Source organism: Fimbriimonadaceae bacterium (assembly GCA_019638795.1).
Taxonomy (GTDB): domain Bacteria; phylum Armatimonadota; class Fimbriimonadia; order Fimbriimonadales; family Fimbriimonadaceae; genus JAHBTB01.
The window spans coordinates 115344-173014 of record JAHBTB010000005.1; the positions used below are offsets into that span (position 1 = coordinate 115344).

Sequence of the window (57671 nt, forward strand, 5' to 3'; positions counted from 1 at the left end):
GGTCAAGGACGCCACGGTAGGCGGGCCGTGCGCACCCGACAAAGTACTTTTCTGACCGTTCGAAGCCATGGGCCTCATGCCATCGGCGGCCCATCTCACCTTTGAGTGTGCCGTTGTCCCACAGTCCGAACAGGCCAGTGGTGACCCACGCGGCGAAGACCCCGGCTCCCGCCGCCCACAACGACTCGGCCAGTGTCGCGCCGTCCCGATGGCGGTGGGCCGCCCAAGCCGCACCCGCCAGCAACACGCCAAGAGGCAGGCCGTTGGCGGCCAGTTGCCGTCGGCGAGTCCAAAGCGGGCCGTCGGGCAACGGCATAATCGAAGGTGACTATGGCAGATGTCCGGCTTCACGGTGTCATCGTCGGCCCGGGCGGGGCCGGATGGGCACATGCCGTGCACCTGCATGCCAAGCCAGGGAGCTTCGTCACCTCCTTTGACGACAGCCTCCTCTACTCAGTCCGGAACGCCGGTCTCGACGATGAGATCGGCATCGAGTCATTTGGCGAACTTGTCGCCAAGGTGGCCCGGATGCTGGGGTTACCGGAACGACGTCAGGCGACGTCAGGCCAGAGGCAGGCCCTGATGGAGGCCGTGCTGGCCCGGGTGCCCAAGGATTCTTGGCTTGCCGGCTCGGCCGGGCACATCGGCACGGCGACGACACTCGTGGAGCGCATGGCCGAACTCCGCCATGCCGGCATCAGCGCGGCCCGGCTGGTCGAATCAGCTGCCGAAGCGACGGACCCGGCCCAAATCCGACGGCTAGAGGCCCTGGCTTGGGTTGCCAAGGAGTATGAGGCGGGACTTGCCCAAGCAGGCCGGGAGACGCTGGCCGACCGGATCGAAACATGCCTGGAATGCGACGTCCAGGCGCAGTTCCCGTGCTCGTTCAGGCGCCTGCTCGTCCTCGTCTCCGACGGGCGGGCCGACGTCCTTGCCGAACGCTTCCTTCAGTGGCTGGCCGGGCGCGGAATAGCGGTGACCGTCGCCCGGGAGCGGCCGAGAGGATCGCTCTTCGGTCGGTCGCAGAGCCTTGCCGACCGGCTCGGGCTCGATGTGCCAGACCAACTGCCGCCCGCCTGGCACGACCAGCTCTTTCAGGGCACGGCGGAGGAAGGGCGGCCCGAGGCGGCCCTCTTGGTCGCACCGGACATCCTGACGGAGTGCGAGGAAGTCGTGCGGTGGTGCCTCCAAGCCGGCAAGGACGGCGTCCTTCCTCACCGCATCGGCATCTTCGCCCGCGACACCCAGTCATACGGCCCCCTTCTGCTGGCCTCGTCACAGCGTCTCGGTCTACCGTTGGCCGCCACGATCTCGGCACCCCTCCTCACCAGTGGGTTCGCCCGCATTGTCTTGCGGACACTCCAAGCCCTTGGGTCGGCCGACGTGCGTGAGCTCGGTCACCTGGCCAGCAGCTCCTATTTCTCCGAGGGCACCGGCACGCGGAGTGATCTCTGGACCCTGCTTCGCTCCTGCCATGCCGAGCGCCCCGGCCAAGGGTGGGACTCGCTCTACGACCAACCGCAATCAAAGACGTCGCCTTGGCCCTGGCTTGCCCCTCTTGCGGAGTGGCGTCACGACCACCACGATGACGAGGTGCCCCTTGCGGAGTGGACGTCCGGCCTGGTGGAACTTGTCAGTGACTGCGGTCTAGCCGAGCAACTGCATGACGACCACGACGGGGCTCAGCGCGACAGGAACGCCCAACTCGTCCTCCAAAGGTCATTGATCGACCGGGCCGGACACTACACCCGACCGATGGCGTTCCGGGAGTTTCTCTTCCTCTGTCGCAGGATATGGGAGACCGAGACGGTCGTCGTCAAGTTCCACGACCCCCGCGACTCGAACATGGGCCAGACCGTCACCCTGTTCTCGTCCACGTCGCACCTTCGTGACTTCGACGCCCTCGCCGTCGTCGGCATGGTGGAAGGTTCGCTGCCACGCCGCCGGCGGAACGACCCCGTGCTCTCGGACGCCGACCGGGCGTGGTTGCGCGAGAAAACTGGCGCCTGGCTTGAAGACTCCTCAGTCGCCGCCGCCGCGGAACGCGACGAGTTTGTCCGTGTCTGCGCCTCGGCTTCCAAGCAGCTTCTCTTCAGCTACCCGCTCAGCGACGACAACCGCGACAACGTGCCGACCCTTTACCTGGACGAAGTGCGGCGGTGTCTGGGTGGCCTTCCCGAGACGCAGGTCCGCCGAGGGCACTACGCGCCACGCCCCTCCCTGTGCGTCAGCCCTGGTGACCTTGACCTGCGGACCTGGCTTGACGACCCGCTTCCTGCCCGCCCCGTCCCCATTGTCCGGACACCTCGGGCCCAGGCCATGGTCAGACCCGGCCCGGAAGAGGAAGTCCGGGCCCAAGAAATTGCGGACGCCTATGCCTGCCCCTTCCGTTCTGCGGCCCGCCACCGGTTGCAATTCTCATCGCCCTACAGTCGGTCTGGGCTGGGTGCGCTCGTCAAGGTCACCGAGAGAGCCCGCCTCCACACCCAACTCGACCGGGAATCGGCGGTGACGGCCATGGATGCCGAACTGGAACGGCTCCTGGCCGAACTCTATCCGCGACTCGAAACTTGGGAAGCGGCGCTGCTTGCTTCGGCAGGCAAGAGGTTTGTCCGCAAGCGGGCCGAAATGGAGTTCGACCTTCGCAACAGCGACGATATTGTCGAGCAACCTGCCCAGCCGACCAAGCACCTCACCGGCCGCTTCTTGATCGACGAAGTCCGCACACTCTATGGCGAGACGGTCGCTGACCTCGGGTTGGTCAACGACGTCCCCGTGGTACGGACCACCTCGGGCCATGCCGTTTCAGACCGGACATGGCAAGACGACCCCTCGATCAAACTCCTCGCTCAACTGCTCGCGTTGAGCATGGTCTCTCATCGCCGCGCCGCACTTGTCCAACTCGACAGCGTGTCGGACAAGCGGATCCAATTTACCGTCGGCTCCGTCGGGCCGAACCGGCCCGTGAACCAATATCTGCACAAGGTCGCCTTGGACGATTCCGATTCGTTGGCAACCGCCCGGATGAGCCTTGACGATTGGGTCAGGGGCGTCAAGGCTTCCGCGAAGGACAGCCTTGCCACTGTCTTGGCCGGAACTATGCAACCACGGCCCGGGCTCTACTGTGGGCGGTGCCGTTTCGCCGACTTGTGCCGCAGCGCCCTGGGTAACGACCCCGACTTGGAGGCTATGTGACCGTCCAGCTGAACGATGAACAGCGGGCCGCCGTCGAGGCAGACCACCCTCGCTTCACCGTGATGGCGGCGGCCGGTTCGGGGAAAACACGTGTCCTCGTCGAGAGGTATGTCCGTCTGGTCCGCGACGGTGTGTCCCCCGAGCGCCTCGTCACCATCACCTTCTCGAAAAAGGCGGCCGCCGAAATGAAGCGGCGGATCGTCGCCCGATTGGTCGAGGAAGGCCGCCGGCAAGAAGCCCAAGCCGCCGAGACCGGGCCGGTCCAGACCATCCACAGTTTTTGCGAGCGGATCCTTCGTTCCCAAGCGATCGACGCCGGGGTGGACCCTGACTTTAGCGTGCTTGACGACGCCGACTCGTATCGCCTGAGGCTGCAGGCCCTGCACGATGTGTTGCGCCTCGACATCGGGTCCCTGCCCGACGCCCAACACTTTGTCGACCAAGTGGGAGGCGACAGCACCTACCGGTCGACAAGGCTCGACTCTCACCTCCACGAATGCGTCCAGGCCGTCCTCGAGTTGAGGTCGACCCTCGTCGACCCCGACGCCATCCGGGCATGGTCCACGAGCCCCGAGACTGTCCTTGCCCGCCAAGCCGCCTTCTTGCATGAGCTCACCGAAGGGTTGGTGCCGGCCGACGCGTCGCCGCAGGAGATCATCGATGCCTTGGCCGCCGCGAAGGGGAGGACAGGACCCAAGCTACATAAAGATGCCAGCGCCGCCGCGGAGCGCGACGCCGCCGCCATGACCGCGGGGCTCGTCCAGTTGTCGATGCGCGTATGGGACCGACTTGAAGCGGTCATGGAAGCCCGCCAGAGCTTCGACTACAGCGGCTTGGAACGCAAGGCCCTGGCCCTGCTCCAGTCTCACGACGGTGGTGCGGCCGTCCGGAGCCAGATCGACGCCGTCTTGGTCGACGAGGGCCAAGACCTCAATCCGACCCAGCATGCCCTGCTCGCCGCGCTGGACGCCCCGTGCGAGATGGTCGTCGGCGACCCCCGGCAGTCGATCTACGGCTTCCGACAGGCCGACGTCTCGCTTTTTAACCGGCGACTTGAGGAACACCCTCGCCTTGACCTGAGCCGCAACTACCGGTCGACGCCCCCACTCGTCAAGTTTGTCGACAAGCTGTACCCCTTGTTGACCGGCGAACCGAAGGCCGTCACCGAAGTGGACACGTCTCTGGGGGTCGAGGAACTCCTTGGCGGCGTCGAAGAGGACTTTGAGGGCACCGTCGAGGTGCTCCACTGCCATATGTCTGGCTACGAAAAGCTGACCGCCGACCGCATCAGCGGCCTTGTCCAGGAGGGGGTCGGGCCGGGCGACATCGCCGTCTTGACCCGCCACGGCAAATCGGGGGCGGCGATCGCCAAACTCCTGAGGCAACGCGGTGTACCCGTGACGGTGGTGGGAGGCTCCAAGGGCTTCATGACCAACATCGAGGTCCTCGACGTCGCCAACGTCTTGGAGGCCCTGATCGACCCCAGCAACGACTTCGCCGTCGCGGCCGTGCTCTTGTCCCCGTTCGTAGGTCTGACACTGGACTCGCTGATCCTCCTCTCGGCGCGACGGCCCCTCGTCTCCAGCATCAAGCAAAACCCATTGGAAGATGAGGAGGAGAACGAGAAGCTAGGCACCTTCATGGGATGGTTCGAGCGTCAGGCCGGGACGGTCGACCGGTCGACCGCATGGGAGACCCTGGCGAGCCTCTTTGCCCAAACGCCGTTCTTGCGTGGCCTCGCCCGGCAGCCCGACAGCGCCCAGGCATTGGCCAACGTGCGCAAACTGCTGACCATGGCGGCCTCGACCCCGGACGTCGGCCCGGTGGACTTCGCCCATCTCATCCGGGAGTTGCGGACCTCTCACACCGACCTGACGGAGCCGGAGATCGACGACGACTCCCAGGGCGTCGTCCAAGTCATGACGATCCATAAGGCAAAGGGGCTGGAGTTCGACCACGTTTTCCTCCCCGACATGCATGCGACAGAACCTTCGCCCGGCAACGTGCTGGTCGACGCCCGGTCGGGCCTCGTCGTCTATGGCGACGGACGATCCGTCGTCAAGTCTTTGCTTGCCAACGAGCAGAAGGTGCGCAACATGCAGGAATTGAAGCGCGTCTTCTACGTCGGCTTGACCCGGGCCAAGCTGCGTGCCTACATCACCTTGCAGACCGGCGCGTCCAACGGGCTGACACCCGAGCTTTACCTCCATCTCAACGTGGGGACCAAGACATGGCCTGGCGTCATCTTGCGGACCACGGCGGACGAGGGCGAGTAGACTCGCGGCCATGGCCTTCGACCTGGCCGTCGTCCAATTCTGCCCACTGAAGGGCGACCTCGCCGGCAACATCGACCGGTTGGGGGCTGCGGTCCGCCAAGCGTCGTCCGAAGGGGCCGGGCTCGTCGTCTTCCCCGAGGCCTCGTTGACCGGTTACTTCCTGGAAGCGGGAGTGGACGAACTGGCCCTGGGGCGGGAGACCCTGCTGGAGCGGGTCTCTGCCGCAGTCGGCCCGCTCGACCGACAAATCGACGTCGCCCTGGGCTTCTATGAAGCCACCGACACCAAGTCGGCCAATAGCGCGGCCTACCTGACGCTTGGCCCCGAGGGCGACCGGCTCCTCACCGTCTACCGCAAGTTCTTTCCCCCTACCTACCACGTGTTCGACGAGACTCGTTTTGTGACCTGGGGCAACGAACTCGGGGTCGTGGACACCCGGTTCGGTCGGGTCGGCCTCCTCATCTGCGAGGACATGTGGCACTCCGTGATGCCGGCCCTGCTCGCCGTGGCCGGTTGCGACCTCCTCCTCGTCCACGCGGCGACCCCCGCCCGCGGCTTTTCCGCCTCCCGCCCGGCCAACGTGCTGCGCTACGAGACGATGGCGACGTCCATGGCGGTGGAGCACGGGTGCTACGTCGCCGTGTCCATGCTTGTCGGCTTTGAAGGCGGCAAGGGCCTGGTGGGCGGAAGCATGGTCGTCGATCCCGACGGCGAGACCATCGTGCAGGCACCCGACCTCGGTGAGGCCGCCTTGCTCGCCCCCGTCGACCTCGACCGGTGCGCCCAGGCCCGCCGGCGCTCTCCGATCCTCGCCGACCTTCAGGCGCGTTGGCACGACGTCGTCGCGGCGGCCGGCCGACTAGCCCCCTCCCCAGACCCCGTCACTTGATGGCCGACCTCGACCTTTCCCCGGCGCAGTGGATATGGTGGCCCAGCGAACGGACACTTCCGAACACGGTCGTCCTGTTCCGCAAGGTGATCGAACTCCCTGCCGTGCCGGTCACCGCGAAAGGTTGGGTGTGCGCCGACAGCCGGTACCGCCTGTGGGTCAACGGCAAGCGCGTCCAATGGGGGCCGTCGCCGGGCGACCCACGCCGTCTGGAGGCCGACCCGCTCGACCTCACTGGTCTCCTGCGGACAGGTACGAACGTAATCGGGGCTGAGGTCGTCCACTTCGGCCAGGGCGAGGGCACATGGCCTTTCGGCAAACCTGGATTCATTCTTCACCTTTTGGTGGATGACCTCCCAGTCGTCACCGACACGACCTGGAAATGCGTCGTTGACCGTGGCCGTCCTCCCGGACAGCACCGCCGTTCGTACCTCCGTGCTTGGCAAGAGGTGCACGACCTCCGTCGTTCACCGACTGGTTGGCTCGAGTCTGACTTCGATGAACATGGCTGGCGTGACGCCCGCCTGATTGACTGCGGCGGCGCGCGGAGCCCCGTCAGTTCGTCCTACCTGGACTACCAGAACGACACATGGATCATTGACGCTTCCGTGAGCACACTTCGCGCCCGCTCCGTGCCGATGATGGCCGAGGAGCTAGTCCCTGCGCGCCACGTGGAGAGTTTCTCGCTGAAGTGGGACGGCCCCGTCGACGACTGGTTTGACTTCCGCACACCAGGAATCTACACGGCCTCACCAATCCCGGTGGTGTCTGTCGCCCCTCATCAACCAGACGGTGAGTCTGTCGCCATGACGTTTGACATCGGTACGGAGAAGGTCGGCTTCCCCGTCCTCGACCTCTCCGCCCCGGCTGGGACTGTGGTCGAAGTGATCTGTCACGAAAGCAAAGCGCCGGGGCAAACCCTCCTGGACACCCAAATCTTCAGTTGGTCGAGGTTCATCTGCGCCGAGGGCCGAAACGTCCTGGAACCCTTAGATTACGAGGCCGCCAAGTTCATCCAGGTACACGTCCACGCCAACCAGGGCGAAGTCAAGGTGAACGGTGTGGCGTTGCGGTCTCGCACCCTGCCGTTCCGGCACCGGCCCGACATCACCGTTTCCGATCCGGCGCTCCAGAGGGTCATTGACGCCGACCTCCAGACCGTCCGCAACTCGTGTCAAGACAATGTCGTCGACGGGATGGGGCGGGAGCGGCAGCAATACTCCGGTGACTGCAGCCACCAACTGCATGTCGCACGGCTGATGTTCGGCGACTCCCGACCGTCCGCCCGATTTCTGCGCACCTTCGTCCTCGGCCAACTGTCGTCCGGCGTGTGGTGTGACAGTTGGCCGGCCGTCGACCGGCTCAACCGCCTATGGCAGAAGGAGATGGGACTCTCCTACTGGGGTCCGATCGTCGACCACAGTATCGGGTTCCTCCTCGACCATGTCAACCATTTAGTTGAAGCGGGCGATGCCACGCCGCTGAAGGAGAACTGGCCTGCGGTTGCTGAGTTCCTCCGGTTCTGCTTGCGCCACGTGGACAAGGATGGACTGTTGCCGGCGTCCGGGATCAGCGGTTGCACAGTCTGGATCGACCACCTGGCCTTCCAACGGCAAGACGACCGGACCGCCGCGCTCAACCTCTATCTGGCCCACGCCTTGCGTGAGTTGGCCGCCGTTCAAGGCATTGTCGGGGCGACATTTGAGCGTGACTTGACCAAGTGGTCGAATGAGATTGTCCGGAGCGTGGAGCGGCGGTACGGCCACGCGGGGCTGGTGTGGGCGCGCCCACCGACGGAGACGGACAACGGCCGCCTTGACGACCGGAGCCTCTCGACCGTCTGTCTTCTCCGCGACGACAAAGAGGCGCTGCGTGTGCTTGAAGAAAAGTCGCCGCTCCTCGGTGAGAGCTATCCGGCGAACCGGTACTGGCCTTACCGTGTGCGCGCTGCCCAAGGGTCGTTGGCCAAGCTCTTCCGGGAAATCACCGACGAGTGGGGGACGATGGTGAGCGTCCGGAAGAACGGCACCGTCCAAGAGTTCTGGGACGCCAAGGAGGGCACCACCGCGCTCATGAGCCATTGCGCGGTCGCTCCCCTCGCGGCGGTCGTCTGGGGCCTCTTTGGCCTTGAGCCAAGGCTGCACGAGGGGGCGTATTCGATCAGGCCGCGTCTCGGGGGATTGGCGCATTGGGAGGGCACCCTGCACCTTGGCGACCATCCTCTGCACATCCGGGCATGGCGAGACGGTGACACAGGCCGAGCAGAGATCCTTGCCCCGTCTGGTCTCCGAGGCACCCTTCGCTCCGGCCCAGCCGAGCTCCTACCCGGCGAAAAGCAGACCGTCTCCATTGGCTTGGACTAGCACGGCCCGCCTTGGGCCTGATGCAACCCGGGGCTGCCGTTGTCGTCAAGAGTGGTGTGAAGAACCGCGGGTCGTTCCCCTGGATGTCGCTCCTGCCCGTGCTGGCCGGCCTCGCCTACGGTGCGTCGCCGGTCGACCTCATCCCCGACGTCGTCCCCGTGCTCGGGTGGGTCGACGACGCGTTCGTCGTGCCCGTCTCGCTCGCCCTGACCGCGTGGGCGCTGTGGCGTCGCTACCGTCGGTCGCCGAGGCGACAGCCGGTCCCCGTGGAGTCGCGCACCGTCCGCTGATCGGGCAGACGCGCCAAAAGGCGGCAGGCTCAAGTAGAATCACAAGAGTTTTCCCCAGTGCACAACTGGTGAAGGCGAGGCCAGGACGGCCGAGACAATCAGGGACGATGCGCTACCTCAGCTTCTTCAGCGGAGCTCTGGGGCTTGACCTTGGCCTGGAACGTGCAGGCTGGGAATGCCTTGGGGCCAACGAACTCGACCGCCACTGCCTGGCGACCGCTCGGGCAAACCGCCCGCGTCTGCCCTTGGTCGAAGGCGACGTCCGCCACCTTGACCCCGGGGCCTTGCGCCGTCGGCTAGGCTTTCGCCGGGTCGACGCGGTTGTCGGTGGGCCCCCGTGCCAAGCGTTCTCGACCGCCGGGCGCCGCCAGGGGTTGAACGACGCGCGGGGCAACGTCTTCCTGCACTTCGTCGACTTGGCCACCGCATTGGAGCCCCGGACGATCGTCATCGAGAATGTCAGGGGACTCCTCAGCGCCCCGCTCACCCACGTCCCCCACGCCCAACGTGACGGCCTGGCGGCCCAGGACGAGCACCGTGCCGGCGGGGCGTTGCGGCTTGTCCTTGACAAACTCTCGGCGGCGGGATACCACGTCAGCTTTGACCTCTACGACGTCTCGCGGTTTGGCGTGCCCCAGGTCAGGGAGCGTGTGGTCTTGGTCGCCGACCGTGAGCACCGTGTGCCCCACCTGGTGCCGACCCACGGCGGCCCGCGCCAGCCGGCGCCGGTCAGTCTCCGTGACGCCCTCGCCGGTCTGGACTCGCCAGGCCCATGGGCCCCGTTGCGCGCGAAGCAACGTATTTTCCTGCCGTTCCTCGGGCCCGGGCAGAACTGGCGCGACTTACCTTCCGAAGACTGGCCCGAAGCCATGGGCGGCGCGCTGACAGCCACAGGAGGTCGCGTCGGTTTCTACCGCCGCCTCGCCTGGGACGAGCCGTCACCGACCCTGACGACCTGCCCGACGATGCCCGCGACCCTGCTCGGCCACCCCACCGCCCTGAGGCCGCTGAGCGTCCGCGAGTACGCCCGTGTCCAGACCTTTCCCGACGACTGGGTGTTCTCCGGGCCACTGGCTGAACAGTACAGGCAGATCGGGAACGCGGTGCCGGTCGATTTCGGCCGCGTCATCGGCGAGCATGTCCTTCGGCCGACCGTCCGGCGGGCCGAGGCACGGACGAGCCGGTATATGGGCACGTGCGACCAGACGTGGGCGGGCATGGCCCCGGGGGCTTGAACGCACCGGAGATCTGTCCAGAACAGGAGATGACGGCGGTCATCATCCGGCAGATTCCAGACGCCTCAAAGGGGCTTTGTCCCTTGAACTGAGGTCGCAGGTCTGGATGCGGCCCCTTCCGTCAGAGGCCGGGTCCGCTAATCCTCACTCGGCGACCTTCAGGACGCTCAGGAACGCCTCCTGAGGCACCTCGATCGAACCGATGTTCTTCATCCGCTTCTTCCCCTTCTTCTGCTTTTCCAGCAGCTTCCGCTTGCGCGAGACGTCGCCGCCGTAGCACTTGGCGATGACGTTCTTCCGGAACGGCTTGATCGAGTCGGCCGAGATGACCTTGGCCCCGATGGCGGCCTGGATGCGGACTTCGAACTGCTGGCGGGGGACGACCTTGCGGAGTTGTTCCACGATCGCCTTGCCGCGCACGTAGGCGAACTGCCGGTTGACGATGAAGGAGAGGGCGTCGACGATGTCGCCGTTGAGCATGATGTCGACCTTGACGAGGTCGCTCGCCTCGTAGCCGCTCAGTTCGTAGTCAAACGAGGCGTAGCCTTTGGTCGATGACTTGAGCTTGTCGAAGAAGTCGAGGAGGATCTCACCGAGCGGCAACTTGTAGTAGAGGATCGCGCGCTTGGGCGAGGGGTATTCGGTGCGGACATACGTGCCGCGGCGGTCCTGGCACAAAGTCATGACCGTGCCCACGTACTCGTTCGGCACCATGACGGTGGCGTCGACGGTCGGCTCCTCGATGGAGTCCAGTTCGTGGGGCTGGGGCATCTCGCTGGGGTTGCTGATGTGCTCGGTGACGCCGTTCGTCCGGTGGACCAGGTAATCGACGGACGGGGCGGTGAGGATAAGGTCGAGGTCGAACTCACGCTCCAGCCGCTCGCGCGCGATGTCCATGTGGAGCAGACCAAGGAACCCGCAACGGAAACCAAAGCCGAGGGCGGCCGAAGTCTCCGGTTCAAAATCAAGCGAGGCGTCGTTGATCTGGAGCTTTTCGATCGCGTCGCGCAAGTCCTGGTAGTCGTCGGCGTCGGTCGGATAGAGGCCGCAATAGACCATGGGCTTGGCTTTGCGGTAACCCGGCAGCGGCTCGACGGCAGGGCGGTCGGCAAGGGTGATCGTGTCGCCGACGGAGGCGTCGCCGATGTTCTTGATCGCCCCGGTGACAAACCCTACCTCGCCGCACTCCAGGGTCTGGCCCCGCTCCAGGGAGGGGCGGAAGACCCCGACTTCATCGACCTGGAACACCTTGCCGGTGCTCATCATCTTGATCTTGTCGCCCGGCCTGACCTGTCCGTCACGGACACGGCAGTAGGCGACGGCACCCTGGTAGCTGTCGAAATGCGAGTCGAAGATCAGGGCGCGCAACGGGCTCGCGGGCTCCCCCGAAGGAGGCGGCACACGCTGGACGATCGCCTCAAGGATGTCCTCGATACCGAGCCCGGTCTTGGCGCTGCAGGGAATGGCGTCGGTGGCGTCTAGGGCGAGGGCGTTCTCGATCTCCTCTTGGGCCATCGTCAGGTCGGCGTGGGGGAGGTCCATCTTGTTGACCACCGGGATGATCACCAAGTTCTGGTTCATCGCCATGCTGGCGTTGGCGATGGTCTGGGCTTCCACACCTTGGGTGGCGTCGACAAGGAGGAGGGCTCCCTCACAAGCATAAAGTGCCCGGCTGACTTCGTAGGTGAAGTCCACGTGCCCCGGAGTGTCGATCAGGTTGAACTGGTAGGTCTGTCCGTCCCGGGCTTTGTAGCTGAGCCGGACGGCCGTCATCTTGATCGTGATGCCGCGCTCGCGTTCCAGCTCCATGGTGTCGAGGCTCTGCTCCTGGGCGGTGCCCCGGACAGCCCCGGTCGCCTCGAGGATGCGGTCCGCAAGGGTGCTCTTCCCGTGGTCGATGTGGGCGATGATGCAAAAGTTGCGGATGTGGGACTGGTCCATAGACGGGCCGGAAACGCGACCGGATTGTACCGGTGCCCGGGGGCAAGGGGCCGGGAAGTAGACTCGGGCGCATGGGCCAGGAGGAGGTGAGAGCACTTGTCGAGGCGGCCAAGGCCGCCAGCCAAGCCGCCTATGCGCCGTACAGCAGGTTCCGGGTCGGGGCGGCGGCCCTCGACGAGCACGGACGCGTCCACGTCGGGTGCAACGTCGAGAACGCCTCGTACGGGCTCAGTGTCTGCGCCGAGCGCAACGCCGTCTTTGCCATGGTCGCCGCGGGAGGGCGGCGTCTCGTCGCCATGGCGGTCTACACCCCGACCCAAGAGGTCACGACGCCCTGCGGGGCGTGCCGGCAGGTGATGATGGAGTTCGGTAAAGGCGCGAGGGTGGTCTGTGCGTGCGACTCGACCGACGTCATGGACCTGGACACCAAAGACCTACTTCCCTTCGCATTTGTGCTGGACTAGTTGCAAGCGCAATGGCAAATGTTGTTTTGTTTTTTCGCTCTCAGCGAAATTTCATTCAGATGTCAAATTGAGCCTGATGTTGCTTCTGTACCATAGGTTGGGCCGCCGGAACCACTTTCCGTGGCCGCATTGGAGCCATGCATATGAAATCCCGAGGGTTCACCCTGATCGAGTTGCTCGTGGTCATCGCCATCATCGCGATCCTCGCAGCTATTCTTTTCCCCGTCTTCGCCCAGGCTAAGGAAGCGGCCAAGCGCACCTCCGACCTTTCTAACCTGAAGCAGTTGAACACGGCCACCCAGATCTATTTGGGCGACTACGACGACGTCTTCCCCATGCTCCGCAACAGCCGAGCGAATTGGAACTGCGGCGGTTCGGCCGCCGACGTCGACTGCGAACAGGTCAACAGCGGCCACATCATGCTGAAGCCGTATGTGAAGAACAAGCAGATCTGGAAGTCTCCGAACGACTCCATGGCCCGCTGCGACTCCAGCGTCACGGGCTACGGCAACGAGCGGGCGACTGGAGGCGTGGTCAGCTACGTCTTCACCTACAACGGCCCGTCCAACGGTTCGCGACCCCAGGCCTACGGCATCGCGGGCTGGGACAGCACCCCGGCAGGCGGCGGTTTCAACGCCAGCTGGTCAGGATCGAAGAACTCGTCCGCCATCGGCGACGTCTCCCAGACCATCTGGATGGTGCCGGACTACATCAGCTGGACCTACTGGAACGGCCTGATGCAGCACCGCAACGACCAGCGCGAATACGCGTTCGAGCCGTCGCAGTTGGCCAACGGCCAGCCGACGTGGCCGAAGGTCGTCCTCATCCCCGGTGTGTGGTGCGACGCTCTCGACGGCATGTCAATGGGTGCCTACAGCGGAACGACGAACTGGTCGTTCGCCGACGGCCACGCCAAGGCGATGAAGCGGAGCGCGATCATGGACCCCATGTGGGCGACTGACCCCGACAACGCCAAGGCCCTGTTCAAGCGGAACCTGATCCACACGGACGCCGCCTACAAGAGCTGATGACTGAGCAGACCAAGAAAGTGTTGGCGATCGTCGCGGCAGTCGTCGCGGTGGGTCTGGCCGCCTTTGGCGCGTACAACTTTGCGACCAGCGGAGAACGCATGGAAGTCGACCATGTCGTCAAACTCCCGCCCGGAACCAAGTCCATGCGCGACCAAGAGGTCGAGAACATGAAGGGTGGCGGAGCCGCCCCGACCGAAAACACTGGCAAGGGCAAAATCGACGTGGCGGGCGGTGACGCGCTCGCCGGAAACTAGGCATAACTGGCCCAATAGCGGACGCCGGCCTCTGACGAGGCCGGCGTCCGTCGTCATTTCAGTGGGATGACGGCCGGGTTGGTCGGACCGAAGGCCACGTTATGCTGGAGTGTCGCCTTCAACGTCCCGCCGGTGAAGTCGAGCGTCCAGGTGTCCACAAACGGCGTGGTGTCGTAGCAGACCTTCACTTGCATCACCTGCGGGGCCGTCCAGCCGCCCGAGACCGAGATGTGCTTGGCCCCGTCACCCATGTTCGGGTGGGTCCGCCCCAGAATCTCTCCGCCGTCCGTCCAGGTGCCACTGTGGGGGTTCCAGGCCAGCTTCGCGCCCGTCATCTCGACCGACAGCCAGGGCCCGCGCCCGCCCGACATGAGAGTGATCCCGCTCAAGCCCCAGTCGTTCTTGGCGAATCGGAACTCCTTGCCAAAGGGAAGGCCGTCGGCGGGGCGGGCCGACGCGATGACGGGTGGGAGCACCAGCGACTTCATCTTCTCCGCCAAACGGGCGTCACCCTCTGCGTCGTCAGGGAGTGGTGCGGGTCGCAATTCTGGCAAGAGCTTGTCCCACAAGACATTCAGAACGCCTTGGTAGTCGTTCGACCCGCTGGTGATGGCGACGACGCAGTCTTGCTCGGGCATCACGACCATGAACTGACAAAACGCCCCGTCGCCCCGGTATGCGCCGTGGCGGCAGCGCCAAAACTGGAACCCGTATCCTTGGCTCCAGTCGCTGTCCGGGTCACTCCCGTTGCTGGCCTGCTTACTGGTCGCCAGGTCGACCCAGGCGGCCGGCACCAGGCGTTTGCCACCGTACTCGCCCCTCCGGAGCAACATCTGCCCCATCTTGGCGACGTCCTCGGTGCGGAGGTTGAGCCCGAAGCCGCCCCAGTCCACCTTCTCGTCGCTCTGGTCCCATTGCGGCTTGGCGATACCCAATGGCTCGAAGAGCCGGGGCATGAGGTAGTCGGCCAGGGTCTGGCCGCTCGTCTTCTGGGCGACGTAGGAGAGCATGTAGGTCGCCGGCGTGTTGTAGTGCCACAGCGTGCCCGGCTTGTGGCCGACTTTCGTGCCCAAAAACGCGACGCTTGGGCGCCCGCCCCCGAAGGGGAACCGGTCGATGTCCGCCTCACTTTGTCCCGTGGACATGCACAGCATGTCGCGCAGGCGCATTTCGTTGATTTGGTTGGCCGGGTCGGTGCTCTTGGCCTCGGGGAAGTATTGGACAAGACGGTCGTTGATGCTCAACTTCCCCTCGGTCTGGAGCATGCCGACCGCCGTTGACGTGAAGCTCTTGCTCAAGGAGAACAGCATGTGCGGCTTGTCGGCCGCGTACGGCTTCCACCATCCCTCGGCCACAACATGGCCGTGGCGGACCACCATCAGGCTATGGAGGTGGTCGATCTTGGCCTCAAATGTGTCGACCAGGTCGACGAGGGCGCGGGACGAGACGCCTTGTGCCTCGGGTTTGCTTCGGGGGAGGGGTTGGGCGGAGGCGATCACGGGCAAGACAGCTATTGCGGCGGCGGCGACCTTCATCAGGTCATATGTACCTGGACAACCGTCTTCCCCACCGCCCTGTCGGCGATGGGGAAGACGGCGGCATAGCGTCAGTCGTGGACGGTCTGCTGGGTTTTGACCCCGATCCCGCGTCGGCGGAGTTGGTCGATGAAGGCATGGCCCCCCATCGCCTTCTCGTACGGGACCGCACCCTTGGCGACGTTTCCGGCGACGACTTCTTGGGCGATGATCGAGGTCGAGAAGCCCGTCAGCCGCTCCATGCTGGTGAAACCCGTCGCCTCGTCCTGCCGGTCGAAGATGTCGACCTGGACTGAGGTTGCTTTACCGCCTTTCGTGCCGTGTCCGACTCCCCGGACGGCGCACATGTCCTTGTCCACAAACTGGGCGAGCTTGGGCCCGAACACCGCGTTGAAGACGTCTTTCGGACAAACCGACGTGCCCTTGACATCGACCTGTCCCTCGTTCCAAAAGCCGAAGTCCTTGAAGATTTTCATGAGGTGGGCGTGGCCCGGGAACCGGATCGTCTTGTACTCATAGTTCTTCACTTGGCCTTGGAGGGTGTACGGCGCGGTGGACGTGCCACCGCTCGTGACGAACGCCTCCATCTCGCCAAGAGGCTCGACGTGCAGGCTCTCCACCTCGGTCAGGGTGGGGATCATCGTGATCTGGCCGTCGCGGAGGGCGACCGCCTCGTAGTCGTACTCGGTGACCAAACCTTCGACGTTGAAGGTCAGCTTATAGTTGAACGGGGGTTTGGGGTTCTGGGGGAGGACACCGCAGTACAGCTTTACCGAGTCGCAATGGTCCATCGACTCGATGAGATAGAGGCCGATGTTGTTGACCAAACCCGGCGCCAGGCCGGTGTCGGGGACAAGGGTGACCCCCGCTTCCTTCGCCCTTTCGTCCATGGCGAGGGTTTTCTGGGTGATATCGGTGTTGCCACCTAGGTCCACCATGTCGGTCATGGACTCGATCGCCACCTCGGCGATCTGCGGGTGCATCCAGTAGGGGACGCAACTGAGGACGATGTCGGCCCGGTCCAGAAAAGCCCGGAGCGAGGCGCGGTCAAGCGCGTCGACCTTGACCGGCTCGCAGACCTGGCGCCCGACCAGCTTGTTGACGCGGTCGGCGGCCCGTGTGGCGCTCTCGATGTCGGCGTCACCCATCAGCACGGCCGCCGGATCGGCGAACTGGGCGAGGTCATATGCGGCAGCAGTTCCCTGCATGCCCGAGCCGAGGATCGCGAAAGTGTTTTGCATACCTGGGGGGGTCTCCTAGCGACTGTCGGGGGTGGGCGTCATTGCCCGCCGCCTCCCCCCAGTCGGCTGAGCCAGATTACCGGCCTCTAGCATTGTCGGGCCACTGTCAGCCGGACTAAAGAACCGGGACCTGACCTCAATTGTCCGGCCATCCAATGATGACCAGAGGTATCCTGCGCCCTTGAGTGGGAGGCAGGTGACATCCTGCCGCAGACCACCGAGGTGACACGTGCGCCAGAACATCCGCAAGAAAACCAAAGTCTCCCAACGCTTCGCCGCCGCCGTCCAAAAGGTGGACCTGACCAAGTTCCATGACGTCGCCGAAGCCATCGCCGCCGTCAAGGGCGCCGCGTCCGCCAAGTTTGTCGAGGGCGTCGATCTCTCGGTGAAGCTCGGCGTCGACCCCCGAAAGGGCGACCAAAACGTCCGCGGCACGACGAGCCTGCCCCATGGCACGGGCCGCAAGCAGACCGTGGCCGTCCTCGCCAAGGGCGATTTGGCCCGGGAGGCGACCGCCGCCGGAGCCGACCACGTCGGAGACGAAGACTTGATCAAGAAGATCCAAGACGGGTTCAAGGACTTCGACGTCGTCCTCGCCACCAGCGACATGGCCCCCCAGATCGGCAAAATCGGCCGCGTCCTCGGCCCCAAGACGCCGAACAAGAAGAACGGCACCGTCACCGACGCCATCGGTGACGCCGTGAAGGAGATCAAGTCGGCCGCCCGCGTCGAGTACCGCGTGGACAAGGCTGGCGTCGTCAACATGCCGGTCGGCCGCGTCAACTTCACCGACGAGCAACTCTTGGACAACGTCAACACCGCGATCGACGCCCTCGTGAAAGCCAAGCCGTCGTCATCGAAGGGCCGCTACCTCCAGAGCGTGACGCTCTCCAGCACGATGGGGCCCGGAGTCAAAATCGACCAAGCCCTGGCATCAAAGTCGGCCGGCCACTGAGCCCAATTACCACAGGCCCCTCCCCAACCGGGAGGGGCCTGTTTCTTTGTCTTAGACCAGCTGCCGGAACTGGTGCTTGCCGACTTTCAGCACCTTGCCCTTGAGGTCAGCGACAGCGACTTTGCCGAAGGGGTCGACGTGCTTCACCCCGTCGAGGGACACGCCCCCTTGCTTGATCACGTCCCGGGCCGCGCCGTTCGACTTGGCGAGCCCGAGCGCGGCGATGAGGTTGGCCAAAGGCACCGCCCCGTCGACGGAGAGTTCGGGAGGGATAGCCGCCGGCTCGGCCTCGATAGGCTGATGACGCTTGCTGAACGTCTCGACAAAGTACCGCTCCTCCTCGTCGGCCGCTTCGGCGGTGTGGTAGAGGGTGACGATCTCCTTGGCCAGGCGCACCTTGGCGTCCCGCGGGTTCTTCCCTTCGCCCAGCATTCTCCTCACCTCGTCCATCGGCACGTCGGTGCACAGTTCGAACCAGTTCTCGATCAGGTCGTCGGGGATCGACATCGTCTTGCCGAACATCTCGCGCGGCGTTTCGACGACGCTGATGTAATTGCCCAGCGACTGCGACATCTTCTCTTTGCCGTCCGTGCCGACGAGAAGCGGGCACAGCATGACGACCTGCGGCTCCATGCCGTACTGCTCCATCAGCGTCCGACCGACGAGGTTGTTGAACATCTGGTCGTTGCCGCCCAGTTCGATGTCCGCTTTCAGTTCGACGGAGTCCATACCCTGGCACAGGGGGTACATGATCTCGTGCATCGCGATCGGCTGGTGCGCCTCCCAGCGCTTGGAGAAGTCGTCGCGCTCCATGATCCGCGCCACGGTCGTACGGGCGCACAGGCGGATGACGTCCTCAAAGGTCATCGCGCCGAGCCAGTCCTTGTTGTAGCTGATCTCGGTCTTGGCCGGGTCAAGGATCTTGTAGAACTGCTGGCTGACCGCGTCCACGTTGGCCTGCACTTCCTCGCGGCTCAGTTGCTTGCGTGTCTTGCTCTTGCCGCTCGGGTCACCGATCATCGCGGTGAAATCGCCGATGACCAAGCATGCCGTGTGCCCAAGACGCTGAAAGTCGCGGAGCTTGCGCAAGACGACCGCCCAGCCCAAGGTGACATGCGCCGCTGTCGGGTCGACGCCCAGTTTGACGCGCAACGGTTTGCCCGAAGCGAGCTTCTTGCGCAGGTCCGCTTCGTTGTAAATCTCGGTGGTCCCCCGTCGTAGGAAGGCCAGCTGCTCGTCAATCGTCATCCGAGCATGGATTGTACCGGCGGCCCGCCCGCGGCGAACCTGACCACCCCTTAACCGAGGGCCTCCGCGACGGCCTTGGCGTACCTTGCCGCCGCCCCGGCGTTTGCCCTGACCAAATCCCGGGCGGACTGGCCCATCTGGAGTCTCAAGGCAGTGTCGGCGAGAATCTCGACAAGGGCCTCGGCCAAGGACGCCGCGTCGGCGCAGACCCGCGAGGATCCGGTCTCCCCGGCCAGCCGGGCGACGTCCCGGAAGTTCTGCATGTGCGGCCCGTGCAGCACGGGCTTGCCGTGTGCCAGGGGCTGGATGATGTTTTGGCCGCCGTAATCGCCGAACCCGCCGCCGATCACGACGACGTCCGCCAGAGAATAAACCGAAGCCAGCTCACCATAGGTGTCGAGGAGCAGGTACCGGCCCGACTCTCCCTTGCTCCGTAAGGCCACAGACCCGAGCCTGGACGCGACGGACGAGGCTAGGTCGGGGACCCGCTCCAGATGCCTCGGCGCATGCACGACCCAGACCTGCCCCAGCCGATGGTCGGCCAACGCCTCCACCACGAGGCGCTCTTCGTCCTCACCACGGGTCGATCCGACCACGACGACCTGCGCCTCGGCCGGTATGCCGAGCGTCGCCTTCCATGTCACCGGGTCGGCGTCCAGACCGCCGATGGCCTCGTCGAACTTGCAGTTCCCGACGACCACGACGTCGGCAGCCCCCAAGGAACGGAACCGCCCGGCGTCCGCCTCGCTTTGGGCCATCACCTGGTCCACCTCGCCGAAGAGTGCCTTGAAGTACGGCTTCGCCAGCCGGTCCAGCCGGTAGGCCCGGTCACTGATGCGCCCGTTGAGCACCATGGTCCGCGCCCCGACGTTGCGCGACGCCCAGAGGAAGTTGAGCCACAACTCGGTCTCCATGACCGCGACGACGCGAGGCTTGAACCGGTGGACCGCGGCGACGACAAACCGCATGACGTCCATGGGGAAGTAGACGACATGGTCGGCGAGTCCCTGGAGTCCGTCCGTCGCCGTCTTGTGCCCCGAGGACGTCGTGACACTGACCAAGACCTCGATGTCTGGCCTCAGCCGCCTAAGCTCAGCAAGGACCGGCTTGGCCGCGATCACCTCGCCTACCGAAACCGCGTGGAGCCAGACCCGCTCCGAACCCTCGCGCAACGTCAGCTGATATTCGCCCGACCGCTGCTTCCAATCCACCGGCTCCTTCCGGCGCGAAGTCCGCCAGAGCATCCACGGCACCCACAGGGGCGAGAGGAACGTGAGGAGCAGGTTATACAGCCAGATCATGCCCGGTGACCCGGCGGAACGCCTCAAGGTACTTGGCGCGGGTGTTGGTGATCACGTCGTCGGGAAGCGCCGGCCCGGGAGGAGTCTTGTCCCAACCGGTCGACTCTAGATAGTCCCGGACGTACTGCTTGTCAAAGCCCAGCTGGGGGCCCCCGGGCCTGTGCTCCTCGGCCAGCCAGAACCGGCTGGAGTCTGGCGTCAGCGCCTCGTCGATCCAAATCACGCCGTCGTCGGTCAGACCGAACTCAAACTTTGTGTCAGCAAGGATCAGGCCGACCGAACGGGCATGGTCGGACGCGGCGGCAAAAAGTTCCATCGTCCAGCCCCGTACCTGGTCGGCGACTTCCCTGCCGACGATGTCGGCCGCCTCGTCAAAGCTGATGTTCATGTCGTGCCCTTCTTCGGCCTTCGTCGCCGGGGTGAACACGGCCTGGGGTAGCCGGTCGCCCTCGACAAGTCCGTCGGGCAGGTCGACTCCGTACAGGCGTCGGGCCCCGGTGCGGTACTCCTTGGCCCAGCTTCCCGCCAGGTACCCGCGGGCGACGCACTCGATCGCAAGCGGCTTGGCTTTGCGCGCCACCGTACACCTTCCGGCCAGTTCGGGGCGTACCCCGACCCGCGCGGAGACCTCGGCGTCGGCCGCCGAGACGACGTGGTGGGGGCAGAGATGGCCGAGCCGGTCAAACCAGTAGGCGCTCATCTGGTTGAGGATCCGGCCCTTGTCGGGTACGCCCGTCGCCATGACGACGTCAAAGGCGCTGATCCGGTCGGTCGCGACAATAAGCAACTCCGACCCGAGGTCGTAAACCTCACGGACCTTGCCGCGCCGAGGGGGCGGCAAGTCGGGCAAGCGGGACTCAAGCAAGGCCGGGGACATCGTGTCCCCGATTATGCCGGGCCTCAGTCGGTGATGGCGGCGAAGGGGTAGGCCTCGCGAGTCCGGTTCACGACCGCCTCGTACTGCTCGATGCAAGTAGCGATTTCGTCAGGGTTGTTCCCGGCGTAAGCCAGAGCAGCCCGTAGTTCGCGCTCACTGAGGGAGTTGTACGCCTGTTTCAATTCGGCGACGGAGCCGACCCGGCGGAACACGCGCACGACCTCCCAGACCGCGACGTGGGTGTCCACGATGCGGGCGACCCCGTGGCCGTCGTGCTCGACGAGGCCGTCGGTAAGGTCGCCGGTGTTGTTCCGGTACCCCTCCAGCCTGACGTCAAGTTCGTCGGACTCCACCATGAGCACGGCGGCGCAACAAGTCGCGTCAAGCCCACCGTCGTCAAGGGCCATCAAGGCTAGTTCTTCGAATTCGGCGGGCAACGCCTGTTTCAGGGAACGGACGAAACCTTCAAACCGTTCAGGTTGCGTCTTGGCCATCCGCCGCAGCTGGTCGACCAGCCACATTTCTGTTGTTTGGGACATATGGTGCGTCCTCGTCTCTAAGGTTTGTCTGGGCCATGGCAGCCCGTGACGAGGAACCACGCTGTTCCGTTCGGTCCCCACAATACCACATCCTGTCCGATTTACCGTTTCGGCCACGCAAGCCCGGGCGGAGTCAGCCCAGGCCGCGGAAGAAGTCGCTCAACATCGCCCGGTACTCCGGGCCGTGGTCCAACCGGGCCTGGCCGTGCTCGCTCCCCGAAAAGACGACGACGTGGATGTTCTCGGCCGCCGACTTGAGCTTGTCCACGCGAGACTGCGGCACGAGTGAGTCACGTGACCCATACGCCAGGAGCACCGGACGGCCCTTGTAGGGCCTCAACAGGTCGGCGAGCACGACGACCTTCGGACGGATGCCGACAACGGCCGCACCCAGCCACTTGACCGGCAGAAGGACTTTGCTCGCTCCCCGGAACGCGATGAACTCCCACCAGCCGTCGATCGCCTCGTCAAGGCTGCCGTAGGCGCCGTCGAGAAACAAGGCTTCAACATCGTCGGGCCGGGCCGCCGCCACCCGGGCGCACGAGACGCCGCCCATGCTGCTTCCGACCAAGACCACCCGCGCCTCGGGCTTCCTGGCCCGCACCCAATCCAAGGCCGCCTCGACGTCCAAGGTCTCGTCGATGCCCAGGCCCACCCGCCGGCCCCCGCTCTTGCCGTGGCGGCGCAGGTCGAAGAACACCGACGACCACCCCTGGTCGGCAAGAAGCTGCGCATAGGGGGCGAACTCGCAACGGTTCATGAGGTAGCCGTGGACGCAGACGGCGACCTTGTCGCCGCCGACGTCGGTCAGCCATCCGGAAAGGTGGACACCGTCGCGGGTCGTGAACACCACGTCCTCTTGGGGCAGGCCGACCATGGCGGGGCCGAACCACTGCACGATCCGCATCGGCTTCAGACTGAACACCGTGGCCCCGACAATGACGAGGACGTAAAGCCCGGCCAAGGCCAGAAGAACGGTCCAGACAAGGGTCACCTGGTCAAATCCTCTAGAATAGGAGACCACGCGGACAAGGGACACACGACAGAAACATGTTTGCGCTCAATTTCTACTCGGAACTCTACGGCGACGTTTTGGCGAACAACCGCAAGACAGCCACGATCCGCCTTGGCGACAAGTCGGACAAGTATCGGACGGGCATGCTTGTCTGGGTGACGGTCGGCCCACGCTTCGGACGACGCCAGAAACTTTACACTGCGATCCTTGACCGCGTGGAGGTCAAGCAGATTCAAGACCTCTCGCCCCGCGACATCGAACGGGAGAACCCCGAACTCCGGAGCGAAGACGAGGTCATCGCCCTCCTCACCCGGGTGTACGGCGAGTTCATCACCCCGGCCCACCAAGTGACGGTCATTTACTTCTCGCGCGTCGACGAGTGAGCATGTGGATCGCCGACAGCCACCGGTCGCGCGAAATCGACCGTGCCGCCCGCGAGACCTACGGCATGACAACCGCCGTGCTCATGGAGCGGGCCGGGCTCGCCGTCTTTGAACTCCTGACCCAGATGGCCCCTCCCCGCGGCAAGGTGGCCGTGCTGTGCGGCAAGGGCCACAACGGCGGCGACGGCTTTGTCCTCGCCCGCCTCGCCTCGCAACACCAGTTCCAAGTGGAATGCCTGGTCTGCGCCACCGAGGCAGACCTCGTGGACTCGTGCCGCCAACAGATGGTGCAGGCCCGGACACAGGGGGTGGAGCCTGTCTTCTGCGACGACCCCAAGTGGAACGAACGCCTCGAAAACCTACGCCACAAAGACGTCGTGGTCGACGCCATGCTGGGCACGGGGGTCGAAGGTGGCCTGAAGGGGCCCGTGCTCACGGCGGTGCAAAAGGTCAACTTGAGCGGGGTGCCGCTCTTGGCCGTCGACCAGCCGACCGGCATCCACACCGACACTGGCGAAGAACTTGGCGACAGCGTCTACGCCACCAAAACCGTCACCTTCGGCTTGCCCAAGCCGTACCTGTTCCAGTCCGCCGGGCTGGAGCACGCAGGCGACTGGTCGGTGGCCGACATCGGCCTGCCCAAAGAGCTACGCCGGGCCCCGACGGGGGCCCGGCTCCTCGACGCCCAGTGGGTCGTCGACCGCCTGCCCGAACGGGTCAAGACCAGCCACAAAGGCGCCAACGGCCATGTGCTCGTCGTCGCCGGGAGCACAGGCATGCGTGGTGCCGCCGTCTTGGCCGTCGAGGCCGCCTATCGGGCCGGGGCAGGCATGGTCACCGTGGCTGGGGTCTCCGCAGTCTGCGACACCGTGTCACGCCGGGTGCCCGAGGCCCTGCTGTTACCCCTCGAAGAAGTGGAGGGCGCTGTCTCGCCTGCCGCCGCCGAGGTCATCCTGGCCGCGAACGGGAGGTTCGACGCGGCTCTCTTCGGCCCGGGCCTGACCCATGGGCCCGCGGCGAGCAACTTTCTCGGCCGCCTGTGGCCGCGATGGGAAAAGCCCTGCTGCATCGACGCCGACGCGATCAACGCCGTCGCCCTCGGCCTTGCCCTTCCCCCGGTGGACTGCGCCCTGACACCCCATCCCGGTGAGATCGGCAGGCTGCTCAAGTGGCCGGTGCCGGTGGTGCAGAGCGACCGGTTCCACGCGGTGCGGTCGGCCGTCAAACTGACCGGCAAGACCGTGCTCCTCAAAGGGCCCTACAGCATCGTCGGCGACCCCGACGAGCCGCTCAACGTCAATCCGACCGGCAACCCCGGCATGGCGACGGCTGGTATGGGCGACGTCCTCGGCGGCATCGTCGCCACCCTGTGTGCCCAAGAGCTGACGCCCTACGAAGCGGCGTCGTGCGCGATGTTCTGGCATGGCGCCGCGGGTGACGACTGTGCCAAAGACCAGGGTGCGATCGGGTTTCTTGCCCGCAACGTCGTGACCCAACTACCGAGGACTCGCGCTAAACTGGTCGCATCGTGCTCCGAACGCTGACCGTTTGCCTCTGTGCCGCCGTCGCCGCGTGCGCCCTGGCGCAGAGTGCCAAGACGATCAAACTCACGTTCCCGTCCGAAGGCAACCGGGAGGTTTGGCTGCAGTCGAAGTCGGAGTCAGCGACCGTTCCCGAGACAAAGAGTGTCAACGGCAAGGCTGTCGAGTTGAAGACCACGGCCGCCGACGACAAGGAGCTTGCCGTCTTTGTCCACGACAAGGCCACGGGCATGGTGGCGACCCACTTGGTCAGCGACCTGAAGGACGGGGGCTGGACCGTCGGGCCCGACGAATACAAACTGGTCCGAGGGGCGCGGGTCACCGTCTCGACCGACAAGGGGCCGGTCGCCAGCGCGCAGGTGGACCTGACCCTCGGAGACGTGAAGCGCACCGCGTTGCTGTCCCCTTCGGACAAGGGCGTCGTCAGCTTCAACCTGTTGCCCCCCGGCGACGGAGTCTTCACCGTCAAGTACAAGGTCGGCGGGGCTGACAAGTCCCTCGACCCCCAGACGTTCACGATCAAGCCGACCACCGGTGGCTGGGTCGACGTGAAGCTGACCGTCCCCGATGGAGCGGACATCGTCCCGACCGAACCGGTCGCCAAGCCCGGCGAAGGCGCCGCGAAGCCGTCGGACGCCGGAGACAAACCCAAAGACCAGGAGAAAACGAGCGGCCCCGGATCGGTCATCGGGTTGCTCGTCAACATGCTCGTCGGGCTGGGCCTGGTCGGCGGGCTGGGTTACGCGGCCTGGTGGTACGTCAAGCACAACCGGGACAAGGTCACCGAGATCATGGACAAGGCTGGGGTACCGCTCAACCAAGACCCCGCCGACCCCACCGGCGCCGCGCCCGTCGTGCCCCAAGCACCGAAGCCGATCGTCAAGATCGTCCTCGACGGCACCGACCCAAGCCCCGCGCCAGCGGTATCCACGGTGGGGACACCGGTCCGCAACCCGAGGTTGGTCGCCAGCGACGGCACCGTCGTCGCCCTCGCCGTAGGAACGGTCATCGTCGGGCGTGAAGCCGGCCTCGACATATCACTCCCCGACGAGGGCAGCGTCTCCCGCCGCCACGCCAGCATCCAGCGGGACGGAGGGACGGTGACCTTAAGTGACGACGGGAGCACCAACGGGACTTACGTGAACGGGTCGAAGTTGTCGGCCCCTGCCGTGTTGCACCCCGGGGACACCGTCCAGTTCGGTGCGGTCGCCTACCGGTACGAGGAGTGACATGGGCCGCGTCCTGACCAAAGCCGTCCTATGCGCCGTCGCCGGTGTGCTGGGCTGGGTGATGACCGAGCCCCTGATGCCCACCGACTCGCGCAACGCCGACTGGGCGGCCCGCGAACGCGTCATGGTCCTCGTCATCGTCGCCCTCATCGGGCTCGTGGCCGGGTTGATCCAAGGCTTCCAGCGCGGAGGCAAGACCAACATCATGCTCGCCGGCGGGCTTGGCTTGGTGTTCGGTTCGATCGGGGGGCTCTTCGGCCACTCCATCGGCGGGGCGATGGTGGCCGGCATGTTCCGGCCGGACGTCTTCTTCGGCGGATTTTCGCCCGCGACCGTCGTCGCCCGCATCGTCGCTTTCGCACCGATCGGGGCCCTGCTGGGCGCGGCGATCGGCGGCACCCAGATGTCGAAGCGCGGAGTCGTCTCCGGGGTCCTCGGCGGCTTGATCGGCGCTGTCCTCGCTGGCGCGACGTTCGACCTCATCGGATCGGCCCTCGCCCCCCTTCTCATGACGATGCGCGGCAACAACGAGGTCGGGCTCGGCTCGAGGGCCGTCACCGCCCTGTCGCTCGGGCTCTTCGTCGGACTCTTCACCGCCTTGGCCGACTTGGCCAGCCGCCAGGCTTGGCTCCGCCTTGTGTTGGGCCGCAACGAGGGCAAGGAATGGCCCATCGACGCCGCCCAGACCAATATCGGCCGTGACGAACGGGCGCACGTGCCTCTCTTCAACGACCCCAACGTCGCCCCCCTCCAGGCCGTGATCGTGCGGCAAGGCACCCAGTACGTCCTCCACGACCCAGGTTTGTCACCGGTAGGCGTCGGACTGAACGGCCACCGCCTGATGCAACCCACCGCCCTCAACCGGGGGGACACGATCATGGTGGGTTCGAACCAGTTGCAGTTCCTGATGAAGGCCAGTGCGGCGGCGAGGGCCCACGAGGGCCGGCATGCCGCGGTCATGGTCGGCGGGCCCCAGGTCGGTCCGGCCCGGCCCGCACCGACCGCGCCCGTCCAACCCATGCCGCAACAAGCCGTCGCGCCCCAAACCCAGGCTTACCACCCCCCCGTGCAGACCCAGGCGTACCAGGCACCGGCCGCGTCGGCCGCGGCCGTCCTCATCGCCACTGCTGGGCCGCTCACCGGCCAACGGTTCCCCATTGACCAGCCCGTCCAAGTCGGTCGCGAGGGCCAGGGGATCCCCATGGGGTTCGACACCATGGCGAGCCGACGCCACGCTGCATTGACGCCGCTTCCCGGCGGACTGGCCGTCCAGGATCTCGGGAGCACCAACGGCACCATGGTCAACGGGCAGCGGGTCGGCACGGCCACCATGCGCCCCGGCGACACCTTGCAGATCGGGTCTTCTACGTTTAGGCTAGAGTAAGGAGACAGGAACGAGTCGCGATGAGCAACGATCCGAACAAGACCGTCATGGGCGGGCCGACGCCCGACCCCAACCGCACCGTTCTGGGAGGGCCGGTGCCCAACTTGGGCGCGACCCAAATGATGGCCGCTCCGCCTGCCGCTGGCGACCCCAACAAGACTGGGGCATGGTCGCCGGGCAAGCCGCTCATCGTGACCGTCACCAACAGCCGCCTCGCGACGATGGCCAACGGGCCCGCCCGCGAGCAGTTCCTCTTGGAGATCACCGCGCCCAACGAACCAGGTCTCCCGGGCATGTCGGTCGGCAGTGGGCCGCGCACACCGCTCAATCTGTGCCTCGTCATCGACCGTTCGGGCTCGATGGAGGGCGCGCCCCTCGAATACGCCAAGCAGGCCTGTGGCCATGTCGTCGATCTCCTCAGCCCCAACGACGTGCTGAGCATCGTCCTCTTTGACGAGGTCGTCGAGGTGCTCATGGCGCCCCAGCGCGTCACCGACAAAGCGGCGGTCAAGGCGGGTATCGCCCAGCTGACCCCCGGCTACACGACCAACCTTTTCGACGGCCTCACCTTGGCCGCCCAGCAGTTGGGGATGACGGCAGACCCGAACCGGGTCACGCGCATGGTCGTGCTCACCGACGGCGAGCCCACCGCCGGGATCAAGGAATTCGCCCCCCTTGTCGCCCACGCCGGCGAAATCCGCCAGAAGGGCATCACCTGCACGTTCTTGGGCTTTGGGCCCGACTACAACGAAGAGCTATTGGCCTCGATGGCCAAGAAGTCAGGGGGCAACCACTACTACATCCCCCAGCCGCAAATGATCCCGCAGGTCTTTGACACCGAGCTTGCCCAGCTCATGACGGTGACCTCGACCCAACTGAAACTGTCCCTGAAGTTCGCCCGATGGGTGAACCTCAAAGGCTGCACGGGTCACACCCTCACGGGCGGCGAGCGCGAGGTCAACGTCGATTTGGCCGACATGGAGCGGGGCGCGACGATGCAGGTCGTGGTCGACCTGGAGTTCCCCAACCACCCCTTGGGCCACTACCGCGTAGCGGGTGGAAAGCTGTCCTACACCTCTCTCGGTGGAGCAACCGAGGTCGTCGACGTTGACTGCGTCATGGAGTTCACCGCCGATGCGGCGCGCTACTCCGTCGCGCCGGATGCGCGGGTGGCGGCGGCGGCTGAGGTCAATATGGCCAGCCGGTTGGTCGAGAAGACGATCATGGGCTTGAAGACGCAGGCGATCACGGCCGCAGTGGCCATGGCTGACTTGCAGAAGACGCAGGCGTTGTTGCTGTCCCAAGGGCGTCAGCAGGAGGCCCGGGAGGTCACTCTGGCGATCCAGGCGATCCAGAGCGGAAACACCGGGCATGCCGAGAAGACGCTGATGGGGACAGTAGTCCAGTTGGACCAAGGGAAGACGAAGGGCGCTTAAAGCCCGACTCAGACAAAACACTGGTCATTTTGTTCTTTTCGTCACGCAATTGATCGAATCGATCATATTCCAAATTCATCATCATTACGATTTTCTAACATTGCGCCCTTTCCTTGCCACTGTAGCGACTTTTGTTTGCTAGAATGCCAATGATATGGCCCACCCAAAGTCAATCGCCGTACTTGTTGTTTCGACCCTGGTTGCTGCTATTGCTAGCGCCTCCACAGCATGGTCCCTGGATCACTCTGCGAGCACAACTTCGACCCCGCCTCCACCCGGCTGGCATATCTGTTATCATGGCTCAGACTCCTGCTCGATCAACTGTTCGGTCGGCGGTGGAAGCGGCGGATACACCATTTGTCCGGCAAGCGGCAAGGAGTCATGCGCTGGCACAGACTGCTCATCAAATACTTGCTCTTGCACAACCTACACGGATAGTGCGTGCACCAACTTCTCCAACAACTCCATGAAGCCAGTACAGCAGTGTAACTACTGAGACACACAGAGGACGCCCGAGAGCCTTCCAGCAAGTACCCACCACCATGAACCACATTCGGTTTGGAAATGGTCAGGTGCGAGTGTCAACATACCGATCAGGGCTGACCCTTGTCGAATTGCTCATTGTCGCGGCTATTGTTGCCATACTTGCTGCCCTCATAACAGTCGGCATTCAAGCAGCCATACATGCCGCAATATCTTCGGCGTGTCTGCAAAACCTGCAATCGATAGGCAAAGCCTACTCCCTCTACATAGAGGATCATGACGGCAATTTCCCACCCTATTTTGACAATGCCAGTGTTCCGATGAGGCCAGACAATTCGGAACTGTTGGTAGTTGACCTGGGGAAATACGGAGCTGACAAATCACAGTTCTTTTGCCCACTAGACTCCTTCAGCAGTAGATTCGATGAGCGTAGCAATTATGATCATACATATAAGAGCTACGCCTACTCGATTGGATTTCAGACTCTGATCCCAGCTGACTCGACCTACTTCAAGCTCAACATCTCTGCGTTGCGTGCCCCCAGCATGACTTTCGTCCTTACGGACAGTTTTGTTGTCGGCGATCATCCTACACCATATCCTCAGACAGGCCATGGTGATCAAGTTAACGTACTATTCGCCGATTGGCATGTAAAGCAGAAATCTACTCATGGCTTTGACTTTGGTTGCACTTATCCAGGACAGACTCCGTCCTGCAAGGAGCCGTGACGGCGTAAAGATCATGGCTGAAGCTGCGCAATTGCAGGACGGGCGAGCAAACTCGCTTCGCTCTGGAAGACTTCGTCAAGCTTCCTTATGCCTGGCAATTGGCATTCCTTACGCAGTAATCCAAAAATGTCCTGGCAGACCACAAACTTGGAAATTGCTAAAGCAACAATCTATTTGGGGATCCGTAAATCAAATCAGAATATGCCTTGCAACTTTCCAGTCGAATCGCCTAACGTCTCGACCTTAACCCCGACAAAGTCGAGCATCGAGAGGAACAGGTTGTTCATTGGCGTCTGCTCCGGCACCACAAGGTGACGGCCAGCGGCGAGTCGGCCGCCACCCCGACCAGCCACCAAGACAGGCAGATGGTCGTGGTTGTGCCGGTTGCCGTCGCTGATCCCGGCCCCATAGACCAACACGGTGTTGTCCAAAAGCGTCCGGCCGTCGAGTTCCTGGATCCCCTGCATTTTCTTCAGCACATACGCCATCTGGGCCACATGGAAGGTGTCGATCTCCGCCTTTTTCGCCAGCTTGCCGGGGTCGTCGCCGTGGTGGCTGATGTCGTGATGGCCCTCGCTGATGCCGATCTCGCGATAGGGGCGGTTGCTGCCGTCGTTAGCGAGCATGAAGGTGCAGATTCTCGTCAGGTCGGCCTGGAACGCCAGCACCATCATGTCGCCCATCAGCCGGATGTGTTCACCCCGGTCTTGGGGGACGCCCACCGGCATCTTGACCTCGGCAGGGGCGGAAACTTGCTTCGACTCCTTTTCGATCCTCGTCAGCCGCTGTTCGACCTCGCGGACGCTCTGGAGATACTCTTCCAGCTTCATCTGGTCGTGCTTGCCGAGCCGCCCGCGCAAGGCGTCGGCGTCTTCGGCGACAAAGTCCAAGATCGACCGGTCGTACTGGGCCCGCTTCGCCCGGCTCTCCATTGCCTCGACGGTCTGGCCGTTGCCAAACAGCCTTTCGAAGACCTGGCGTGGGTTGACCTCTTTGGCCACCGGCGTCGTGGCGGAACGCCACGAGATGTTGGAGGAATAGGCGCACGAATAACCGCTGTCGCAGTCGCCGTTGAGGCCGCTGCGCTCGCACCCGATCTCCAGCGATGGGAACCGGGTGTTCCCGCCGATCGCTTGGGCCGCCACCTGGTCGGCGCTGATCCCGTTGTGGATGTCCGCCCCGGCTGTCTTCTTGCAGTGCACGCCGGTCAACCACGTCGCGGTCGAACGGGCGTGGTCGCCTGGGCCGTCACCCAGGGCGGCGGCATTGTTTTGGGCCAGGCCCGAGATGACGTTGAGCGAACCCCTCAGCTCGCGGAGCGGCTCTAAGATCGGGGTGATCTCCAGCTTGCCCGCGGCGGCCGGAGTCCACTTGTCCATGTTGATGCCATTGGGAACAAAGGCGAACGCCATGCGCACCGGCTGCGCTTTCACCGACTGGGCGAGGGCGGTTGTCGGGGCCATGACCTCCAGCATCGGCAGGGCCAAGGCGGTGCCGACCCCCTTCAGGAAGGTCCGTCGTTCGATCCGGTTGTTCATCGGGCTTCTCCAGTGTACGCGCGTTTGCGGAAGACGTCGCTTTTCACAATGCTCTTGATGATGCTTTCCAGCGTCGAGCCGCCCGCTTTGGCTTGCTTCACGATCTCGTCGACACTGCAGCGGTCGGCGGGGCGTAGTCCGCGGCCAAGGCCGTAGACGAGCAGCTTCTCGGTGATGGCGCGCAGGAACTCGTCGCGTCGGCCCGCCAACACCTTGCGAAGGTCGTCGACCCCGTCAATGGCCTGGCCGCCAGGCAGTGTGCCCGTCGCGTCGACCTTGAATGGGCCGTCCATCGTCCGCCACCGCCCGACCGGGTCGAAGTTTTCAAGGGCGAACCCGATCGCGTCCATTTGCACGTGGCAGGAGGCGCAAGCGGGGTCGGCCCGGTGGGCCGCCATCCGTTCCCGGATCGTCTTCGCGGTGGCGGCCTTGTGGTCGTCGGCGAGGACCGGGGTGTTGGGCGGCTGGGGCGGCGGCGGGGTGCCGAGGACCTCCTCCAGGACATACCGGCCCCGCTTCACCGGCGACGTGCGGTTGGGGTTGCTCGTCACGGTGAGGAAGCTGGCCATGCCGAGCAGGCCGCCACGGTGAAGCCCCTTGGTGTCCACCCGCCGGAAACCTTCGCCCTTGACCCCCGGGACGCCGTAGAAGTCGGCCAGCCGTTCGTTCATCTGCGTGTCGGTGGCGGTGACGAGGTCGATGACGGGCCGCTTGTTCCGGAGCACGTCCATGAAGAAGTACTTCGTCTCGCGGGCCATGTCGGCCTTCAATTTGTCATCGACCATCGGGAACAGCGTCGGGTCGGGGGTCAGCGTCGCGAGCTTGCGCAACTGGAGCCATTGGCCGACAAAGTCGTCGGAAAGCGCTTTGCTCTTAGGGTCGGCCAGCATGCGCTCCACCTGGGCGTCGACGACCCTCGGGTCCATGATCTTGCCCACCGCGGCCGCGTCGGTCAGTTGCTGGTCGGGCATCGAAGACCACAGGAAGTAGCTGATGCGCGAGGCATAGTCATAGGGGTCGAGCGGCACGTTGGTCTTGCCGTCCTTGGGCCGGTCGTCCGTCTCCGCCCGATAGAGGAAGTTCGGGGAGACGAGGACCGCTTGGACGGCCACCTGGATTCCCTTCTCGTAGCTGTCACCCCCTCGGCGGACCGAATCATAGACCGCCATGATGCGGTCGAGTTCTGGGCCCGAGACCGGCCGGCGGAACGCCCGGCTGGCGAACCGTCCCAGCACAGTCCGTGCTGCGGTGACGTGGTCGCCTCCCTTGGGATAGGTGAAGACCACCGAGTTCGGGTCGGGCTTTCTCGGGGCGCTCCCGGCCAGAGGCCCTTCAACCTCCACCCACTGCACCACCAGGTTTCGGTCTCGCTTTTCTGGATCAGGAAACTTTTCGTCGTAGTAGTCGTTGGTGAAAGCGACGGACACCGAGTTGTGCCCTTCGGGCAGTTCGACCGGGATCTCGACCACCTTGGACTGACCGCGCAAGGTGTTGACCGCGATGTTTTGGACCAGTCTGCCGTTGACCCCGACGGCAAGGTTGGGTAGGGCGGGCCCACCCTGCATCCCATAGGCGGCGACGCGGACGCGGTAATCGCCGGCGGAAGCAACCTTGAACGGCAACGTGAGCTTGCCCTCGGAGAAGAACAAGACCTCGCTCTCGTCGGTCAGTCGGGCGGTCTGGAGCTTGAGGTCGGCGGGAAACACGAGACGCTGGGTGCTCGGGCCGGTGACAGGAACGGCGGCGCGGGCCAGTTTCTCGGCCGCGGCCATGTACATCTCGAAGTGCAACGGCGACACGGAGAGGACGTCGCCGATCGTGTCGAAACCGTAGCCGACGTCGTCGGACGGGAAGGCGTCGGCAGGGTGCAGGTCGACCCCGACCAGGTCGCGCACCGTGTTGTTGTACTCGCTGCGGTTCAGGCGGCGGATCGTGACCTTGCCGATGTCACCCAGGTCGCACTTTGTCGCCATCGCCCGTTGGAACCAGCTGACGAGTGCCTCGCGCTCGGCGACGGTCGGCGACGGTGAACCGGGGGGAGGCATGATCTGCCCTCGGAGCCGCTGGACAAGCTTGTCGGCCTCGTCCGTCGACTTGTCCACCCACTTCAGGCCGTTGATCTGCGCGACGTCGAAGCCACCGGCCGCGTCTTGGCCGTCGTGGCAGGGTGCGCAGTACTTGGTGACGAGCGGGCGGACCGACTTCGTGAACTCGGCGTCGAGCTTGGGGTCGACCTGCCCTTGTGGCGCAGACGGCACGGCCAAGGCGGCGACGAACGCGGCCCCTGCCACAGGCAGGCTGACCTTGCGCAATGTCTGGAACCTCTCCATGCCCCTCTACATTCCCATTGTACGGATGCGAGGCGTCCGACGCGAGGCTTAACGCGTAGAATCAGGCAGACCATGAAGAAGTTCCTTGCCGCCGTCACAACCGCCGTCGCCGGGGTCGCGGTGAGTGCGATCAGTCTCTTTCCCTCTCACACCACGCCGATGGACACCGAAGCCGACAACATTTATGGGTTCACGATGAAGGACATCGACGGCAAGGACACCAGCCTCGAAAAGTTCAAGGGCAAGGTCCTCCTCATTGTCAACGTCGCGAGCAAGTGCGGGAACACCCCGCAGTACGAGGGCCTTGAAAGGGTCTTTGAGAAGTACCAGGACAAGGGTTTGGTCGTGATGGGGTTCCCGGCTAACGAGTTCGGGGCCCAGGAACCCGGCACCAACGCCGAGATCAAGAAGTTCTGCACGGCGACCTATGCGGTCAAGTTCCCCATGTTCTCAAAGATCGTGGTGAAGGGGGCGGACACCCACCCGCTCTACAAATGGCTCCTTGCCCAGACTCCCCAACACCAAGACATCGAGTGGAACTTCGCCAAGTTCCTTGTCGGTCGGGACGGCAAGGTCGTCGCCCGTTACAGCCCCAAGACCCAACCCGAGGACAAGGGACTCGTTGCGGACCTGGAACAGGCCCTGGCCGCCCACTAGAGGTCAGCCGGTGAACCGGTAGCCGACGCCGCGCACGGTCAAGAGCCGACGGGGGCGGGAAGGGTCCGCCTCGATCTGCTCGCGCAACCACCGCACGTGGACGTCCACCGTCCGAGGCGAGACGTAGGCGTCTTGACCCCAAACGCGGTCGAGGAGCGTCTCCCGGCTGAAGACTTGGCCCGCGTTACGCACCAAGAAGTGGAGCAGGGCGAACTCCCGGGGCTTCAGCGTGAGCGGGACGCCGTCAAGCCAGGCGGTGTGAGTCTGGGGGTCGATCTTCAGGCCCCCTGCCTCGACCGTCTGCGACGGTGACTCGGCACCGACCCGGCGGAGCACCGACCGCACCCGCGCAGAGAGTTCGGCGAGTGAAAACGGCTTCAGGACGTAATCGTCACCGCCGAGGTCGAATCCCTGGACACGGTCTTCCTCCGATGACTTGGCGGTCAGGAAGATGATCGGGACGGTCGAGTCCCGGCGGACGGTCCGGGCGAGGTCGAACCCCGACCTCTGGGGCAGCATCACGTCGAGGACCAGCAGGTCTGGCTTGGTCATCTTGACCAGGCGCATCCCTTCCTCCGCGCTTGCGGCGGTGAAAACGGTGTGGCCGTCGCGCCTCAGCCTGTGCTGGACGGTCTCAAGGATTGTCGGTTCGTCGTCGACGACGAGGATCTTCATGAGGTGGCGATGATCTCGACGTTGGCGCGAGGCACGGTGACCTCCTGGCCGTCGTCGAGCTTCGCCACGAGAACACGCACTTCCGTGCCCGACTCGACCACCTGGAGTTGTGCAGGCAACCCGGTGACCGTCCCCAAGCGACCAAAGTAGGGCTCGCGGATGATGCGTACCGGAGTCCCTTCGGCGAGAACCTGTCCGGCCTGGGCCGGCGGCAGCTCGCCGGCGGCGTGGAGGACGGGGGCGATGACTTCGGGTCTGATGACGCCGGCCCGGATCTGGGTCGCCCCGTTCAGACTGGCCTCGTGCCCCTCGATAGACTTGAGAAGTTGAAAAGTCCGCTCCGCCATCCGGAGCTCGCCAAAGCCCTCGGTGCAGACCAGGGTCGTCGCGACGTTCTCTTGTCCGGTGATCGCGACGCCGATCTCATATCCCAACAAGTCGATCAGGTCCGCGTCGCGGACGGCGCCGACGACGATGCCGGCGACCTCCAGGTCGTTTGCCTTACGCAACGCGGCGGCCGTTACGCCACGCCCGCCGACGAGGACCTTGCCCTTGTCCGAATCCTGGATATGGCTGTCGTCGAGAACGTCGGCCCCGCTCGCCACCGCGACCCGGATCGTGCCCCGTCGCTCGCCTCCGATCCCAAAAATGCCTTGGACCATAGCGCCGCGGGTCTCGACGACGGCGCCCTCTTCGGGAAGCACGCGGACAACCTTGCCCGCCACATATGCGGTGAGGTCGACCGGGATGGACGGCTCCCGGACCAGGACGTTGCCGGTGATCTCGCTGATCCCCTCGACAATGCCGGAGTAGTCGCAGACAACCTCTTGCGAGAAAAACTTGCCGAAGAGGCCCTTGGTCTTTGCGACGGTCTGGCCTTTCTCGACCTGGTCGCCCACCTTCACCAGGGAGGCGTCGGCGACGTCTTTGGCCTCGATGCCGAGCTTTTCGGCCAAGCGGACGGTCTGGAGGAGGCCCGGCAGCAACGCCCGCGCGACCACGGTGGCGGGGCCGACTTCGTCGCCCTCTTTGACGAGCACCTCTCCCTTGATCGGCAGCCGACGGACGCGTTGGACGACGGTGTCGGCGCTGACGGTGAGACCTGGCGTGTATGCGCTACCCAAGGGATTTGACCTCCGGTGAACCGGACGGCAAGTTTAGCATGGTGGCGGAAGGGGTTATCAATTTTCACCCAGGCCGTAAGACCAAGGCTCACGTTACGCGGTCCTGGTTAAGGCCAAGTTAAGGAGGGCCCCTGGGTACGATCTTGCCCCGTGAAGGCCATCGCCAAGTCGCGTCCCGAGCCAGGGCTGGAGATCGTTGAAGTCGAGGAGCCCCAATGCCGGCCCGGGTGCGTGAAGCTCCGCGTGGAGCACGGGAGCGTCTGCGGCACCGACCTCCACATCTATAACTGGGACGCCTGGGCCCAGAACCGCATCCAGCCGCCTCGCATCGTCGGCCACGAGTTCTGCGGGACGGTCGTCGAGGTCGGGTCTGGCGTGACCAAGGTCAAGGTCGGTGACTTTGTCGCCAGCGAGAGCCACATCATCGACCCTGCCTCGCCCGTCTACTTGGCGGGTAACGGCCACGTCGACCCCACCACCACCATCCTCGGGGTGGACGTCGACGGCGGGTTCTCGCCCTACGCGGTGGTCCCTGAACTCAACGCCCGCCCGGTGCCCCCCGGCGTGCCCCACAACGTCGCCAGCATGATGGACGCCCTCGGCAACGCCGTGCACACCGTCATGGACGGCCCCGTCGAGGGCCAGACCGTGCTGATCACCGGACTGGGGCCGATCGGCATGTTCGCTGTCGCCGTCTGCAAGGCGCTCGGTGCGGCGAAGATCGTCGCGACCGAGGTCTCTCCGTACCGGATCGAGTTGGGCCTCAAGGCCGGGGCCGACGTCGTCATCAACCCCAAGGAGGAGTTTGCCGACGAGAAGATTTCGAGGATGTTTCCCGGGGGCGTGGACGCGACCCTGGAGATGTCGGGCCATCCCACGAGCTTGGACCTCGCGATCCGCATGACCCGTGCCGAAGGCCGGGTCTCTTTGTTAGGCGTCTATGCCGACGTCCTGCGGATGGTGGATTTCAACCAGATCGTCTTCAAGGGACTACGGCTCCACGGCATCGTCGGCCGGCGTATGTGGGACACGTGGGACCAGATGACCTGGTTGTTGACCGAAAAGAACCTGGACGTCAACGCGGTGATCACCCATCACGTGCCGTGGCAGGACTTCGACGGGGCGATGCGCCAGATGAAGTCGGGAGAGGCGGGGAAGATCGTGCTGGATTTCTCCGCCGAGTAAGCGGCGGGGCCCAGGCTCGACCAGCCTCAAGCCTCTGGCCGGCCCACCCCGCCGGTACAATGCCGCGCATGAGAATCGCCGTCCTGCCGTTCAACGCCGCCAAAGACTCGCGGCCGGCGTTGGCCCGCCAGTTTGCCCAGTTCGCCAGCGAGATCGCCCGGAGCGTCAGCGACGGCGACATCGACGCGGTGAACTACATGGCCCAGTTCCAAGAGGACGGGGTCGTCAGGGCGGCGTTGGTGAACCCGAGCGAGGAACTGAACGAGCCTGAGATGCTCCAACAGTTCTTGGCCCAGGCGAAGCCGGACAAGCTGGTCGACGGCCTCTATGCCGAAAACCCGAACGGCGGCGGCAAACTCACCTACCGGGTCTTTGAGGACCCCAGCGGCGAACCGTCCAAGACCGAAGAACTGAACTTCCTTCCCGGCGGCGAGTTCGGTGTCCTGCGGTCGTTCATCAACGAGCTTGTCAGCGTGGCGGGAGGCAAGCTGCCCGACGAGATGCTTGATGACGAAAACCTCTTCGGCACGACCGACCCGGGCGCCTTCACCAAGTTCTTGGAGGGATACGACACCGCCCAGTACATCGAGCGGTCGTCGGGCAACGTGACCAAGGAGTTCAGCCCCGACCCCGCGTTTGACGCTCTGTTCAACGCCATCGAGAAAGACCCGGATTGGGAAGCCCCGATGCTCGTCGCATTGCAGATCGTGCGGTTGTGCACCAACTTCCGCGTCGGCAACGCCAACAACCTGGAGACTGTCCTAAACAAACTCGCTGAGAAGCACGGAGAGGACGGGCGGGTCTGGTACGCCCTCGGCGACCTCAAGGCCACGGTCGGAGACAACGCCGCCGCGGCGGACGCCTTCGAGAAGGCGCTGAGGTTCGAACCCAACGAGCCTGCGATCATGACCCGGCTCGCCGTCACCCAGCTCAATTTGGGCATGCCGGTAAACGCGGAGCGCAACCTCCGCCAGGCCATCGAACTGGAAGGCGACGAGAAACCGAGCCTCGACATCTTGTCAAACGTCCTCGTCCAGACCGGACGGGCCCACGAGGTGCCCGCGATGTGGAAGGACGTCGTCGACAAGAACCCCCAGAACGGCTTGGCCCAGAGCAAGTACGCCATGGCTCTGCTCCAGAGCGGCCGCAAGGACGAGGCGGTCAAGGCATTCGACCACGCCCTCGAGACGGTGGAGGACAACCTGGTCGTGAAGCGGTTCTACGCCCCCCTGCTGGCCCAAGAGGACGACCTCGACCGTGCGATGGACTTCTACGAGGACGTCTTGGACGAGAACCCGAACGACGTCCCGCTGATGATCGAGTACGCCCAGACCCTGCAGAAGGCGAAGCGCGACTTCGAAGTGCCTCCCGTGCTCAAGAACATCCTGCAGTCGAACCCCGACGTCAACACCAAGGCCAACGTCCAGGCTTGGCTGATCGAACTGGAGCAGCCGAAGCGCGTCGAGGCGGTCCAGGCGGCAAGCGAAAAGGCGGAGAAGGGCGACTTTGACGGCGCCATCCGGGAGTTGAAGCCCCTACGGAACTGGCTGGCGGACTACTGGAAGATGTGGGCCGTCCTCGCCGCCGCCCACAACCACCTGAAGCAATATGGCCCTGCCGAAGAAGCGGCCCGGCGCCTGCTGGAGATCTTTCCCGCTTGCGAGCCTGGCTATGTCGAACTGAACAACGCCTTGGCGGGCCAAGGCAAGACCGACGAGGCGTTCAACCTCATGCAGGTCGCCCTCCACAACATGTCGAACTCGCTGCCGATCGCGGTCAGCTATGCCTTGGCCGCCAAGCGGGCGGGCAATCCGGACGAGGCCAAACGGCTGGCGAAGCAGATCCGGGAGGCGACCAACAACGCGGAAGAGTTGCAGGACGTGCTCGCCGAGATCGAGCGCGACTAACGGCGGTTGGCCGCCGCAATCAATCGGGCGACGGCTTCGATGTCGGACTTGATCTGGCACTCCCAAAAGGTGAGCGACCGGTAGCCGAGGGCTTCGACCTGCTCGAGCCGGTCCTGATGGCGCAACTGGTTTCGGCGGACTTTTTCACGCCAGAACGCCTCGTTTGTCTTCGGGACACGGTACGTGCCGCACAGGTGGCAACCATGCCAGAAGCAACCATGGACGAAGACGACCAACCGTGACGCGGGAAAGACAATGTCCGGCGTGCCAGGCAGCCGACGGTCGTTCTTCCGGTATCCCGTCACCCCCAGTGCACGCAGGGCTTGGCGCAGGCGCTCCTCGGGTTTGGTCCCCGTACTCCGGTTGGCCTGCATCGAACGGCGCACTTCCTCACGCACGACCATGGTCTCGCGGAGGCGGTGGAGTCCGTACCCGGCCTGTTCTTCCATTCGTTCTCACCAGAGGGTCAAGCCCCGGACAAATATGGGGAGAAACCCGCAAAAATGCGAGGCTCCCGTAACAACTCCTGTCGTAAGCTGATGGAGAGAGTTTTTCTCACTTGATTGTGTTCTGAGGCCTCCCTCGCTAAATATCCTACGCGTCTCGATCATCGTTGCCTGCTCTGACCTGACCGCCGTCCTGCCCGACCCATGACCCCGACCGGTCGCGGGTCTGGGCGCGGCGACCCTAGCCGCGTAGAATGGGCCACGCGATGGCTTACCGTGATTTTCAGCACTTCCTTGACGTGCTCCACGCCCAGGGCGAGCTTGTCCGGGTCGCCGAGCCGCTCAGTCCGTACTTGGAGATCACCGAGGTCGCTGACCGCGTGATGAAGGCGGGCGGGCCGGCCCTCCTGTTCGACAACCCGGCCGGAACCGCCCAGCGGCATGGCACGCCCGACCCCCGGAGCGCCGTGATGGGCCAGCCAAGCATCGACCCGGCCGTCCGCCCTTCGGCCACGAGGAGCTATCCCTTCCCCGTCGCGATCAACACGATGGGCACGCGGAAGCGGATGTCGCTCGCCCTCAGCTGCGACGACATCGAAGACCACGCCAATCGGATCGGCAAACTCCTGAAGGCCCGGCCACCTCAGGGGACGATCATGGACAAGGTCAAGTTCGGGGCTTGGCTGGCCGGCGAGATCAAGAACGTCCATCCCAAGACGGTGGGCGAGGGGATAAGCCAAGAAGTCGTGCAGACGGGCGACGCGGTCGACCTCACCCAACTCCCCGTCTTGACCTGCTGGCCGGAGGACGGCGGCCCGTACATCACCCTGCCGCTCGTCTTCACCCATGACCCCGAGACGGGAAACCGCAACGTCGGCATGTACCGTGTCCAGGTGATGGGCCGCGACACCTGCGGCATGCATTGGCAGATGCACAAGACCGGGGCGCGCCACATGGAGGCGGCCGGCGCCCGGCGCAAGAGGATCGAGGTGGCGGTCGTCTTGGGCGGAGACCCGGCCCTGACGTTTTCAGCAGTCTCCCCCTTGCCGCCCGGCATTGACGAGATGCTCTTCGCCGGGTTCCTGCGCCAGGAGAACGTTCGCCTGGTCAAGGCCAAGACAGTGGACCTTCTTGTCCCCGCCGACGCCGAGTTTGTCCTCGAGGGTTATGTCGACCCGTCGGAGCGGGCCCTGGAGGGTCCCTTCGGCGACCATACCGGCTACTACTCGTTGGCCGAAGACTTTCCGGTCTTCCATGTCACCGCAGTGACACGGCGGCAAAACCCGGTCTACCCTGCGACGATCGTCGGCCAACCGCCGATGGAGGACGGGTGGTTGGGCAAGGCGGTCGAACGGATCTTCTTGCCCATGATCCAACTGACGACCCCCGAGATCGTCGACATGAACCTGCCCGTCGAGGCGTGCTTCCACAACGTCGCTTTTGTCTCGATCAAGAAGAAGTATCCCGGCCATGCCTACAAGGTGATGAACGCAGTCTGGGGGTTGGGCGGCCTGGCGTTCACCAAGTTTGTCTTTGTCTTTGACGAGGACACCGACGTCCAAAACATCGGGGAAGTGCTGTTCCGCATCGGGGCTAACTGCGACCCCGGCCGGGACTCGCTGATGTCAAAGGGGCCCGTCGACCAGCTGGACCACGCGGCCATGGCCGAGGGGTTCGGTGGAAAAATCGGGTTCGACTGCACGCACAAGTGGCGGGGCGAGAACGGCTTCGACCGCGACTTCCCCAAGCTGATCACGATGGCCGACGACGTCAAGGCGAAGATCGACGCCCTGTGGCCGAAACTTGGCCTTTAAGAAGCGGAAAACCAGTGAGCTTGTCAGAATCTCACACGCTGGTCCAGGTATCCTGAGTCCATTGGGGCAGTTGCCCCGCTTTTCCTTCAGCCGGAGGGGCGTCCGGCAAGGGGACAAAGGTGAACGTCACCATGGTGTACCGGCCTATTCGCTACGAACAAATGATGAAAGCCGCTGAGGGGATGGATGTCCGTGCCCGCCGAATGTTCGACGGGATGGCGATCTATTCGGGAGAAAAGATGTTCGCTTACCTGGTGGGCGAAGACATTGGCCTCAAACTTTCCCCCGGCGACCTCCAAGAAGCGCTGACCATGCCCGGGGCCGAGTTGTTGAAGGCGAACGCACAAGCCGAGCCGATGCGCGACTACGTCCGCATGCCCCGCGCCGTCCTCGACAACTTCGACTCTTTCGTCGGCTGGGTGCACAAGAGCGCCTCGTACGCGTCTTCGCAAGCCGTCCATTGAGAGGCCTGACTTATCGCCATTCTCGTCGCGGGCCGGAGCTGATAGGGCTCCGGCCCGTTTTGTCGCCCGGACGCGTCCAAACTAGGTGGCCATGAAGAAAATCGGGGTGATCACGAGCGGTGGCGACGCGCCGGGCATGAACGCGGCCGTCCGGGCCGTCACTCGGGCCGCCTTGGGTCGTGGTGTCGAAGTCGTCGGCTTCGTCCATGGCTACCGCGGCATCATCGCCGAAGAGATCCTCGCCCTCGACTCCCGGGCGGTCGGCGGGATCATCAACATGGGCGGCACCATCCTCCGCACCGCCCGCTGCGACGAGTTCCGCACCCCCGAAGGGCGGGAGCAGGCCATGCAAGTCCTCCGTGACAACAACGTCGAGGGGCTCGTGGTCATCGGCGGGGACGGCTCGTTGACAGGTGCCCGCAAGCTCCACGACGAGTTCGGGTTCCCTGTCCTGGGCGTCCCCGGCTCGATCGACAACGACATCAGTGGCACCGACTTTTCGATCGGCTTCGACACCGCCGTCAACACGGCGTTGGAGGCCATCGACAAGGTGCGCGACACCGCACACTCGCACGAGCGGGTTTTCGTCGTCGAAGTCATGGGCAGGGCCAACGGTTTCATCGCCCTCGATGTCGCCCTGACCAGTGGCGCCGAGGCCGTCTTGATCCCCGAGGTGCCGTTCTCCCTGCTCGACATCTGCGACAACCTGAAACGCGCCCGGTCCCGGGGGAAGCGGAGTTCGATCATCGTCCTTGCCGAGGGTGCCGCCCGCGCCGCCGACGTCAAGGAGTTTGTCCAAAAGAACACCGGGTTCGAGGCCCGCTACCTGGTCCTCGGCCACATGCAGCGCGGCGGCTCGCCGACCGCCTTCGACCGGTTGTTGTCCCTGCGCCTGGGCGCCTTTGCCGCCAACCGCTTGATCAGCGGGTTCAGTAACGAGATGGTCGGCGTGGACGGGACAAAGCTGGTCACCCACCCGCTCAGCTATGTCCTCTCGACCGAGCGGACCATCGACCCCGAGCGGCTCCTCCTCGTCGACGTCATGTCCCAATGATCCTGACCGTCACCCTCAACCCCTGCGTCGACCTGACGCTGAACGTGGACGGCCTGAAGCCCCACGACACCAACCGGGTCACGTCGTGCGCGATGGACGCCGGCGGCAAGGGGGTGAACCTCAGTCGGGTCGCGGTGGAACTCGGCGCCGACTCGATCGCCACCGGGTTTGTGGGCGGCGCCAACGGCGCGAAGGTGCGGTATGTGCTCGACGAGCAGGGTGTCGTCTGCGGGTTCGTCCAGACGGAGTCCGAGACACGCGTGAACTACAGCGTCGAAAGCGGCGACGGTGCGCCGACGACCTTCAACACACGCGGCGGGGAGATCCGCCCTCATGAGTGGGAAAGGCTTGTGGCCGCCCTTCGCCACATGAGTTCCAGTGCGTCATGGGTCTGTTTTGGCGGCTCCACTCCTCCGGGCGTGCCGGACGACGCGACCATCCAATTGGCGGACATCGCCCGGGAGGCGGGCGCGAAGGTGCTCGTCGACGCCGACGGCGCGGCGTTGCGGAGGGCTATGGAGTTCAAGCCCGACCTGGTAAAGCCCAACACCGCCGAGGCCGGGCGGTTGCTTGGCCGCGAAATTAAGAGCCTCGACGAGGCCGTCATGGCAGCCCGCGAACTCGTCGGCCAGTTGGCCGCCGGTGGGGTGGCCATCATTTCGCGAGGCGGTGATGGTGCCGTTCTCGCCACCACGGACCGGGTTCTGGAGTCTCCCGGCGCCAAGGTCGAGGTCAAGAGCACCATCGGAAGCGGTGACTCGCTGCTCGGCGGCTTCTTGGCCGGGCTGACCAGTGGCAAGGACCTTGTCGACAGCTTCCGTCTTGGTCTCGCCGCCGGGGCGGCCACGGCGATGACCGACAGCACCGAGATCGCCCGTCGGCAGACTGTCGAGGACCTCTTGCCCCATATCCCGGTCTCGGAAGTCCTCTAGGCAGAGAGGTATCCTCACGTTCCTTGCCGGGATGGCGGAATGGTAGACGCGGCGGTCTCAAAAACCGTTGAGCCAAAAACTCGTGCGGGTTCGAGTCCCGCTCCCGGCACCACCACAGAATCTGTGTAATCTTGGGCGTCCCAAGGCGTCCAATGGATTGGGAGTTCCCAACATGCGTAGCGCTTTGACTCTTGGTTTGCTGACCTTTTCGGGGATGGCCATGGCCCAACTCTATGGTCAGCCAGGCCTGCCGAACCCCGTCTGGACCACCGTCGCCGAGGGGAACGACTGCCGGATCACCCGCGCCCAGACCGTCATCATCTCCAACCAGGGGGACTGGGTGCGCCACTTCCGGTTGATGTGCGGCATCGGAAACAACGTCGTCGTCAACGTTCCCATCATCGCCAACTGGATGAACGAAGACGTCGCCATCGTCCATTTGGGCCAAGTCCGTTCGGTCGGCTACCGGGTTTATATCGAGACCGTCGCGCGAGTCGGCGCAGACTTGGGCGTCCGGTGGGTGACCCTGACCCCGCCCCCCAACATTCACGTCGAACCGTTGCTTTGCAGCCCTTACTGCATCATCCGTATGCAACGGATGGCGGGCATGTACCGCTTCATCGGGCGTCAAATGGTGAACCCCTACTCGCCCGCCAACAACTGGGGCTGCACGGCCCCGGCATGGCGGTTCGGCCCGGGCGGCCTGACGCCGATCGCGGGTGGTGGCGGGCACCACGGCAATCCTCCGGCTTGGCGGTTTGGCCCGGGCGGACTGACGCCCCTGGAGACCGGTGGTGACCAAGGCCGTCACCGCGACCGCGACCGAGACCGAGACCATGATCGAGACCGTGACCGGGGCCGGGACAGAGACGGCAAAGGGCGCGGCGGCGGATAACATAGGCCCGTGAGGGCCGAGATTGTCTCCGTCGGCACCGAGATTCTGCTCGGGCAGATCGTCGACACGAACGCGGCGGAACTTGGCCGGCTGTTTGCGTCTACGGGGGTCGACCACGTCTTCCGCCAGACGGTGGGAGACAACCTGCAACGGCTCGTCGAGGCATTGCGCCTCGCCCTGTCGCGAAGCGACATTGTCGTCACCATCGGCGGCCTCGGGCCTACTGAAGACGACATCACTCGGGACGGCGTCGCCGCCGCACTGGATTCGCCCCTCGTGCTCGATCCCGCCCTCGAGGCTGGTCTCAGGGAGTTGTTCGAGCGTCGCGGTCTAGTCTGGACATCCAGCCAGACACGTCAGGCCCACCGGCCGGAGTGTGCGAGACCGATCGAGAATCCCAATGGCACGGCCCCAGGCCTTTTGGCAATGGCGCATGGCAAGACTGTGATCTGTCTGCCCGGCCCGAGAAACGAGTTCGTCCCCATGGTCAAGGGCCCCGTCGCAGCCGCCTTGGCTGACCTGAGCGGTGGAGGAGCCATCGTCTCACGTGTGTTGCGCGTGGTCGGGATTGGTGAGGCGGCCTTGGAGGAGCGGATCCAAGACCTCTTGGACCTGCCAGATGTCACCGTCGCGCCTTATGCCAAGGTGGGCGAGGTGCACTTGCGCTTGACGACCAGGGTAGCGGCCGGAGGTCAAGCGTCGGCCCTGGACCCCGTCGCCGCGGCGATCAGGGCCCGACTGGGCACCATGGTGTACGGCGAAGACGACCAGAGCCTTGAGGCGGTGGTGCTCGACCTCATGCGTCGAAGGGGGCTGACCCTGGTCACAGCCGAAAGCCTGACCGGCGGGATGGTCGGGGCCCGGTTCACCAGCGTCGACGGCGCTAGCAAGGTGTACCGGGGCGGTTTTGTCACCTATGCCGACGACGAGAAGGCCGACCGGTTGGGCGTGCCGCGCCTGCTTCTAGAGTCCCCCGACCATGGGGCGGTGAGCGAGGCGGTCGCCCTCGCCATGGCCGAGGGCGCGGTGCGACAGACCGGGGCAGACGTCGCCGTAAGCACCACCGGCGTCGCCGGGTCGGAGCCCCTGGTAGAGAACGGAGTCGAAAAGCCGTCCGGGCTTGTTTACGTCGCGGTGGCGGGTCTTGGCCCGTCGGTGGCTGTACGGCATCAACACCGTGGCGACCGCGCGACGGTCCGGGCTCGGGCCACGCAACACGCTGTCCACTTGCTGTACCAGTCTCTGGTCAATTCGGGGGACTAGAATCGGCCAGGAGATGTCTCAACCAGGCCACGCCACAACCAGACGGGGCAGCCGCCCATTGGTGGTCCTCAGCCGAGGGTCGCGCCATGGCTCGCTGTGGGCCGGCCACATCAAGGACCTGGTGCAGGGCTTCTCTTCCCAGGTCGTGGTCCCGGACTCGCTCGATGCGTTCGACACGACGCTCAGGCAAGCCGCCGGCGTGGTCGACGAAGTCTGGGTCGGCGGCGGTGACGGTTCGGTCCGGCGCGCGGCGGGAGCCCTGGCCGGAACCCCGACGGTGCTGGGCGTCCTCCCGATGGGTACGGGCAACGCCTTGGCCGGGGAGCTGGGCGTCCCGGACAAGCCGGAGGAGATGGTCGCGATGCTCCGCGACTCGGCCGTCGCAAAGAGCATCGACCTTGGGTCGTTCAACGGCGAAGTCTTCGTCAACGTCGCCACCCTGGGCCTGACCGCGGGGATCGCCACCGCCCTCCTCGACACCGACAAGAAGCTCCTGGGCAAGCTGGCCTACCTCCCTGCGGTGGTGAGGGCGGTCAAGGAAATGCACCAGATCCCCGTCGAGATCGAGACGCAGGGTCAGGTCTTCCGCGGGCCCATCCTCCAGTTTGTGGCGAGCAACGGAGGCCGGCATGCCGGGGGCTTTCCCGTCACGCCCAACGCCCGCATTGACGACGGCAAGCTGTCGGTCTACGCGGTCCGCCCGACGGGGACGGAGCCGCTCATCCAATACGCCGTGGCGCTTGTCCGGGGCAAGCACACCAAGCTCACCGAGGTCTGGAGCGTCGAGGTGGACAGGTTGGTCCTGTCCACCCCACGGAGCCGCACGTTCATTCTTGACGGGGACGCCGTGCAGACCGACCGCGCCGAGATCGCCCTGTTGCCCGGAGCGCTTCGCGTCCTTACCGCACCCTAGGCCGTCATCCCAGCTTCTTGTCGAGCACCATCCGCTCGATGAAGAACTCCATCATGCGGTCGCTGTTGATGCCCGAGTGGCCGAAGTCGGTTCCCACCTGCACCTCGATGTTCTTCCCCGCCCGTCGCAAGGCTTCGATGAGGGCCAGGGCGTTGTTCTGGTGGACGTTGTCGTCTGCGGTGCCGAAGTAGAGAAGCAGCCGACCCTTGAGGTTCGGAGCCAGCTTGATGCAGGAACCGGCGTCATAACCTTCGACGTTGTCTTCGGCCAGGCCCATGTAGCGCTCGGTGTAGGTCGTGTCGTAGTAACGGTAGTCGGTGACGGGGCTGCAGGAGCAAGCGGCGGCGAAGAGGTCGGGGTACCGCAGGAGGGCGGTCGCCGAGGCATACCCACCGTACGAAGTCCCCTCAATGCCGATCTTGGTCGCGTCGACATAGGGACGTTTAGCCAGCTCTCGCGCGAGGGCGGCCATGTCGTCGATCTCGGGCCCGCCCATCTTGCGATAGATCGCCTGGCGGAACGCCCGGCCCCGCCCCATGCCGTCGCGTTGCATGATCTCGATCCACAGGAAGCCCAGGTTGGTGCGGTCGTCCGGTATCTGGTAGTTTGCCGTCGGGCTACCCCAGTTCGGAGGGAGCGGCCCACCATAGACACTGAAGATCACGGGGTACTTCTTGTCGGGGTCGAAGTTCTTGGGTTTGCCCAGCCGCGCATAGAGGTCGGTGACCCCGTCTCCGGCCTTGAACTTGATCCATTCTTCCGGCTGGTATCCCGCGTCGGTCAGGGCCTTGGTGTCGCTGGTCGCCAGCACCTTCAGCACCTTGCCGTTGTTGTCGACGATCTGCAGGACGGGGGCCTCGGACGGCGACTCGGCGCGGTCGGCGAACGCCTTTCCGTCCGGTGAGAGGGCGACAGAGTGGTGCTTGGTGGGATCGGTGAGACGACGCGCCCCCGACCCGTCGAAGCCGACACGCCAGAGTTGTTGGTGATAGGGCCGGTCGGGGTTGTCCGTGATGTAGTAGACCGTCTTGGTCGCCGGATCGACCTTGAGAACCTTGATGACGTCAAAGGCATGGTCGGTCAGCATCTTCCGTGAGCCCTTGTCCACATCGACGACGCCGATGTTGAAGTAGCCCGAGTCCTCAAAGAGACTGAGGAGCTTGTCTTGGCCCAGCGACCAGGCCACGTTTGTGTAGCTCCACAGCGGCACAAACTCGACCCAGCCGTTCTTGTTCACCTGCCGGTCAAGGATCCTGACCGCCCCGCTGGCCGGATCGGCCGAGCAGAGTTCAAACTCCTGTTGCCGACGGTCCATGCGGTGGAACAGCAGGGCCTTGCTGTCGGGCCGCCAGGCGGCAGCGTAGGCGTAGTGTCCCAGGCCGTCGTCGAACGGCCCGGAGCGGACGTTCACCTTCACCGACTGGTTCTTCGCGACGTCGTAGATATAGATGTCGACCTGGGGGTTCGAGTGTCCCGGCTTGGGATAGGCCTCCACGCCCAGAGTCGGTTGCGGTGTCTTTTGACGCAGGAGGAAGTAGCTGTCAAGGACCTTGCTCTCGTCAAAGCGGAAGTACCAGAGTTTGCTCCCGTCGGGGGAGAAGCCCATGGCGTCGCGCTGCTCCAGCTCTTCGCCGTAGACCCAGCTACCGGTGCCGTACTTGACCCGCTTTTGCAGGTCGCCGTCGGTCGTCACCTTGACCTCGCGCTTGTCGGGGAAGACGAGCGTGATGTTGCCGTCCTTGTAGACCGCCTTCTTCCCGTCGCTCGACGTGACCGTGTCCAGCTGGCGCCCACGGCCCTGAGGCACTGGACCGGGGTCTGGTTCGACGCTCGCCGACTCTTTGACCTCGCCGGTGCTGAGTTTGTAGGTCGCTGACTTACCGTCCACCCGGAACCGGTAGGTGTCGGCGTCCACCCACGTCCCCGCATTGACGAGATTGACAAGTTGCCGGGCTTTGCCTCGGTTGGCGGTGTAGAAGTCGTAACCAGGAAGGTGGGGAAGGCGGTCTTGGGCGCAGGCGATCGCGGCCAGAGCACCTGTGGCGAGCAGGGTCGTTCGTTTCATCGCGGACACTGCGCTGGATTGTAACCCTAGCGGGCCTGGAGTGCGCCCTGTTTTGCAAACCTTGCCGCCACCGCCGACCAAGCCGGAACGACGAGAAGGGCGGGCAAAAATGTCTCGACAGGAAACTTCTTGATCCCAGTCAGGCCGAGACCGATGGCGAGGACGATGACGCCGCCGACGGCCGCCACCTCGTCAAGCACGCCGGGAGAATCCGCCAGCGGCTTCAGATACCGGGCCAACAGGGACACCCCGCCTTGGGCGACCAGGACCACCAACGCCGAGACGAGCACTCCCGGCCCTAGGGCGGCGGCGAGAAAGACGCTGGTGATGCCGTCCAGCCACGACTTGACTATCAGCAACTCGGAGTCGCCTTCAAGGGCGTCCTTCAGGCACCCCAAGAGCGTCATCGGCCCGACACAGAACAGGACGCTTGACGTGATGAGCCCTTCACTGAACGTCCCCTGCCCGCCGAAGAAGACCCTGGCCTGCTCGGCCACCAGGGCAAACCCCTGTTCGACGTGCGCCAATACACCCAGAACCCCGCCGACCGCGACGGACGCCACCGTCAACACAACGTTGGAACCCTTGATGAACAGCTTGGCCCCCAGGGCCATGACGCAAAGACCGACCCCAAAGACGACCACGGACTCAAGCCGAGGGTCGAGCCAACTCTTGGCGACTAAGCCCAGGCTGGCCCCCGCCGCGACGGATGCCGTGTTGACCAGCGTGCCGTGTACCGGCAGGTGCCGGGCACCCATCTAGCCCTTCAGCAGTTGGCGAAGGACATAGTTCAAGACTCCACCGTGGCGGTAGTAATCCACTTCGGTCGGGGTGTCGATGCGACAAGTCACCGAGAAGGTCTTGTCGTCGGCCTTCACCGTGAGGATCTTGCCACCGGCGAAACCACTGGCCACCGCGTCGGCCAAACCGACGACCTCAAACGTCTCGCGGCCGGTCAGCCCAAGGCCCGCGGCGCTTTGCCCAGCCTGGAACTGAAGCGGGAGCACGCCCATGCCCACCAGGTTGGAACGGTGGATCCGTTCGAAGCTCTCGGCAATCACGGCCCGGACACCGAGCAGTTTCGTCCCCTTCGCCGCCCAGTCGCGGCTCGACCCAGTGCCGTACTCCTTGCCCGCCAAGACGACGAGGCCGACCCCGGCCGCCTCATAGGCTTCGCTGGCGGCGAAAATCGAGGTGACTTCACCATTGAGCAGGTTGGTCGTGAAGCCACCCTCGGTACCAGGCGCCAACTGGTTGCGCAGGCGGACGTTGGCGAAGGTGCCGCGGATCATCACCTCGTGGTTGCCCCGGCGCGAACCGTAGGAGTTGAAGAGGTGCGGCCGGACGCCGTGGGCGATCAGGTACTCGCCGGCTGGTGAGTTGGCCTTGATCGACCCTGCCGGCGAAATATGGTCGGTCGTGATCGAGTCCCCCAGCAGCGCGAGGCACCGCAGACCCGCCAGGTCGGCGACCCGGGCGGGGGGCTCGGCAGCCATGCCGTCGAAGTAAGGGGCCTTCTTGACGTAGGTTGAGCCGTCACGCCACCCGAACCGGTCAGAAGCGGTGACCGCGATCTCCTTCCACTTCTCGTCGCCGTCGAAGACGGTGGCGTACGACTTACTGAACATCTCTCGGGTGATGTTCTTCTCGACGATCGCGGCGATCTCTTGTTGGGTCGGCCAAATGTCTTTAAGGTAGACGGCGTTCCCCTCGGGGGTATGGCCGACGGGCTCCGTGGTGAGGTCCAGGCCGATGTTGCCGGCAAAAGCGTAGGCGACGACGAGGGGCGGGGACATCAGGTAGTTGGCCTTGACTTCCGTGTTGACCCGTCCCTCAAAGTTGCGGTTGCCGCTCAGGACGCTCACGGCGACCAGATCCTTGTCCTTGATCAGCTGGCTGACCTCTTCGGGAAGCGGGCCGCTGTTGCCGATGCAGGTCGTGCACCCGTATCCGACGACGTTGAACCCGACGGCGTCAAGGTCGTCGAGCAGGTCGGCGTCCTCCAGATACCGCGTGACGACCCGGGAGCCGGGGGCTAACGAGGTCTTCACCCAGGCCTTGGGCTTGAGCCCCAGCCGGCGAGCCTTGCGCGCGACGAGCCCGGCGGCGACCATCACCGAGGGGTTGCTCGTGTTGGTGCAACTCGTGATGGCGGCGATGACCACGTCTCCGTTGGTCAGGTCGGCGACTTTGTCCCGCCCGTTCGGGGTCGGAGGCAAGACGCCGGGGAATGCGGCGGCGAAGCTGTCCTTCGCGTGGCCCAGCAGGGCGCGGTCTTGGGGACGCTTCGGCCCGGCCACGCTGGGTTCGACGTCGCCGAGGTCGAGTTCGAGGGTGGAACTGTACTGGGCGGCCGGTGAGTCGGCGGTGTGGAAAAGGCCCTGGGCGGTGAAGTAGTCCTGGACGAGGGCGACCTGTTCGTCCGAACGGCCACTGACGCGCAAGTAGCGTAGGGTCTCTGCGTCCACCGGGAACAAGCCGCAGGTCGCCCCGTACTCGGGTGCCATGTTGCTGATCGTCGCCCGGTCGGCCAAAGGCATGTTGGGGATGCCGGGGCCGAAGAACTCGACGAACTTGCCGACGACGCCGTGCTTGCGGAGCATCTCGGTGACAGTGAGGACGAGGTCGGTGGCCGTAGCGCCCTCGCGGAGTTTGCCCGTGATCTTGAACCCGACGACCTGCGGGATGAGCATGGACACCGGCTGACCGAGCATGGCGGCCTCGGCCTCGATGCCTCCGACGCCCCAACCGAGGACACCGAGGCCGTTGACCATCGTCGTGTGGCTGTCGGTGCCGACCAAGGTGTCGACACAGGCGACGCCGTCGGTCTTCATGACAACGCGGGCCAGGTACTCGAGGTTGACTTGGTGGCAAATGCCCGTGTTGGGCGGGACGACCTTGAAGTTGTGCAGGGCGCCCTGCCCCCATTTGAGGAACTCGTACCGTTCGCCGTTCCGCTCGAACTCGAGGTCGAGGTTGATCTGGAGGGCGGCCTCGGAGCCATAGGAGTCGACCTGGACCGAGTGGTCGATGACGAGTTCGACCGGCTGGAGCGGGTTGATCTTTTGCGGGTCGCCCCCGAGGGTGGCCATCGCGTCCCGCATCGTGGCAAGGTCGACGACACAAGGCACCCCGGTGAAGTCTTGAAGGAGGACGCGGGCGGGGGTGAACTGGATTTCCTGGCTGGGCTCCGCTTCGGGCCGCCAGTTCAGGAGCGCCTCAATATCGGCCCGACGCACGTTGACGCCGTCCTCGAGTCGCAGGAGGTTCTCCAAGAGCACCTTGAGCGAGTAGGGGAGGCGGCTCACGTCGTGCCCCTGGATGTCCGGCAACGAGTAGTAAGTGACGTCTTGCCCGCCTAGTGAGGCCTGTTTCCGCGTTTTGAAGCTGTCCATTCGGTGCCCTGATGTGAAGAAGTGCCCTCAAGGTTACCTGTCGGACTTCGAGACGGCGGGGTAGCCCCCGGATATTCTGTTCATCGTCTCGGGTGCAACAGATAGAATCCGCCCATGCCGTTCTTGCCTGCTCCTGACTGGAACCTGACTTGCGAAAAAACCGGGTTCCGCGACACCGGAACTTATGCTGAGGCGGTCGCCTTTTGCCGACGACTCGCCGAACACAGCCCGTCGGTCGCGAAAGTGGAAATCTTCGGCACCACCCCCCAGGGTCGGCCGATGGTGGCGCTCGTCTTGGGCAAAGACGACTCGCGAAAACCCACCGTCTTCATCCAGAGCGGTATCCACGCCGGTGAGATCGAGGGCAAGGACGCCACCCTCATGCTCGCCCGCGACATCGTGGTCAAGGGCCGGCACCGCGACCTGCTCGCCAAGGCCCGCCTGGTCATCGTGCCCGTCTTCAATGTCGACGGCCACGAGAGGACGAGCCCCTACAACCGGATCAACCAGAACGGCCCTTCGAGCATGGGCTGGAGGACGACGGCCCAGAACTTCAACCTCAACCGCGACTACATCAAGCTGGACGCGCCGGAGACCCGCGCCTTGGTCGCCTACATGCGCAAGTGCCGCTCCGAGGCCTTCATGGACAACCACACCAGCGACGGCGGGGACTGGCAGTACCAGATGCACTATGACGTCCCACGATGGCCGAACATGCCCGCCGGCCTCGTCAAGCTCTCCGAAGACCTGAACGCGACTCTGGCCGACCGTCTCCTCGCCGACGGATTGCTGAACGCCCCCTACTTTGGCGGCATCAGTCCGACAAACCCGGAGCGCGGTGTGACGGTGAGCCCGTTCACCGCCCGGTTCTCGCACGGCTACGCCGCCGTCACTGACCGGGTCAGTGTCTTGGTCGAGACGCACATGATGAAGCCGTACCGGGACCGCGTCCTGAGCACGTACAGCATCGACTTGAGGACCTGGGAATGGGTGGCCGCCCATGCCGCCGAGCTCATGAAGGTACGCCGGGCAAGCTTGGCCGAAGACGCCCAGGCCAAGGAGGGTGACCGCCTGGTGCTGACCGCCAAGACCGGTCCCGGACGACGGCCCTGGGTCTTCAAGGGTTGGAAGTACACCCCGCGCGAAAGCAAGGTGACCGGCGCCAAGGTCGCCGCCTGGGAGCACGTGCCGCAAGACGTCCAGTCGTCGGTCCGCGACACCTTTGTCCCCGACCTCACCGTGTCATTGCCGGCGTTCTACGTCGTCCCGGCCGAGTGGGCCAGGGAGGTCGGCGACATCCTTTCCCTGCATGGCGTCCAGTTCTGGCGGACTTCGGTAGACCACACTTTCGACGCGCCGGTCACCGTCCTTGACGGGATCAAGTTCCCTCCCCAACCTTTCGAGAACCGGTTCATGCCCACGTTCAAGCCGGTCGCCGCGACGCGGAGGGTGGCGTTGCGGCGCGGGGCCTTGGTCGTCCCCGTCGGCCAGCCGTATGTCCGCGTCGCCGCCCAACTCTTGGAACCGCAAGCCCCCGACTCGCTCGTCGCCTGGGGGTTCTTCAACATGGTGGCCGAGCAAAAGGAGGGTGCCGACGGCCACATGCTTGAGCCCGTCGCTCAGAAAATGTTGGACAGCGACTCCAAGCTCAAGGCGGAGTTCGAGGAGAAGTTGAAAGACCCGGCCTTTGCCAACAACCCGTTTGCCCGCCTCGACTTCTTTTATCGCCACAGCCCGTATTGGGACAGCCACCTCGGCGTCTACCCCGTGTTACGTCTCTCGGCCAAGGACTGGGTGACACTCCGGTCAAGCCGGTGACGCACCGCAACCCGTACGCGGTACCCGTCGCCCGCCGCTTGGCGCGATAGGGGAGCGTTCAGGAACCTTGGCCCGGGTCGGACCGAGGTTCCTCCACCACTTTCCTAGACTGGTCTACTTCTTCCAGTCCGCGACAAAGACGTTCGTCTCGCGCGCGACCTTGCCGTTACGGTTACTGGCGAACACGATCTTCTTGCCGTCCCGGCTCACCATGGGGAAGCCGTCGAACCCCGGGGCGTGGGTGATCTGGGTCAGGTTTTTGCCGTCAATGTCGACCATGTAAATGTCGAACTCGGCGCTCCGCGGGTCTTTGAAGTTGGTCGAGAAGAGGATCTTCTTGTTGCCCGGCAGAATGAAAGGTGCGAACGAGGCCCCGGGCAGGTTGGTCACCTGCCGTTTGTTGCTTCCGTCGGCGTTCATCACCCACAGGTCCATTTTGGTGGGGCGCACCAGGTGCTGCTTCAGAAGGGCCTCATACTCCTGCTCTTCCGCCGCGTCCTTGAACGGGGCGGTGCGGCGGTACGCGATCAAAGAGCCGTCCCAGCTGACGAAGGGCCCGCCGTCATAGCCCTTGGCGTCGGTCAGCTTCTTGATGTTCTTGCCCTTCAGGTCGCAGCGGTAGATCTCCAGGTCGCCCTGGTAGTCGCTGGTGAAGACCATGTACCGTCCCTTGGGGTCGATCGTCACTTCGGCGACATAACCAGGGAGGTCAAGCACCTTCTCGATCTTGCCTCCCTTGGCCGGGCGGCGGTACAGGCGGTAGTTCGGGTTGATCATCCAGACGTACCCCTTGCTCATGTCCACCGGCGGCTGCGGGCCCTTCTCCAGATCGTGGGTGCTACTGAAGTAGATCCATTTGCCGTCGGGCGAAAAATAGCTGCATGTGCAACGACCTAGCCCCGTACTGACGAGCTTGCGGTTTTTGCCGGTCGCCGTCATGCTGAACACTTGCTCGTCGGGGTACTGCGGTTGCATCGACTGCCAGGTCAGTTTGGTACCGTCCAGGTTCCAATAGGCCTCGGCGTTCTGGCCGCCAAAGGTGATCTGGCGGACATTGGCCAGATGGGTCTCATGCGGGTCGGCCTTGATCTTTTCGCTGGTCGGCCAATGGGCGAAGGGGTCTGCAACGGCAAAAATGGCGGTTGCAGCGAGGGCGGCGATCATTTTTCTGTTCTACCCGCGGGGGCCCAAAACGCCGATGGGGCATGGCGGCGGTTGGGCCTAGCAAGCGGGTTCAATTCCTAGATCGACCATGAATGACGCACGACATTTCGCCCCGCTGTCCGATGTCCGGACCTGGGAGAGGACGACCCAGGGGGTCCGGCTCCGGCTGGACGGCGCGACGGTGACGGTCGCCGTTCTGGACCTCGACGTGCTCCGGGTCGAGGTGGTCCCCGAAGACCGTCCCGAGGCGCCGCCTCAATACGCGGTCTGCGCCGACGTCTCCCAGATGGTCGCGCCGTTCGAAGTCAGCGAGGATAAGGACAAGGTCACCCTCACGACATCGGCCATGGTCGTGGAGATCGGCCTTGCGCCTTACCGCCTCCAAGTCTTCCGGCCCGACGGCAGTGCGGTCCTCGCCTTGGCCAAGAAGCCTCGGTTCGGCAGCTACGCTGGGCTGAACGATTCGTTCGCCTTCTCACGGGCCAGGGCCAAGAAAGACATGGTGCTGGGCCTTGGCGAGCGGACCGGCACCCTTGACCGTAACGGTCGCAAGTTCCAGATGTGGAACGTCGACATCCTGAGCGAAGGGGCGCGGGTGGAGGCCGGTTGGCGTGAGGGTGACCTGGAGCCCGAGAAGGATCCCACGAGCACCGCGTTCGACCCCTACTACATCGCCGTCCCCTTCTATCAAGTCGTGGACCAAGCGGGTCGCGCCGCCGGGTTCTTTGTGGACAACGTCGGCCGGGCGACGTACGACTTCACGGCACCGGGCGAAACGTGCGTCCGCTTTGACAGCGGGCGGTATGTCGAATACGTCTTTGCCGGCCCCGGACTTGCCCGTGTGCTGGAAGCCTACACGTGCCTGACGGGTCGGACCCCGTGCCCGCCGCTTTGGGCCCTCGGCCATCACCAATGCCGCTGGTACCCCTACCACCAGGACGACGTGGTCAAGCTCGCCGACACGTTCCGGCGTAAGGAGATCCCGTGCGACACCCTTTGGCTGGACATCGACCACATGGACGGGTATCGGGTGTTCACCTGGAACCCCAAGCTGTTCCCCGACGCCCCGGCCATGCTGAAACAACTCAAGGGCAAGGGCTTTCGGTGCGTCACGATCATCGACCCCGGGGTGAAGCAAGAACCGACCTACCCGGTCTACGACTCCGGACTGAGCGAGGATGTCTTCTGCAAGACCCCGGAAGGAGCGACCTACATCGGGCAAGTCTGGCCGGGCAAGACCGCCTTCCCCGACTTTGTGCTGCCCGAAGCCCGGCGGTGGTGGGGCGCGCTCAACGCCAAGCACGTGGCCAGCGGCCTCGCCGGCATCTGGAACGACATGAACGAACCCGCCACGGGCGACGTGGCCCCCTATGCCATGCGGTTCGGCCGTGGCCGGTTCAGCCACGCCACCTACCACAACGCCTACGCCCTCCTGATGGCGATGGCCACGGTCGAAGGCCTGAACCAGGCGATGCCCGACTTGCGGACGTTCGTCCTGAGCCGGGCGGGTTCCGCCGGCATCCAACGGTACGCGGCCAACTGGCTCGGTGACAACGTGTCCTGCTGGGAGCACCTGGGTATGGCCCTCACGATGTCGCTTGGCCTCGGACTTTCGGGACAGGCGTTCGTCGGCGCGGACATCGGCGGGTTTGTCCACGACTCCGAAGGCGAGCTCCTCGCCCGCTGGATGCAGTTCGCCGCGCTGACCCCGTTCTGCCGCAACCATAACGACGCGAACGGCGTCGACCAGTACCCCTGGAGCTTCGGGCCCAAGGTCGAAGAGGTGTGCCGGCAGGCCTTGCGCCTCCGCTACCGCCTCATGCCTTACCTGTGCGCCTGCTTTGTCCAGGCAGAACAGACCGGCGTGCCGGTGATGCGCCCGCTGGTGCTGGAAGCCCCGGCCGACCTAAACCTGCGTGCGGTGGCCGACGAGTTCATGGTCGGACCGGACCTCCTCGTCGCCCCGGTCGTGGCCAAGGGTAAGCGAAGACGCGCCGTCAGCCTGCCCGAAGGGTTGTGGTACGACTGGTGGGACGGCACCCCGGCCCAGGGCCGCTTCACCCGTCCGGCCCCTCTGGACACCCTCCCGCTCTACGCCAGGTCGGGCAGTGTGGTGCCCCTGTGGCCGGCCGTCCCCGCCTCCACCGACGGATTCGAACCCACGTCCCTCGAACTTCGTGTCTTCCCTCCCGCCGACGA

The 57671-nt window shown here is 64.7% G+C and carries 46 protein-coding genes and 1 tRNA gene (2 of these 47 cut by a window edge); 29 read left to right on the top strand and 18 right to left on the bottom strand.

Features of this window, described 5'->3' with window-relative positions:
* Positions 1–316, bottom strand: the 5' portion of a protein-coding gene (locus KF857_07820) for a hypothetical protein (protein ID MBX3111902.1). It extends 281 nt beyond the left edge of the window; 316 of the gene's 597 nt are visible here — the first part of the coding sequence; it begins with the start codon at positions 314–316; its stop codon lies off the left edge, out of view.
* 14 nt (positions 317–330) lie between these two features.
* Here KF857_07820 and KF857_07825 point away from each other — a divergent pair, with 14 nt between their 5' ends.
* The 6 genes from KF857_07825 (at position 331) to KF857_07850 (ending at position 10248) form a co-directional block, all read left to right on the top strand.
* A complete protein-coding gene (locus tag KF857_07825; GenBank protein ID MBX3111903.1) occupies positions 331–3195 on the top strand; it encodes a hypothetical protein in 2865 nt (954 codons plus the stop codon).
* A complete protein-coding gene (locus tag KF857_07830; protein MBX3111904.1) occupies positions 3192–5471 on the top strand; it encodes a UvrD-helicase domain-containing protein in 2280 nt (759 codons plus the stop codon). Before KF857_07825 ends, KF857_07830 begins: the two co-directional genes overlap by 4 nt.
* A 10-nt stretch (positions 5472–5481) precedes the next feature.
* A complete protein-coding gene (locus KF857_07835; protein ID MBX3111905.1) occupies positions 5482–6360 on the top strand; it encodes a hypothetical protein in 879 nt (292 codons plus the stop codon).
* Positions 6360–8723: an alpha-L-rhamnosidase N-terminal domain-containing protein gene (locus tag KF857_07840; protein MBX3111906.1), complete on the top strand. Its 2364-nt coding sequence runs from the start codon at positions 6360–6362 to the stop codon at positions 8721–8723. The genes KF857_07835 and KF857_07840 overlap by 1 nt, the downstream gene beginning before the upstream one ends.
* Positions 8724–8779: 56 nt before the next feature.
* Positions 8780–9013, top strand: a complete 234-nt coding sequence (locus KF857_07845; protein MBX3111907.1) for a DUF1232 domain-containing protein — start codon at positions 8780–8782, stop codon at positions 9011–9013.
* 107 nt (positions 9014–9120) lie between these two features.
* Positions 9121–10248 (top strand): DNA cytosine methyltransferase, encoded by a 1128-nt coding sequence (locus KF857_07850; protein ID MBX3111908.1) that lies wholly within the window; start codon positions 9121–9123, stop codon positions 10246–10248.
* 144 nt (positions 10249–10392) lie between these two features.
* Here KF857_07850 and lepA read toward each other — a convergent pair whose 3' ends face one another.
* Positions 10393–12189 (bottom strand): translation elongation factor 4, encoded by a 1797-nt coding sequence (gene lepA, locus KF857_07855; GenBank protein ID MBX3111909.1) that lies wholly within the window; start codon positions 12187–12189, stop codon positions 10393–10395.
* 71 nt (positions 12190–12260) lie between these two features.
* Between lepA and KF857_07860 the strand changes: the two genes are divergently transcribed.
* The 3 genes from KF857_07860 (at position 12261) to KF857_07870 (ending at position 13938) form a co-directional block, all read left to right on the top strand.
* Positions 12261–12653 (top strand): cytidine deaminase, encoded by a 393-nt coding sequence (locus KF857_07860; protein MBX3111910.1) that lies wholly within the window; start codon positions 12261–12263, stop codon positions 12651–12653.
* A 143-nt stretch (positions 12654–12796) separates the two neighbouring features.
* Positions 12797–13681: a prepilin-type N-terminal cleavage/methylation domain-containing protein gene (locus tag KF857_07865; GenBank protein MBX3111911.1), complete on the top strand. Its 885-nt coding sequence runs from the start codon at positions 12797–12799 to the stop codon at positions 13679–13681.
* Complete coding sequence (locus KF857_07870; GenBank protein ID MBX3111912.1) at positions 13681–13938, top strand: hypothetical protein; 258 nt, start codon at positions 13681–13683, stop codon at positions 13936–13938. The genes KF857_07865 and KF857_07870 overlap by 1 nt, the downstream gene beginning before the upstream one ends.
* Positions 13939–13991: 53 nt before the next feature.
* Here KF857_07870 and KF857_07875 read toward each other — a convergent pair whose 3' ends face one another.
* Together KF857_07875 and KF857_07880 are read right to left on the bottom strand one after the other, a co-directional pair.
* Positions 13992–15473 (bottom strand): serine hydrolase, encoded by a 1482-nt coding sequence (locus tag KF857_07875; GenBank protein ID MBX3111913.1) that lies wholly within the window; start codon positions 15471–15473, stop codon positions 13992–13994.
* A 71-nt stretch (positions 15474–15544) separates the two neighbouring features.
* Positions 15545–16714: a saccharopine dehydrogenase NADP-binding domain-containing protein gene (locus KF857_07880; protein ID MBX3111914.1), complete on the bottom strand. Its 1170-nt coding sequence runs from the start codon at positions 16712–16714 to the stop codon at positions 15545–15547.
* A 241-nt stretch (positions 16715–16955) separates the two neighbouring features.
* On the opposite strand from KF857_07880, the gene rplA reads away from it, so the two are divergent.
* A complete protein-coding gene (gene rplA, locus KF857_07885) occupies positions 16956–17669 on the top strand; it encodes a 50S ribosomal protein L1 (GenBank protein ID MBX3111915.1) in 714 nt (237 codons plus the stop codon).
* 51 nt (positions 17670–17720) lie between these two features.
* Here rplA and KF857_07890 read toward each other — a convergent pair whose 3' ends face one another.
* The 5 genes from KF857_07890 to KF857_07910 form a co-directional block, all read right to left on the bottom strand.
* Positions 17721–18917: a tyrosine--tRNA ligase gene (locus tag KF857_07890; GenBank protein ID MBX3111916.1), complete on the bottom strand. Its 1197-nt coding sequence runs from the start codon at positions 18915–18917 to the stop codon at positions 17721–17723.
* Positions 18918–18967: 50 nt separating this feature from the next.
* Positions 18968–20218: a hypothetical protein gene (locus tag KF857_07895; protein MBX3111917.1), complete on the bottom strand. Its 1251-nt coding sequence runs from the start codon at positions 20216–20218 to the stop codon at positions 18968–18970.
* On the bottom strand, positions 20202–21095 hold the full coding sequence (locus KF857_07900) for a phosphoribosylaminoimidazolesuccinocarboxamide synthase (protein MBX3111918.1): 894 nt from the start codon (positions 21093–21095) through the stop codon (positions 20202–20204). Before KF857_07900 ends, KF857_07895 begins: the two co-directional genes overlap by 17 nt.
* A 23-nt stretch (positions 21096–21118) precedes the next feature.
* Positions 21119–21634: a DUF433 domain-containing protein gene (locus KF857_07905; protein ID MBX3111919.1), complete on the bottom strand. Its 516-nt coding sequence runs from the start codon at positions 21632–21634 to the stop codon at positions 21119–21121.
* A 133-nt stretch (positions 21635–21767) separates the two neighbouring features.
* Positions 21768–22673, bottom strand: a complete 906-nt coding sequence (locus tag KF857_07910) for an alpha/beta fold hydrolase (GenBank protein MBX3111920.1) — start codon at positions 22671–22673, stop codon at positions 21768–21770.
* An 11-nt stretch (positions 22674–22684) separates the two neighbouring features.
* On the opposite strand from KF857_07910, the gene KF857_07915 reads away from it, so the two are divergent.
* From KF857_07915 to KF857_07940, 6 genes are all read left to right on the top strand, one after another.
* Positions 22685–23032 carry a hypothetical protein gene (locus tag KF857_07915; protein ID MBX3111921.1) on the top strand — a complete coding sequence of 116 codons (348 nt, stop codon included), beginning with the start codon at positions 22685–22687 and terminating at the stop codon, positions 23030–23032.
* Positions 23033–23034: 2 nt separating this feature from the next.
* Positions 23035–24576: an NAD(P)H-hydrate dehydratase gene (locus KF857_07920; GenBank protein MBX3111922.1), complete on the top strand. Its 1542-nt coding sequence runs from the start codon at positions 23035–23037 to the stop codon at positions 24574–24576.
* Entirely contained in the window at positions 24561–25802 is a 1242-nt protein-coding gene (locus KF857_07925; GenBank protein MBX3111923.1) for an FHA domain-containing protein, read from the top strand. The genes KF857_07920 and KF857_07925 overlap by 16 nt, the downstream gene beginning before the upstream one ends.
* A gap of 1 nt (position 25803) precedes the next feature.
* Complete coding sequence (locus tag KF857_07930; protein ID MBX3111924.1) at positions 25804–27186, top strand: FHA domain-containing protein; 1383 nt, start codon at positions 25804–25806, stop codon at positions 27184–27186.
* A gap of 20 nt (positions 27187–27206) precedes the next feature.
* A complete protein-coding gene (locus KF857_07935; protein ID MBX3111925.1) occupies positions 27207–28622 on the top strand; it encodes a VWA domain-containing protein in 1416 nt (471 codons plus the stop codon).
* A gap of 542 nt (positions 28623–29164) precedes the next feature.
* Positions 29165–29833 carry a prepilin-type N-terminal cleavage/methylation domain-containing protein gene (locus tag KF857_07940; protein MBX3111926.1) on the top strand — a complete coding sequence of 223 codons (669 nt, stop codon included), beginning with the start codon at positions 29165–29167 and terminating at the stop codon, positions 29831–29833.
* Positions 29834–30027: 194 nt separating this feature from the next.
* On the opposite strand, the gene KF857_07945 is transcribed toward KF857_07940, so the two are convergent.
* The gene (locus tag KF857_07945; GenBank protein ID MBX3111927.1) at positions 30028–31371 is read right to left on the bottom strand and encodes a DUF1552 domain-containing protein; all 1344 of its coding nucleotides are present in this window, start codon (positions 31369–31371) and stop codon (positions 30028–30030) included.
* Complete coding sequence (locus KF857_07950; protein ID MBX3111928.1) at positions 31368–33701, bottom strand: DUF1592 domain-containing protein; 2334 nt, start codon at positions 33699–33701, stop codon at positions 31368–31370. Before KF857_07950 ends, KF857_07945 begins: the two co-directional genes overlap by 4 nt.
* 159 nt (positions 33702–33860) lie before the next feature.
* On the opposite strand from KF857_07950, the gene KF857_07955 reads away from it, so the two are divergent.
* Complete coding sequence (locus KF857_07955) at positions 33861–34358, top strand: glutathione peroxidase (protein MBX3111929.1); 498 nt, start codon at positions 33861–33863, stop codon at positions 34356–34358.
* 3 nt (positions 34359–34361) lie between these two features.
* Here the strand turns inward: KF857_07955 and KF857_07960 are convergent, their stop codons facing one another.
* Positions 34362–35033 carry a response regulator transcription factor gene (locus tag KF857_07960; protein MBX3111930.1) on the bottom strand — a complete coding sequence of 224 codons (672 nt, stop codon included), beginning with the start codon at positions 35031–35033 and terminating at the stop codon, positions 34362–34364.
* On the bottom strand, positions 35030–36157 hold the full coding sequence (locus KF857_07965; GenBank protein ID MBX3111931.1) for a hypothetical protein: 1128 nt from the start codon (positions 36155–36157) through the stop codon (positions 35030–35032). The genes KF857_07960 and KF857_07965 overlap by 4 nt, the downstream gene beginning before the upstream one ends.
* A gap of 150 nt (positions 36158–36307) precedes the next feature.
* On the opposite strand from KF857_07965, the gene tdh reads away from it, so the two are divergent.
* Both tdh and KF857_07975 read left to right on the top strand, forming a co-directional pair.
* Positions 36308–37342: an L-threonine 3-dehydrogenase gene (gene tdh / locus KF857_07970; protein ID MBX3111932.1), complete on the top strand. Its 1035-nt coding sequence runs from the start codon at positions 36308–36310 to the stop codon at positions 37340–37342.
* A gap of 68 nt (positions 37343–37410) precedes the next feature.
* The gene (locus KF857_07975; protein ID MBX3111933.1) at positions 37411–39249 is read left to right on the top strand and encodes a tetratricopeptide repeat protein; all 1839 of its coding nucleotides are present in this window, start codon (positions 37411–37413) and stop codon (positions 39247–39249) included.
* Here the strand turns inward: KF857_07975 and vsr are convergent.
* Positions 39246–39698: a DNA mismatch endonuclease Vsr gene (vsr, locus tag KF857_07980; protein MBX3111934.1), complete on the bottom strand. Its 453-nt coding sequence runs from the start codon at positions 39696–39698 to the stop codon at positions 39246–39248. The genes KF857_07975 and vsr overlap by 4 nt on opposite strands.
* A 263-nt stretch (positions 39699–39961) precedes the next feature.
* Here vsr and KF857_07985 point away from each other — a divergent pair, with 263 nt between their 5' ends.
* From KF857_07985 to KF857_08020, 8 genes are all read left to right on the top strand, one after another.
* Entirely contained in the window at positions 39962–41509 is a 1548-nt protein-coding gene (locus tag KF857_07985) for a menaquinone biosynthesis decarboxylase (protein MBX3111935.1), read from the top strand.
* 164 nt (positions 41510–41673) lie between these two features.
* Entirely contained in the window at positions 41674–41973 is a 300-nt protein-coding gene (locus KF857_07990; protein ID MBX3111936.1) for a TfoX/Sxy family protein, read from the top strand.
* A gap of 91 nt (positions 41974–42064) precedes the next feature.
* Complete coding sequence (gene pfkA, locus KF857_07995; protein MBX3111937.1) at positions 42065–43027, top strand: 6-phosphofructokinase; 963 nt, start codon at positions 42065–42067, stop codon at positions 43025–43027.
* The gene (locus tag KF857_08000; protein ID MBX3111938.1) at positions 43024–43959 is read left to right on the top strand and encodes a 1-phosphofructokinase family hexose kinase; all 936 of its coding nucleotides are present in this window, start codon (positions 43024–43026) and stop codon (positions 43957–43959) included. Before pfkA ends, KF857_08000 begins: the two co-directional genes overlap by 4 nt.
* 25 nt (positions 43960–43984) lie before the next feature.
* Positions 43985–44071 (top strand) — tRNA-Leu (locus KF857_08005).
* Positions 44072–44131: 60 nt separating this feature from the next.
* A complete protein-coding gene (locus KF857_08010) occupies positions 44132–44854 on the top strand; it encodes a hypothetical protein (protein MBX3111939.1) in 723 nt (240 codons plus the stop codon).
* A gap of 9 nt (positions 44855–44863) precedes the next feature.
* Complete coding sequence (locus tag KF857_08015) at positions 44864–46117, top strand: competence/damage-inducible protein A (GenBank protein MBX3111940.1); 1254 nt, start codon at positions 44864–44866, stop codon at positions 46115–46117.
* Between the two features lie 13 nt (positions 46118–46130).
* Positions 46131–47030 (top strand): hypothetical protein, encoded by a 900-nt coding sequence (locus KF857_08020; GenBank protein ID MBX3111941.1) that lies wholly within the window; start codon positions 46131–46133, stop codon positions 47028–47030.
* Between the two features lie 4 nt (positions 47031–47034).
* Here the strand turns inward: KF857_08020 and KF857_08025 are convergent, their stop codons facing one another.
* The 3 genes from KF857_08025 to acnA are packed head-to-tail and all read right to left on the bottom strand — an operon-like array spanning position 47035 to position 52490.
* The gene (locus tag KF857_08025) at positions 47035–49095 is read right to left on the bottom strand and encodes a DPP IV N-terminal domain-containing protein (protein ID MBX3111942.1); all 2061 of its coding nucleotides are present in this window, start codon (positions 49093–49095) and stop codon (positions 47035–47037) included.
* Between the two features lie 26 nt (positions 49096–49121).
* Positions 49122–49853, bottom strand: a complete 732-nt coding sequence (locus KF857_08030) for a DUF554 domain-containing protein (protein MBX3111943.1) — start codon at positions 49851–49853, stop codon at positions 49122–49124.
* On the bottom strand, positions 49854–52490 hold the full coding sequence (gene acnA / locus KF857_08035; GenBank protein ID MBX3111944.1) for an aconitate hydratase AcnA: 2637 nt from the start codon (positions 52488–52490) through the stop codon (positions 49854–49856).
* Positions 52491–52604: 114 nt separating this feature from the next.
* Between acnA and KF857_08040 the strand changes: the two genes are divergently transcribed.
* Positions 52605–54308, top strand: a complete 1704-nt coding sequence (locus KF857_08040) for a M14 family metallopeptidase (protein ID MBX3111945.1) — start codon at positions 52605–52607, stop codon at positions 54306–54308.
* 114 nt (positions 54309–54422) lie between these two features.
* Here KF857_08040 and KF857_08045 read toward each other — a convergent pair whose 3' ends face one another.
* On the bottom strand, positions 54423–55472 hold the full coding sequence (locus KF857_08045; protein MBX3111946.1) for a PD40 domain-containing protein: 1050 nt from the start codon (positions 55470–55472) through the stop codon (positions 54423–54425).
* An 88-nt stretch (positions 55473–55560) separates the two neighbouring features.
* Here KF857_08045 and KF857_08050 point away from each other — a divergent pair, with 88 nt between their 5' ends.
* A protein-coding gene (locus tag KF857_08050) for a DUF5110 domain-containing protein (protein MBX3111947.1) crosses the window boundary here: on the top strand, positions 55561–57671 show its 5' portion. The gene runs 259 nt beyond the window's last position; only the first 2111 of its 2370 coding nucleotides appear in the window; the start codon lies at positions 55561–55563; its stop codon lies off the right edge, out of view.

Coding starts and splice junctions, on each gene's coding strand:
- KF857_07920 (MBX3111922.1), top strand. CDS start 23,035: ATGTGGATCGCCGACAGCCACCGGTCGCGCGAAATCGACCGTGCCGCC.
- KF857_07865 (MBX3111911.1), top strand. CDS start 12,797: ATGAAATCCCGAGGGTTCACCCTGATCGAGTTGCTCGTGGTCATCGCC.
- KF857_07870 (MBX3111912.1), top strand. CDS start 13,681: ATGACTGAGCAGACCAAGAAAGTGTTGGCGATCGTCGCGGCAGTCGTC.
- KF857_07875 (MBX3111913.1), bottom strand. CDS start 15,473: ATGAAGGTCGCCGCCGCCGCAATAGCTGTCTTGCCCGTGATCGCCTCC.
- KF857_08020 (MBX3111941.1), top strand. CDS start 46,131: ATGTCTCAACCAGGCCACGCCACAACCAGACGGGGCAGCCGCCCATTG.
- vsr (MBX3111934.1), bottom strand. CDS start 39,698: ATGGAAGAACAGGCCGGGTACGGACTCCACCGCCTCCGCGAGACCATG.
- KF857_07840 (MBX3111906.1), top strand. CDS start 6,360: ATGGCCGACCTCGACCTTTCCCCGGCGCAGTGGATATGGTGGCCCAGC.
- KF857_07880 (MBX3111914.1), bottom strand. CDS start 16,714: ATGCAAAACACTTTCGCGATCCTCGGCTCGGGCATGCAGGGAACTGCT.
- KF857_07950 (MBX3111928.1), bottom strand. CDS start 33,701: ATGGAGAGGTTCCAGACATTGCGCAAGGTCAGCCTGCCTGTGGCAGGG.
- KF857_08030 (MBX3111943.1), bottom strand. CDS start 49,853: ATGGGTGCCCGGCACCTGCCGGTACACGGCACGCTGGTCAACACGGCA.
- KF857_07825 (MBX3111903.1), top strand. CDS start 331: ATGGCAGATGTCCGGCTTCACGGTGTCATCGTCGGCCCGGGCGGGGCC.
- KF857_07860 (MBX3111910.1), top strand. CDS start 12,261: ATGGGCCAGGAGGAGGTGAGAGCACTTGTCGAGGCGGCCAAGGCCGCC.
- KF857_08000 (MBX3111938.1), top strand. CDS start 43,024: ATGATCCTGACCGTCACCCTCAACCCCTGCGTCGACCTGACGCTGAAC.
- KF857_07930 (MBX3111924.1), top strand. CDS start 25,804: ATGGGCCGCGTCCTGACCAAAGCCGTCCTATGCGCCGTCGCCGGTGTG.
- KF857_07890 (MBX3111916.1), bottom strand. CDS start 18,917: ATGACGATTGACGAGCAGCTGGCCTTCCTACGACGGGGGACCACCGAG.
- acnA (MBX3111944.1), bottom strand. CDS start 52,490: ATGGACAGCTTCAAAACGCGGAAACAGGCCTCACTAGGCGGGCAAGAC.
- KF857_07905 (MBX3111919.1), bottom strand. CDS start 21,634: ATGTCCCAAACAACAGAAATGTGGCTGGTCGACCAGCTGCGGCGGATG.
- KF857_07945 (MBX3111927.1), bottom strand. CDS start 31,371: ATGAACAACCGGATCGAACGACGGACCTTCCTGAAGGGGGTCGGCACC.
- KF857_07975 (MBX3111933.1), top strand. CDS start 37,411: ATGAGAATCGCCGTCCTGCCGTTCAACGCCGCCAAAGACTCGCGGCCG.
- KF857_07960 (MBX3111930.1), bottom strand. CDS start 35,033: ATGAAGATCCTCGTCGTCGACGACGAACCGACAATCCTTGAGACCGTC.
- KF857_08040 (MBX3111945.1), top strand. CDS start 52,605: ATGCCGTTCTTGCCTGCTCCTGACTGGAACCTGACTTGCGAAAAAACC.
- KF857_07835 (MBX3111905.1), top strand. CDS start 5,482: ATGGCCTTCGACCTGGCCGTCGTCCAATTCTGCCCACTGAAGGGCGAC.
- KF857_08025 (MBX3111942.1), bottom strand. CDS start 49,095: ATGAAACGAACGACCCTGCTCGCCACAGGTGCTCTGGCCGCGATCGCC.
- KF857_07955 (MBX3111929.1), top strand. CDS start 33,861: ATGGACACCGAAGCCGACAACATTTATGGGTTCACGATGAAGGACATC.
- lepA (MBX3111909.1), bottom strand. CDS start 12,189: ATGGACCAGTCCCACATCCGCAACTTTTGCATCATCGCCCACATCGAC.
- KF857_08010 (MBX3111939.1), top strand. CDS start 44,132: ATGCGTAGCGCTTTGACTCTTGGTTTGCTGACCTTTTCGGGGATGGCC.
- KF857_07895 (MBX3111917.1), bottom strand. CDS start 20,218: ATGATCTGGCTGTATAACCTGCTCCTCACGTTCCTCTCGCCCCTGTGG.
- KF857_07900 (MBX3111918.1), bottom strand. CDS start 21,095: ATGTCCCCGGCCTTGCTTGAGTCCCGCTTGCCCGACTTGCCGCCCCCT.
- KF857_07985 (MBX3111935.1), top strand. CDS start 39,962: ATGGCTTACCGTGATTTTCAGCACTTCCTTGACGTGCTCCACGCCCAG.
- KF857_07935 (MBX3111925.1), top strand. CDS start 27,207: ATGAGCAACGATCCGAACAAGACCGTCATGGGCGGGCCGACGCCCGAC.
- KF857_07940 (MBX3111926.1), top strand. CDS start 29,165: ATGAACCACATTCGGTTTGGAAATGGTCAGGTGCGAGTGTCAACATAC.
- KF857_07990 (MBX3111936.1), top strand. CDS start 41,674: ATGAAAGCCGCTGAGGGGATGGATGTCCGTGCCCGCCGAATGTTCGAC.
- KF857_08045 (MBX3111946.1), bottom strand. CDS start 55,472: ATGATCGCCGCCCTCGCTGCAACCGCCATTTTTGCCGTTGCAGACCCC.
- KF857_07915 (MBX3111921.1), top strand. CDS start 22,685: ATGTTTGCGCTCAATTTCTACTCGGAACTCTACGGCGACGTTTTGGCG.
- pfkA (MBX3111937.1), top strand. CDS start 42,065: ATGAAGAAAATCGGGGTGATCACGAGCGGTGGCGACGCGCCGGGCATG.
- KF857_07850 (MBX3111908.1), top strand. CDS start 9,121: ATGCGCTACCTCAGCTTCTTCAGCGGAGCTCTGGGGCTTGACCTTGGC.